This window comes from Asticcacaulis biprosthecium C19, assembly GCF_000204015.1.
Classification (GTDB): Bacteria; Pseudomonadota; Alphaproteobacteria; order Caulobacterales; family Caulobacteraceae; genus Asticcacaulis; species Asticcacaulis biprosthecius.
Genome location: NZ_GL883081.1, coordinates 170,321 through 225,786, shown reverse-complemented (window position 1 = coordinate 225,786; position 55,466 = coordinate 170,321). Strand labels below are relative to the sequence as shown.

The window sequence follows — 55,466 nt, the reverse complement described above, 5'->3', positions numbered from 1 at the left end:
ACCTTATCCGGCAGGATGTGTCAGTCTTTATGAGGGTTGGTATTAGAACGCAATACGGTAAAGTGGCTGCCAACGTCCGGGCGGCCCGATGTCGAAAAAATTGCGCGACCAAACAAAAACTCTATCATGGTGTCCCCCTCTGTTCAGAGGGTGACGCCCTGCCACGTTAGGCCTACGATCGGACGGGGTGTCTTGGTTCGGGCGAACGGCCATGGCCTGTAATCTTCGCAGGATAATGACAGTATTTGTAACAAAATTGCGTCTATAAAAGATCACCCAATAAATATATGCCTTTCCCATACACTGCGGAATGCTGAGTTTCACGGCTCGTATTGCGCATCGGCAAAAGTTTTTACACTGGACCACATATAGATGACGAAGTTGTTTTTCCGCGGATTTTTGCTTGGCTCGGCTATGCTCATGCCTCAGGTGGCGCACGCCGACTGGAACCAGAACAACGACGAGGCCAATCGCCAGCGGGCGATGAATGACATGCGCGCCACCCAAGCTGCCAACGATCGCCGCAGCAACGATGCCGCGATGGCCAGGCAGCGCGACGTTGACAGAAGCTCCGCCAGCGGTCCGTCGTCAGGGTCGCGAGCCGGTGACTCAAGTTCAAGCTCCGGCGGGTCAGCCGTTTACAACGGTGGCGGCAGCACAAATTCCGGCCCGCAATCGGTTGTCGCCACCTATTATGTCACGGAAACCAACGAACAGGTGGTGGCGCGCCTCATCAAACAGGCCGAGCAAGGCGACAGGGATTCACAGTACAAGGTCGGAATTTTCTATTACAACGGCGTCGGCATCGGCCGTGACGATGCCCGGGCCCGCCACTGGTTTGGCGAGGCCGCCCGCCAGGGCCACGCCATCTCCGCCGGCCAGTACGGCTACATGCTGCATTATGGCAAGGGCGGCCCGGTTGACGACGCCCAGGCCTTGGTCTTCACGCGCCAGGCCGCGCTGCAAGGCGATGTGTTTGGCCAGTCGATGTATGCGCTGTTTGCATTGATGATCGACTACCAGACCGGTGCCCGTCAGGACATGACCGAGGCGGTCGGTTTTGCGGTTAAGGCGGCCGATGCCGGCGACGCCACGGCCCAAGCACTGTTGGGGACGACGGTCTATTTCTTTGGCGCTACGGGTGTTTCGCCAGATAACCCGAAGGCTTTGAAATATCTTGAGATGGCCGTGGCCCAGGACAATGCCATGGCCATGCAGCAACTGGGCAAATGGTACTATTTCGGCTGGGACGGCGTCACTCGCGACGAGATCCGTGGTGCACAACTGATTGAGCAAGCCGCGGCTCTGGGGGATGCGTCGGCCATGACGCAACTGGGCAAGTTTTACCTGACCGGCATCGGCGGCGTCGGACAGGATGACGCCAAGGGCGTGGACCTGATCAAACGCGCCGCCGAATTGAACGACGCCGAGGCCATGGCAACCCTTGCTCTGATCTACCTCAACGGCATGGCAGGCCAGCAAAAGAATGAAGCCGAGGCGCTGCGGCTGGTAAAGGCATCCGCCGAGTACGGCGATTCCGCCGGCATGTCGCTCTATGCCGCCGTGCTTTATGACGGCCTCGTGACGCCCAAGGACATGCCGAAGGCCATAGCCTATGCCGGTCGCGCGGCCGAAGCCGGCGACGGCGACGCCCAGGTCCTGATGGGCAAGATCTATTATTTCGGTGACGGCGTCGAAAAGGACATCGTGCAGGCGACGCGGTGGTTCAAGCGCGCCGCAGATCAGGGCCATGCCGAAGGTGTGGCGATCATGCAAGAACCCGATATCGCCGCCGCGGCCAGAACGCTTTGAGCCAGCCCCGAGGAAACGCCAACATGTCCTTTGCCCTGAAACTTTTGACGGCGCTGGTTTGCCTGGCCCTGCCGTTTTTCGCCGCACCCGTCCTGGCCGATGTCGGCAAACCCGTCTACGTCGCCTGCTGGGCGCATCAATCCGACAAGAACAGAGTCATGTGGACGGCGCCGTTCGTTGCCAACAACAACGAAATTGACGCCGCGAAGGAGCAGTTCGCCGGCTACATCGTCAAAGCGGGATATGTGAAGAACCTGTCCGCCGTCAGCACCAGCTGTGTTTGGAACAAGAAGTCTGAAAAGACGGTCGCCGATATCAATGCGATCAAAGCGCAATTCAACTATTCCACGGATATCGGTGTCAACTTCATCTACAAACCTTTTTCCCAGGTCTCGGCGGGCAAGCAACTGCATGTGCAGTGCGAAGTCTACAAGACGGCGGCCAGTTGCACAGCCTATGGCCGCGCCTTCGAGCAGGGCAATCGCGGGCTGGACAAGGACGACACCCAGGCCGCCGCCTATTACCAAATGGCCTGCGACATGGGGGATGCGGTTGGCTGCGTCTATCTCGGCATATTGCGCGATGAGGGCCGCGGTGGCCCGGTCGACATGGGTCAGGCCCTGCAGCTTTATGACAAGGCTTGCAAGGCCAACAACCTGTTCGGCTGTTACCGGGAGGGTGTTGCCTTGGTAAACCACGCAAAGACACCCGAGGACGTTACGCGAGGTCTGGCCCTGTTGCAGGCCGCCTGCGACAAAGACTTTGCCGCCGCATGTGGCAGTCTGGGCGTCTACTACCACACGGGAAAAGGCGTGGCGGTGGATCCAAAGCGCGCTTTTGACAACTATACAAAGTCCTGCACGCTCGGCAACCAGACCGCCTGCAGAAACCTTGAAAAGCTAAAAACCAAATATCCGGACATCTCATAATTACCGGTCTGCGAACTTCCAGCGTTCTTTTTCAACCCTATGGTCATGACCCTTCTCTTTAAATACCTGCGCATTGTCCTGTATCCGTTCCTTGCCGGTACAGTCCTTCCTGCGACGGCTCAGGCGGCCGATGGATTTCTCGGGTGCTGGGCGCATCAAAGTGACACGAACCGCGTCCTGTGGACCGGGCCCTTCGCCGCTAATGAAAGCGATAGGCAAGAACCCGATATTGCCGCTGTCGCGGCCAGGTTTTGATCAGCGCCTTTGAACAACAGAGACCTCATCTCGAGTTTCCTACAGGCCAAAAAAAGGAGTCCTTATGCGTTACCCCATTAAGGCCATTTTGATATCGGTCGTTGCCGCCCTGACTCTTGCCTTGCCGGGCCTGGCTCAGGCCGCTGACGGCTATATGGGCTGCTACGCTCACAGATCTGACACAAATCGCGTTTTGTGGACCTCGCGCCTGTCAGCCGGCGAGGGTGACAAGGCGACGGTCGCCGCGGCCTTCCTGCGCTACTTGCAGGGCAAGAACCTGATGCCCGACCAAAGTCTGGTGACGGCCTATTGCGTTTGGAACCGGGATGCTGCGACTTCGGACAGTGAACTGCAGCGGCGCGTCAAGGCCTTCCCCAATTCCAACAATATGGGCCTGAGCTTCGACTGGCCGCCTGAGGTTAAGGCCGCACCGGGGCCCGCACCCGCCGCCGTTTCTCCCGTTGCAAGCGCCGCGCCCGATACCTCGGAAACGGAAGGTCTCAAGGCTGCTTGCCTCGCAGGAGACGCCAAATCTTGTATGGGTTACGCCTATCGCATGGAGGTCGGCTACTACGGAAATACGCAGGACGCTTCCATGAAGAATCCTTGGGAAGCCGTTGCCTATTATCGCGATGCCTGTCGCCTGGGCGAGGGTGTTGGGTGTCGAAACTTCGCCTTGATGAAGACGCGGGGCGGGGTTGTTCCGATAAATTATGACGATGCATTTGTCTTTTATGACAAGGGCTGCAATCTCAATGATCCCTTCAGTTGCTTTGCCTTGGGAGCTGCCTACGCCACAGGCCAGGGCACTTCGGTGGACAATGAAAAAGCTGTCGTCGCCTATCGCAAGGCGTGCGACTTGAACGAAGGCGGCGCCTGCAACAATCTGGCCTGGATGACCGAAACAGGGGCGGGAACCGCCAAGGATAAAACGCTGTCGCTGAACCTTTATACCAAGGCCTGCGACCTTGGCGATGCCAACGCCTGTGCCAATTTCAAGCGACTAAAAACATCTTAGCGCCGGGCATTCCCTAATTCCGTAAGACCATATTTTTTTCCTTTTCCTTTGGACCTCACCATGTTGCCATTTTTCAAACGGCAAGCCCTTATGGCGCTTAGCCTGGCCATCGTACTGCCATCAGCACTTAGTCTTACCGTGGCAGCTCAAGAGGGACCGGCGGCTGAACTGGCCTATCACTACCTTGCCCAGGCGGCCGATGCCGGCGACGCGGACTCGGCCTTTCAGGTGGCCTTGGCCCACACCTTTGGCAATGGGGCGCCCAGGGATCTGGTCAAACGCAAAAAATACCTCGATATCGCCGTCGCCAAGGATCACCCTCAGGCGCTCTATTACCGTGCCCTAGATTATCAGTATGGCAGCGATTTGATTGCCAAGGACGAAGCTAAATCCCTGACCTGTCTTAAACGCTCAGCAAAGCTGGGTTTTGTTGGCGCACAAAACAGTCTGGGTTTCAACTTTGAGACCGGTGACCTGGTTGGGGCCATTGATCTGGTCCGGTCCAGCGCATGGTACAGCCTCTCGATCCGGACGGCAAAAGCCGATCCGCGCTACGGCGAAGCCCCTGGATCCGAACCCATCAGTTCGCTCGAGGAATTCCGTGATGCGGTCAATGCGCAGCTATCGCCAGACCAGATCACGGCGGCTGACGCTCTAAGTTATACGCTTCTCGAAGACATCAAGCTGTGATGTTTTCGCCGTCAAGGACCCCCATTATGCGCCAAGCTTTTTCCGTCATTTGCCTGACGACCCTGACACTGCTGACAACAGCGCTACCGCTGGCAGCGCAGCCCCCCCAGGACATGGCTGCCTATGAGGCCCTGATCGCGGCCGCCGATAAGGGGGACGCCGAAGCAGCGTTTCAGGTCGCCGCAGCCCTGACGGATTCCAGCATCGTCACCTACGACCCGATCAAGCGAAATGCCTATCTTGACATAGCCGTCGCTCAGAATCACGGCGAAGCCCTGATGATGCGGGCCATGGATTTTGAAGCCGGCAACGCGCCCATCGCGCAGGACAATGCTCAGGCACTCAACCATTATCTCCGCTCCGCGAAGGCCGGTTTTGTCGGCGCGCAGACGGTGTTGAGTATCTACTACGAGACCGGTGACCTTGTCGGCGCTCCGGATCTGGTGCGAGCCTGCGCCTGGATCATGCTGGCCATTCGATCGGCGAAGGCGCAGCCTGACTTTGGCGCCGAGCCCGGTTCGGATCAGATCTCAGACCTGGAAGAGGCCCGTGACACTTACTTGATGGAACTGTCCGCAGAGGACGTCAAAGCCGCTGAAGCCCTGAGCTACAAGCTGCTGGATGAAATCCAACTGTGATGCCCGGTCTTCCCCAAACTTTCCCGAATCCTTCCCTGTCTCGGCTTAACACCAAGAGGTACGCCGTGAAGACCTACATTTGCGCCACAGTTGCCCTTTTGCTGGCCGCTCAACCCGTTCTGGCCCAGGACAAGGCCCTGTACGAGCAGGTCAAGGCGCATGGCCAGGCGGGCGGCAAATATCTCCGCGATGCGGACGCCGCCGAAAAGCAGGGCGACTTCAAGACGGCCTGTGAGTTGTTCGGAGCGGCTGAAGCCGAAACCAAGCAGGCCGTCGTCATCTTCCAGGCGTTTTCCGACAGCTTCCCGACCTGGCCCGACGACAAACGCGCGGAGGCCAAAGCCAAGGTCGATGACATGGCCTTCGGCGCCTACCTTAAGCGTCGTAGCAGCTGTGAAGCAGCGAAATTTGACGCCAGGTTCCAGGCCCAAATGGCGCCGATCGTCGCTGAACTGGAGCGATCCATACAGTACACAAAAGATGCCGACGCTGACTTTGCCCGCGGTGACGCCGACGGCGCCATGGCAGGTTATTACTCGGCCCTGATCATTTTGCCGGACCTGGTCCTCACGCCTTTGCGCGACATGACCGCCGCCAATATCGGCGCCGCAGGCAAGCAGCCCGTGCACAATGAGCGTACCACCGCGATGGTCAACAAGGCCATGGCCCAGTCGTCCGAGGTCCAGGCCAAAATCAAGAAGACCTGCCTGACCTGGCCCAACAATTTCAAAGGTATTCCCTACAGCGGCATTTGCGAAACGATGACCAGGTAGCCGCGCTAACAAGATTTGTAACGGTGTTCCGCCGTTCGCATGTGCTTTGACTGTCGATACGGCTTTATCGCGATTTTCACACAACAAACAATGAGAACCATCATGTCAGCCTTACTCAGCAACCGTCGCACGCTTTTGCTTTCCACCCTGGCTGGGGCGACGATCGCTCCGCTGGCAGGTGCAGCGCAGGCCCTCAGCACCGAAGTCGTCCCGCCGGTTATGGCCTGGATGTCATGGCAGGGCGGGGTCGATCTGGTGGCGGTGACCGACGCGTCCCTGACCCAACCCAATGTCATTCTGCACGTGGCGCGGATGGTTCAGACACCGGTCGGTTCATCGGCATCCGGCATGGTCTTCTATCAGCCCAATCCGGCTGAGCCGCCCGTCGTCATGGGATTTGTTTCGGGTGACCCCAAGGTCGGCGCCTATTTCGGGCCAAAGGTTTTCAAAGGCACACCGTTCGAAACGGCACCGGTGTTGAAGGCCAAGATTGTCGTCGATGAAACCGGGGCGCCAGGTACGGTGGGTTCCAAAATCACCGTCGGCAAGCACGTTTTTGAAGTCACCCTGGCCGGACTGACGCCTCTGGTTCAGATCAATCGTCCGCTCGGTGCCTTGCCCTTCACCCAGCAAGGCCTGGAGGCGTCGTCGGCCGACGTCACACTGAAGGTCAATGGTAAGCCGGTCACTGTCATCATTCCGCCGGTTGGCATGTCGGGTGGCCCCGCCGCCGTCTGGTCGCCCACTGGTCACTACGCGCGATAGAGGTCGTATGCCTTACCCCGCCGGCTCCCGACATTTTCTTCAGCATGTGCTGGTCCTGGCTGGCCTGTTATCCTTGGCGCTGTTTGCGCCAGCGGCTCTGGCAAAGCCGGGCGCCCGCGATCTCCAAGCCATAGCCATCAAGGCGCTCAATGATGAATCGCTCTACTGGGCGGAGGCAGACAAGCTAAACGCCAAACGCAAGCTGACGGAGGCCTGCGTCTGGTACAGCCGCACCAACAGATCCATGATGATGGCTGACTACGCCATCAGCGCGTATTTGCTGCTGCCCGACGTGCCTGGAAAGTCTGTCTTTCAGGACGGGCTGAACAATCTTCGCGGGCGTCGCCCAGGGCTGCAGGGAAGTCTCACGGCGGCTTGTGGCAACAATGCCCGAGGCATGGCCTATAATGCGATGCTATCCGAAGACAAGGACTTCAAGGGCAACAAACTGGCGAAATTGCCGAGCGAACGCGCCGCTTTCACATCCGACGCCTGGCAAGCCGATTTCAAGTTTCGCGATGGCAGCGGTTACGCTCAGAGCCAGGGTTATGTTGTGGCGTGTCAGCGTTATGGCGAGGCCGCCAAGGCGTACGATATATTGATTGCGAAGGTCCTGGCCTATGGTGCGCTGCATCCTGAGTTCGACCCGATCACCATCGCGGCCTTTGCGCACGAGATGGCCCAGGAACGAGCCATAGCCGTCAAGGGTTCTCAGGATGTCTGCGGTCGTGACGGCTTCGGCGAGCAGATAGCCGCGGCGATGAAAAGCATAACCGAAGATATCGAAGAGGGCGAAGCGGCCGTTGCCGCGGGTGACCGCTATTTCGCTGTCGGCGACACCATCGAGGGCTGCAGTGCTTACCGGGAAACCGAAAGGACGATCATGCGCCTGATCGACACGGTAACCTATTGGAACCCGCGCACCGAGGGGCATGAAAACCATCCTAAATATTCGCCCTATGTCGATCTGACCCGCCGCGCCGATGTTGTGATAGATGCGCTTCTCGACCGGCTGAAGACGCGGTGCGATCTGACGAAGCGGTAGAGTGAGGTCTGCTGCCGACGGAGAATGCATCGACTGGCAGAGGTGATGGGCGCCGATTGTCTTTGAGCCCTACACGCGCTATCCATAATTCAATGCCCCCCATCTGATCTGTGTCGACCTGCGCGACACGCCAGCACCAATAAGGAAAGGCGGCTGTTTTATGATCGACGCCGTGTGGTACCGTGTCGGATAAGTCCTTCGTTTCCGTCCCGGCCTTCGATGCCGATCTGATCTCTGCCTTGGCCTCCGAAGGCCTTCCGGTGTCGGATCTCGGCCAGCCGCATCAGGTCGTCTGGCAATTGGACTGCAACGGCCAAACGGCTGGCTATGTCGCGCTTGAAACCTATGGCGATGCCGCCCTGCTGCGGTCACTGGTGGTTTTACCGGAGGCGAAAGGGCAGGGGCATGGCGCGGCGCTGGTCGCTTATGCCGCTGATCAAGCTCACGCAATGGGCATTCGGGAGTTGTGGCTGCTGACCCATACAGCCGCTGACTTCTTCGTCCACCTCGGCTGGCAAACCCGCGACCGCAGTGACGCGCCGCCGGCCCTTGCCGCCTCGGCTGAGTTTGCCAGCCTGTGCCCCGCCAGCGCGACCTGCTTTAGCCGGGTAACCGCCGCAGAATGAACTCGTCGTCCAGGGTTTCGCCGACCGCGAACTTGTACTCGCCGACTTTCTCGAAGCCGTAACCAGCGTAGATGGCCTGGGCGCGGTCATTGCCGCTCCACACCCCCAGCCATTGTGGCGCATCGCCGTAGGTCCGGGACATCCAGTTCAGCGCCGTTTCGAGTAGTCGCTTGCCAAGGCCCAGCCCCTGGTGTGACGCGCGGACATAGATACGCTTCAGTTCGCCGTGACGGTTTCCATCGGCTTCGTCGAAGGGCAGGGTGACGGGACCGCAATGCAGGTACGCCGCCGTGTGCCCGGCGTCATCGATAACCATGCGCCAGTACTGTGATGGATCTGTGATGTCCGCAAGCAACGCCTCTGCCGAATAGGATTTGACCAGGAAGGCCTCCAGATCACTCGGCGGGTAGAGATGTCCGAAGGTTTCGCTGAAACAGTCACGAGCAAGGGCGGACAGCCTCGCGATATCACCGGATTGAACGGGAAGAATCTGCATGACCGGTGCATAGCCAAATTTCGGCTATCGCTGCAACGTCCTTTTCAGGCGGCCGAAGTCACAGCTTGCACAAGGTTAGTGACAACGTGGCGCTTCCATGACCGGGCATTGAAACATCCGCCCTCATCACAGCTTGTCGCCGGGTAGCTGGCTGGCCTGTTCGACCCACGCCGTGAACTGCGCCTCGTCGAATGGCTTGTCTTCGTAGATGTCGAGATACCGCACCTGCGTCTGTTTGGAGGTGCCGGGCGGTAGAGGCTCGAGCGACGCGCCACGGGGAAAGGCGACCTTGACGTATTTGGTGAGGCAGTGAAACCCCAGGAACCAGGTCTTGTCGTCGACGCTGTAGAAGGGCGTGTTCCATTTGACGGCCTTTTGCACGCCAGGAACGGCCTTGACGATCAAGGTATCAAGCATTTCCCCAACGGCGCGCTTCCAGCCCGGCATGGCGGCGATATAGGCCTGGACGGGTGCGTCGCCGTAACCCTTGGCGATCTGAGGATTTCCACCGGATAGCAGAACCGGTTCGGAGGATGTCGTTCGCTCGTTCATCTGCGCCTCCCTTGTCAGGCGACGCCGCGGGTCTCAGCCCTTCAGAGCCGCCCAGGCGTCGGTGAACGCTTTCGCCTTACCATAGACAATGTCCGGCGTGTCGCCAGGCTTATAGACGGATGACCCGATACCGAAGCCGGCGGCGCCAACCTCGAGATAGTCCGTCATATTGCTCGGTTCGACCCCGCCGACCGGAAACACCGGCATCGCCTTGGGCAGGACGGCTTTCAACGCCTTCAAACCCTTGGGCCCGGCGAGTTCGGCCGGGAATAGCTTCAGCGCATCGGCGCCGGCATCGACGGCCGAAAAGGCTTCGGTGGCGGTGAAAAAGGCCGGGAAGGAAATCATGCCGTACGACTTGGCGCGGCGGATGACGTCGGGATTGGCATTGGGAGAGATGCAGATCTGGCCGCCGACGCCAGCCAGGGCGTCGACATCCTCGACCTTCAGCACCGTGCCGGCGCCGACAATCGCCGTATCGCCCAGGGCTTCCACAAGCAGCCGGATCGACTCGAACGGCTCGGGCGAGTTCAGTGGCACTTCCAGCACCTTGAATCCGGCTTCAACCAGTCGCTCACCGACGGCGACAGCTTCGGACGGCTTCAGGCCGCGCAGGATGGCGACCAGGGGAAGCGTGTCAAGGGCGTCCTGCCAGCGGACGGCGAGTTCCGGTGTCATATCAGGCGTCCTTGCTGGGCGATCGCCCAAAGGCCGGCGGCCGAAGCGTCGTCGCCGTTACGGCGGACGACGTCGGTGAAGCCGGTGTGTTGCAGCGCGCGTTCGTACACGCCGATCAGGGTGCCGTCGCCGATCAGGGTGACCGGCCGAATACCGTGACGGATGCTTTCGGCACGGATCTCCGACCCAATCAGCAGGCCCGACAGGTAGGACGACAGGCTCTCCGGCTTAATATGGCCGAACAGGGCTTCGGTGCGCACCGAGAAGATCAGCGACAGGAAGGACTTGTCATTCATCGCCCGGTCGATGCCCAGCTTGAAGGCGTCATCATCGTCGATATCGTTGTCCATCAGGTCGCCCAGGATGGAGTGGCGTTTCAGCACCGAGAACATTTCACCGGTCATGTAGGACGAGAAACCGCTGATGCGGCCGCCTTCGACCGACGCCCACTTGCTGTGGGTGCCCGGCAGAACGTAGACGGCATTCTCGGTTTGGGCTCCAGCCTTGTGCGACCCGCCGAAGATCTGCGTTTCTTCGCCGCGCATGACATTGATCAGGCCGGGATGGTCGGCGTCTCCGGACAGGCCCGGGACGATCTTGACCTTCAGCTTGTCGGCCGGGGCGGCGACCAGACCCTTGACGACATCGTCGAGACCAGCCGGGCAAGCGACATACGGCGCTTCCTGCCAGCCCTGACGCGACCCGACCATGCCCGACAGAAGGATCGGCAGGTCCGGACGGGCAAAGTCTTCCTTCATCACCGAGGTCAGGGCCTGTTCGAAGGTCAGGACACCCAGGTTCTTCAGGCCGATATTGGCGGTGTGGCGGGCGATGATCTCGCCGTCGGCCGAGAACAGGAACAGGCGGAAATTGGTCGTGCCCCAGTCGGCGGCAAGCAGGGCGGGCGGTTCGGCGGACATGATGTGAGTCTCTTTTCAATGACTGGCCGGGTTTAGCCCCTGAACTTCTGCGGTTCAAGGCCGGTATGGCCGCGCAGAAGGTCACTTGGGATTTCGAACAATGTCCCGGCTTCACGGTCGTCGGGCAGGTCGATGGCGGCCGAGGTGACGAACAGGCGGTTCAGGTCATTCCCGGCGAAGGTCATAGAGGTGATCTGTTGGGCCGGCAGGTCGATATGGAAGTCGGGGGTCGCGTCCATGTTGAAGCGGGTAATGCGCCCAGCCCCCCAGTGGGCGATCCACAGTCCGCCCTGGGCATCCACCGTCATACCGTCGGGATATCCCCAGCTTTCTGGAAATGTCAGCCAGGGCCGCTTGCCGCTCAGTTCGCCGTCGGCGTCGATGTCGAACCGGAAGACCTGGCGCAGGTCGGTGTCGGTATGGAAGACGTGGCTGTGGTCGGCAGCAAAGGCCGGACCGTTGGGGATGGTGTAGGGACCGTCAACATGGGTGACAGTCTTGTCAGTGTTCAGCCGGTGCCAGCCGCCCGACGTCTTGGTGATCGGCTTGTGCATCGAGCCGGCCCAGATGCGACCGCGGTCGTCGGCCTTGGCGTCGTTGAGGCGGTTTTCCGGCTCATGCGGGTAGGGATTGAGGATATGGCGGACGGTGAAGGGATCCAGGGTCAGCTCGGCGAACCCGGTCATAAGGCCAGCGATAAAGCCGCCTTTTTCGCGCTCGATCACCCAGCAGACGGGGCAGTCGAAACTCCAGGTCTTGTGCCGGCCATCGAGATAATAGGCGTTGAGTTTGTGCGACAGGATATCGACCCAATAGATGCACTGGTCACGGCGGGACCACAGCGGTCCTTCGCCCAAAAGCGCGCCCGGTCCCGTGCGGCGAATGATATCCTGAGGCATTGCGTTCCCTGTTTCGTTGTCGTGGCGTTGTTTTGTAAGGGGATCCACAGATTACACAGATTGGGAGTTCTGCTGAAACCTGAGACGGTGATCATAGAAAGGGCGCGTAGCGCCGATCTGTGAAATCTGTGTAATCTGTGGACCTCTTGATCTACCATTCCCTGACATATCCATCAGGCCCGCGCCACGCCGGATTGCGCCATGGCGGACAGTCTTTCGCCATTTCGCGCACCTTGTCCTCGTCGATCTCGACGCCCAGACCCGGCCCAGTTAGCGCTTCGACATAGCCGTCGCGGACATCGAACACTTCCGGATTCTTCATATAGAACAGCAGGTCATGGCCATTGGTGTTGTAATGAATGCCCAGCGACATTTCCTGGATGACATGGTTCGGTGTCGCAATCCCCAACTGCATACACGCCCCCAGGGCCAGCGGCCCCAGCGGACAGTGCGGCGCCACGGCGACGTCGTAGGCCTCGGCCATGGCGGCGATGCGACGCACTTCGGAAATACCGCCGGCGTGCGACAGATCGGGCTGGATGATGTCGACGCAGGCGCGCTCGAAGAACGGCTTGAAATCCCAGCGGCTGTAGAGACGTTCCCCAAGGGCAATTGGCGTCGTGGTCAGCTTTGAAAGCTGCTCGATGGCTTCGAGGTGCTCGCTCAACAGCGGCTCCTCGATGAACAGTGGCCGGATGGGTTCCAGGGCGTGGGCCAGTTGCTTGGCCATAGGCTTGTGAACCCGGCCGTGGAAGTCGAGCCCGACATCCAGTCCCAGGGCCTGGACCGAGGTGGCGCGCTCCAGCACGCCGTTGATGACCTTCGGCGAATCGAGCCAGCCCATGTCCTCGGAGGCGTTCATCTTGACGGCCTTGAAGCCCTGCTCTTGGCGGGCCCTGGCGGCGTCGACAACGTCAGAGGGACGGTCGCCGCCGATCCAGGCATAGACCTGGACCCGGTCACGGACCCTGCCACCCAGCAATTGCCATACCGGCACGCCCAGACGGCGCGCCTTCAGGTCCCACAAGGCCTGGTCGAAGCCTGACAGGGCCGACATCAGCACGGGTCCGCCGCGGTAGAAGCCCAGGCGGTAAAACACCTGCCACATGTCTTCGATGCGTTCGGGATCATGGCCGACAAAGCGTTCGCGGATCTCGGCGAAGGTCGCTTGCGTGGCTTCGGTGTGGCCTTCCAGCGAGGCTTCGCCCCAGCCGACGGCGCCTTCGGAATCTTCAATGCGTACGAACAGCCAGCGCGGCGGCACGGCGAAGGTTTCGATCTTCGCGATCCGCGTGGCAGCGGTGGTGGAGGCGGTGAGGGCGGGTGCGGTATCCATGAAGGTCTGCCTAATACTGCTGCGGAAGGAGGTCAAGATATTGTATGATAATTTAGATGAATATGGTCATGGTTTCCGCCAGGTTGGAGAAAATTTTCCCGATTATCTTGACGTGCGCGTAAAGTAAGCGCATGTAATTCGGCAATTAACACACACGCCGAGCGTGGAGGACAGACCGGATGCCGACCCCCGAAAATTCCGCCTATATCTATGACCATGTGCGCTCGCCGCGCGGCAAGGGCAAGAAAGATGGCAGCCTGCACCAGATCACCGCACTGGACCTGTCGGCCCAAGTGTTGGCGGGCCTGCGCGACCGCAACAGCCTGGACACGGCCCTGGTCGACGACTGCACCTGGGGGTGCGTCACACCGGTCGGTGAGCAGGGCGGTGACATCGCCCGCGCCGCGGTTCTGGCCGCCGGCTATTCGCAACTGACCGCCGGCGCCCAGGTCAACCGCTTCTGCGCCTCGGGCCTGGAAGCCGTCAATATCGCCGCTGCCAAGGTGGTGTCGGGCGAAGCCACCATGGCCATCGGCGGTGGTGTCGAGTGCATGAGCCGCATTCCCATGGGCTCCGATGGCGGCGCCTGGGCAATCGATGTCGCGGCGGCCTTTCCGAACTATTTCGTGCCGCAGGGCGTTTCGGCGGACATGATCGCCTCCAAGTGGGGCTTTTCGCGCACGGACGTTGACGCCTATGCCGTCGAATCGCACAAGCGTTCGGCCCGGTCGTGGCAGGAGGGCCGCTTCAAGAATTCGGTCCTCGCCATCAAGGACCAATTGGGCATCACCGCGCTGGACCATGATGAAAGCGTGCGCCCCAACACCGATATGCAGACCCTGGGCGGGCTGAACCCGTCGTTCGCCGCCTTTGGGGAAATGGCCTTCGACGCCGTCATCCAGCAGCGCTACCCCGAGGTCGAACGAGTCAATCACGTCCATACGCCCGGCAATTCGTCGTCGATCGTCGATGGCGCCGCCGCGGTTCTGGTCGGCTCACGCGAGGCCGGACGTCTCACCGGCATCAAGCCGCGCGCCCGGATTCTCGGCACCGCCTCGATCGGTTCCGAACCGTCGATCATGCTGACCGGCCCGTCCTACGTCACCGAAAAGCTGCTCAAGAAGCTGGGCATGAAGACCACGGACATCGACCTCTACGAACTCAACGAAGCCTTTGCCGCGGTGGTTCTGAGGTACATGCAGGCACTGGATATCCCGCACGACAAGATGAATGTCTGCGGTGGCGCCATCGCCATGGGCCACCCGTTGGGGGCCACCGGGGCAATGATCCTGGGCACGCTGGTGGACGAACTGGAACGGACCGGCAAGTCGACCGGCCTGGCCGTGCTGTGCGTCGGCGGCGGCATGGCCACCGCCACCGTGATCGAACGCGTCTAAGAGGGAATGAGAACCATGGAAAACTTCAAAACTGACCTCGACGCCGACGGCATCCTGCTCTGCAGCTTCGATGTTCCCGGCAAGACGATGAACACCTTTACCCGTGGCGCATTGGCCGACCTGGAAGCCATTGCCAACCGCGCCAAGACCGAGGCCGAGATAAAGGGCGTGGTCATCACCTCGGGTAAGAGCAATGGCTTTTGTGCCGGTGCGGACTTGGATGATCTGTTTGGCGGCGGATGGGAAGTGGAAGGCGAGGGCGAAGACGCGCTGAAGGCAACCTTCAACGTGGCGTTTGAGATGAACCGCATCTACCGCCTGCTGGAAACCTGCGGCAAGCCGGTGGCCGTTGCCATCAACGGCCTGGCGCTGGGCGGCGGGCTGGAACTGTCCATGGCCTGCCACTACCGCGTGATCGGTAATGGCCCCAAGACCCAGGTCGGCCTTCCGGAAATCAAGATCGGCATCTTCCCGGGCGGTGGCGGCTCACAACGCCTGCCGCGCCTGATCGGAACTCAGGCAGCCCTGCTGGCCATGTCGGAAGGCAAGTCGTTCAAGCCACAGGAAGCCCTGGGCATGGGCATCGTCCACGAAATGGTCGAGGCCGGCAAGGAAGTCGAGGCCGCCAAAACCTGGATCAAGACCAAGGGCGACCCTGTCGCACCGTGGGACAAGAAGGATTTCAAGATCCCCGGCGGCGGTCCCTACCATCCGGCCGGCTCGCAGGTCTTCATCATGGGCAATGCCATGCTGCGCAAGCAGTCCTACGGCAACTATCCGGCCGTGATCAACCTGATGCACGCCGTCTATGAAGGCTTGCAGGTGCCGTTCGACACCGCGCTGAAGATCGAGACGCGGTACTTCTCCAAGACGCTGATGACGCCTCAGGCCAAGGCCATGATGCGGACCTTCTTCTTCTCGATGCAGGCCATCGGAAAGGGCTCCGGCCGGCCGGAAGGCTACGCCAAGACCGAGTTCAGCCAGGTTGCGGTGCTGGGTGCCGGCATGATGGGGGCGGGTATCGCCTACGTCCAGGCCATGGCGGGCATCAAGACCGTCCTGATCGACCGCGATCAGGCCTCCGCCGACAAGGGCAAGGCCCATTGCGAGGACCTGATCAAGAAGCAGGTGTCGCGCGGCAAACTGACCAAGGAACAGGGCCAGGCGACCCTGGATCTGATTACGGCGGCGCCCGACTACAGCCTGATTGCCGGTTCCGACCTGGTCGTCGAAGCTGTCTTTGAAAACAGCGATCTGAAAGCCACGGTCACCAAGGCCGCCGAGGCCCATTTGGCGGATACGGCGGTGTTCGGTTCGAACACCTCGACCATTCCGATCAGCGACCTGGCGAAAGCATCGGCCCGGCCGAAGAACTATATCGGCATCCACTTCTTCTCGCCCGTCGACAAGATGATGCTGGTCGAGATCATCATGGGCAAGGAAACCTCGGACGAGACCCTGGCCAAGGCTGTCGACTATGTGCTGAAGATCAAGAAGACGCCGATCGTGGTGAACGACTCGCGCTACTTCTTTGCCAACCGCTGCTTCATTCCGTTCACCGCCGAAGGCCTGCACCTGTGGGCCGAGGGCTACAGCCCGGCCATTATCGACAATGCCGGCCGCATGACCGGTATGCCGCGCGGGCCGCTGGAAATGATGGACGATGTCGCCCTGGACCTGCTGGTCAAGATCACCTCGGAAACCGCCAAGGCCGAGGGCGACGCCTATGTGCCGATCCCCGGTGAAAAAGAAGTCGCCGCCATGGTTGCCGACGGCCGTCTGGGCCGCAAGAGTAACAAGGGCTTCTACGACTATCCAGCCGAAAAGACGGCCACCAAGACCCTGTGGCCAGGCCTGAGCGAGAAGTTCCAGCCGACCATCCTGGAGGCCGATCCTGCCCTGGTCGAAGAACTGAAGAAGCGCATGCTGTACGTCCAAGCCGTGACCGCGGCGCGCTGCTTCGAGGACGGCGTCATCACCGATCCGCGCGAAGCCGATGTCGGCTCGATCCTGGGCTGGGGTTTTGCGCCGTGGTCGGGCGGGATCGTGTCGCTGATTGACTCGATCGGCGTTGCCAACTTCGTTGCCGAACTGGACCGCATGACCAAGGCCTATGGCGACCGTTTTGCCCCGCCGCAATTGCTGCGCGACATGGCGGCCAAGGGCGAGACCTTCTACGGCCGGTTCGGCAAGGTCAAGAACGACAAAGCGGCGGCATAGATTTACCGCAACCCCTTGACCTTACAGCATTTGTAATCGACCACCCCCTGAACGGGGGTGGTCGTAACGCTGTTTTCGTCATAGCTTGCTTCTCGTTATCCACAGGGGCTAATTGGGGTTATCGATGAAAAAGCAAGTTTTCGTTTGGGTTGCCGGCGTCGTTCTGTCGCTCGGCATGTCGTCTTACGCTTCGGCGATGGATCTGGCGTCGGTACAACGCCATGAAGAGCCAGAACTCACCAGCAACCAGGCGGTTCAGGTCTGCGCCGCGTCCATGATGGGCGCCGCCTATATGGCGGAAAAGGGGAGCGAAGACGCGGAACTGTACACCACTCTGGGCCGGGCCTGGGTGTCGCTGTCGCAGAAGGTGTCGACCCGTAGCGGCGACGACTATATCAATAACGAACTGATGCCGGACATGGAAGCTCTGTACAATGCCGGCGATGAGACGGTGAAGTTCTATAAACTGTACTGCCTCAAGGCCAGCAAGCAACTGCTCGAAGGCTAGTTGCCAGACCGGGCCATGATTTCGGGCGTGCGTTCTGCGCACGCCTGAGCTAAGTTGCGCGAAATTGCGCAGATAGCAGGACATGTCATGGATCGCCGTACCCTTCTCGGACTGACCGCCGCTCTGGCCGCAACGCCCGCGCTCGCAAGGGCGCAGGTGAATGCGAATGCCCAGGTCAGCGCTCAGGAGGGGATGCCGACCGAGGCGTCGCTGACTTTGAAGCCCAGCCTGCCCATGCAGGACCTCTGGCCGGGCGCCGCACCGGGCGGCGAAAAGGTCACAGCTACCGAGCGCTCTGTCCTGCGCAAGCCCGGTGGCGATCCCAACGACACCGCCTTCTACAATATTACCAAGCCGCGGATGTCCGTGCGCCGGCCTGAAACGCCCAACGGTGGCGCTGTCCTGCTGATTCCCGGCGGTGGCTATGTCCGAGTCGCGGTCTCCAAGGCCGGCGGTGAGGTCGATGCCTGGCTGGCGGGCCTCGGCTACACCGTCTTTACCGTGACCTACCGCCTGCCGGGGGATACCTGGGCGGCCGGTCCTGATGTCGCCTTGCAGGACGCCCAGCGCGCCGTCCGACTGATTCGCTCCCAAGCTAGCCAGTTCGGCATCGATCCCCATCGCCTGGCCATCATGGGCTTTTCCGCCGGCGGGCATATCGCCGGCCTTCTGGCGACGCGGTTTGCGGAACAGACCTATGCCCCCATCGATGCCGCCGACCGTCTGTCCGCTAGACCGGCGGTGGCGGCCCTGATGTATCCGGTGATTTCCATGGGCGAACACGCCCACAAGGGCTCGCGCCAGGAAATCCTGAAAAACGTCCCCGCCGAAGCCGTTGAGGCCGTCAAGGTGCATGCATCGGTCGAACTTCATGTCCCGGCGGACGCTGTTCCTTCGTTTGTAGGCGGAACTACCGATGACCCGTCGGTCCCGGCGAAGAATGGCATCCTGATGTATGAGGCGCTGAAAGCCGCCAAGGTGCCGGCGGAGTTGCACCTGTGGGAAGGCAATACCCACGGCTTCCCGCTGCGTGGCAAGGACGGCCAGCTTCTGCCGTGGGGACCGGCCGCCCTGGCCTTTATGCAAAGGCACGGCTTGGACGCTTAGAGCGCGTTGCGATCCTTAAGAATCGGATCGGCGCTCTAAGCCTTTACTTCGACGCGCATCTTTATCCGAAAACGGGGACGCCCGCGCGGTGGTCACACTTTTCGGGATGTGCTCCAATCAGCGGTCCTGACGATTTTGGATAGGTCTTATCGCTTGCAACGAGTTCCGTTTCACGGTTGAACGCGGGCAGGAGATTCAAGATGAAAGAGACCACCCGCCTGAACTCGGCCACCCTCGGCCGTGCCAACAGCCGCAGAGCCGTCAATACCGGCGTCGAGCGCGGCTCGACCGTGCTGTTTGAGTCGGCGGAGATGCTCTACAACGACGACGTCCGTCCAACCTATGGCACAGACGGTTTGGCGACTCAGGACGACTTGCGCCGGCTGCTGGCCGACCTGGAAGGCGCCACGGAAAGCTTTATCCTGCCCAGCGGCCTGGCGGCGCTGACGGTGCCGATCTTTGCCTTCCTGCAGGCAGGCGACGAAATCCTGGTGGTCAATTCCTGTTACGCCCCGGTCCGTCGCTTCGTTGAAACCCAATTGAAGCGCTATGGCGTGACGGCGCGCTATTATGACTCGCGCCTGTCTCCCGCCGACGTCCTGGCCCTGGCGACACCCGCGACCAAGATGATCTATGTCGAAAGCCCGGGTTCGCTGACCTTCGACATCCAGGACATTCCGGGTATGGCGGCGCTGGCGAAGGCGAGGGGGATACTGACGCTCTGCGACAACACCTATGGCGGCGGCGTGCTGTTCAAACCCCTGGAACACGGCATCGATCTCAGCATGCAGGCCCTGACCAAGTATGTCGGCGGCCATAGCGACGTCCTGATCGGCTCGGTCAGCGTCCGGGATCCGGCCTTGGCGGCCGCCCTCTACAAGACGATCAAGGCCTGGGGTTTCTTCACCTCGGCCGACGAAAGCTATCTGGCGGCGCGCGGTCTGCGGACACTCCACTTGCGGGTCAAGCAAAGCGGCGACAGCGCGTTGAAGATCGCCCGCTGGCTGGAAACCCGCCCGGAAGTCCTGCGGGTGGTCCATCCTGGCCTGGAAAGCCACCCCGGTCACGATATCTTCGCCCGCGACTTCACCGCTGCGAATGGCCTGTTCATGGTGCTGTTCAAGGGCAATGGCGACCATCAGTCTCAGGCCTTTCTGAACAAGCTCAAACTGTTCGGCCTTGGTTTCAGTTGGGGCGGCTATGAAAGCCTGGCGGTCAATTGCGAACCCCAGGTCCGCGGCCGGCCGAAGCTGAACGACGAACCCGATCCGTATCTGGCCGGTTCCTCGATCCGCTTCTATGTCGGGTTGGAAGATGCCGACGACCTGATCGCCGATATCGAACAGGCTTTGGACCTTTTCAGCTAATGCCGGCAGGTTGCCGGTTAATTGAAATCGCGCGCCTTGGACGCAAACACCTGAGCGGCGGAGTTAAATTCCTGTTGCAGCCGTGATACCAGTTCCGCCACCGGCAGCACCTCGTGAATCGAACCCACGCCCTGGCCGGCCGACCAGATGGTCTTCCATGCCTTGGCTTCGGGGTTCAGTTCCTCGTCCATATCGATCTTGTGATGGGGATCCTTGGCCGCCGTCGGATCGAGACCGTTGGCGACCAGAGACGGGGTCAGGAAGTTGGCATTGATGCCGGAAATGGCGTCGGTATAGGTGATGTCCTTGGCGGTGGTGTCGATCAGCATCTGCTTGTAGCCGGGATCGGCCTGCGCTTCCGTGGTGGCGATAAACCGCGTGCCCATGTAGCCGAGATCAGCACCGGCCATCAAAGCTGCGGCGACGTCCTGGCCGGTCGAAAGCGCCCCGGACAGGATGATGGTGCCCTTGAAGAATTGGCGCACTTCATTGAGCAAGGCGAACGGATGCTGGTTGCCGGCATGGCCGCCGGCGCCGGCGGAAACCAGGATCAGGCCGTCGACCCCGGCCTCCATGGCCTTGCGGGCATGGCGGGCATTGATAATGTCGTGGAAGACCACGCCGCCGTAGCCGTGGACGGCATCGACCACATCCTTGACCGCGCCCAGCGAGGTGATGACCAGAGGCACCTTGTGCTTTACGGTGACCTGCATGTCAGCCAGCAGGCGTGAATTGGTCGGATGCACGATCATGTTGACGCCAAAAGATGCATCCTGGTCGCCCAGCGCAGCCTCGATGGTATTCAGCCAGTCCTCGTAGCCTTCGGTCGTGCGTTGGTTCAGCGCGGGGAAGGTGCCGATCATGCCGGCCTTGCAGGTGGAGATGACCAGCTCCGGGCCTGACACCAGAAACATCGGCGCGGCAATGGCGGGAAAACGCAGGTTGCGGGCGAGGGAGGTCGGGATCATGACACGTTTCCTTTTGCCCGTAATTAGCCAGAAATTGACGTGAACGTAAAGGTAAATTTCGTCGCGATACGCGCCCCCCTTGCGCTTAAAGCGGTTGGGTATAAATAGGGAGCCATGAGCCACTATACCGACAACCTGACGCAACTGGGTGGAGATGCGCGCCCAGTCGACGACCCGGCCAGGGCCGTGCTGGAACGCGTGCCGAACCCCCATGCCGATGTCGACTATGTCGCGCGCTTTACTGTGCCGGAGTTCACCTCCCTGTGCCCGGTTACCGGTCAACCGGACTTTGCTCATCTGGTCATCGACTATGTCCCCGGCGATTGGCTGGTTGAATCGAAATCGCTGAAACTGTTCCTGACCAGTTTCCGCAATCACGGCGCCTTTCATGAGGACTGCACGATTCATATCGCGAAGCGCCTGCGCGACCTGCTGGCGCCGCGGTGGCTTCGGATCGGTGGCTTCTGGTATCCGCGCGGCGGCATTCCGATCGACGTCTTTTGGCAGACATCTGAACCGCCCAAGGGCGTTTTGGTGCCCGATTTCGGTGTTGCAACCTACCGGGGCCGGGGATGAAGGCCCTCTGGCGCACCATGGCGGCCCGCGCCGCGGTCGCCTTCCTGGTTCCGGCGGCTGCCAACGGCCTGGTGGCCGCCGTTCTGCTGTATACGGCCGGCCCCGAGGCCCTGGAAATCACCGGTCCGTTCGGCCTGATCGAGGGCTATGGCCATCTTATCCTGGCGCCGTACTGGCTGTTGGCGGAGATCTGGGGCTTGTCCCGCAAGCAGTTCCTGCCGCTGCGCGGCTATCTCGCCTTTATCGCCGTCTTCTACGCGGTCTATGGACCGGTCCTGGTTTTTATACCGTTGCCGGAGTGGCCGGGCTTCGCCGTCGCCTATGCCTGCGGCAGTGTCGCCGCGATCGCCGCGGCCTGGTGTGTGACCTGGCTTTGGGTGCAGTCCGAGCGCGCCCGCGCGCTACAGCGTGACACGCAAATGACCGATGCGTTCTGACGCAGCCACACGGGGGGCAATGGAAAAGCTTTGGAGAGGTTCTGGCAACCACTGGCCTGGCGTCGCCAATCTTTCAGCGGTGGAAAAAGAAGACCGCCACGCCGGCCGAATTGTGTGGCCTGTTCTGAGAGAACCTATTCCCCCGACCACCAACCTATGCGTTCGTCGTAGCTCGGCCGGTCACGTTCCAGTGGCGCTTCCGAAGGTGTACCGAGGTAGATGAAGCCTGCGACATTTTCATGGGCGGCCAGGCCCAGCACAGCCTTGGCTTCGCCATCATAGCTGTACCAGTCAGTGATCCAGTTGGCGCCATAACCCATGGCGCCAGCGGCGATCAGCAGGGTCTGACATACGGCGGCTGCTGACAATTGCTGTTCCCATAGCGGAATCTTGTGCGGCTGGATCGGCGAGGACACCACCAAGAGGGCCTCGGGTGGGATGGACAGCTTTTGTAAAGCCGCCAGTGCCTTGCCGGGCTCCGGTTGTTTCGCCGCCAGAGCGGTCAGTATTTCGACAAGCGCGCCCTTGCTTTGGGGGGTAAAGCGTACGATGCGCCAGGGACCGATCTTGCCGTGGTCGGGCACACGCAGGCCGATGCGGATCAGCAGGTCAATCTCGTCCGGTGATGGTCCCGGCGCCTGTAAGGTCGGGGCGGGGGCGCTGCGACGGAAAAACAGGGCCTCCAGAACGTCGGGAGATGGCTTCTGCGGCAAGGCCTGGCCGAATTCCGGTTCGCGCGTATCGAGGAGGGCCAGAGAGCGGTCGCTTAGGGGCATGGAAAGTCCTTGCTGAGTCTGTCTGCGACTATATAGGTTTGGAACCGCGAATGAACGCGAATGAACGCGAATATTTTTGCTGAAGTGACGATTCTTCGACTGACCTTCGCGAAAGCCACGTGTTCTTATTTGCGTTCATTCGCGTTCATTCGCGGTTCCCATCCATCTGAAAGCTCGTCATGACCGACCTTCTCCCGCCGTGGGACGATGAAGCTACTGCCGCCCAGCGCGCGACCTGGAAAAGTCTGCGTCACCAGGTGGTGTTTGAAAACCCGTGGATACGTATCGAAAGCCACGATGTCATCGCACCGACCGGCCGCGAATGCCACTACGGCCTCGTTCGTTTCGCCAATCGCGCGGTCGGTGTCCTGCCGTTGTTCGACGACGGCACGGTCGCCCTGGTTGGTCAGGCGCGGTTTGCGCTCGGCACCTTTAGCTGGGAAATGCCGGAGGGCGGCGTTCCGGAGGGTGAAGATACGCTGGATGGCGCGAAACGCGAACTGCGCGAGGAAACCGGCTATACGGCGCACAATTGGCAGGAGATCCTTCGCTTTGACATGTCCAATTCTGTGACGGACGAGGTCGCTGTCCTGTATCTCGCGACCGGCCTTAAGCCCGGCGAGGTCGAGCCGGACGAGACCGAAAATTTGTTCGCCGCGCGCGTTCCCTTTTCGCAGTTGCTCAAAGCTGTTATTATGGGGCAGGTTCGCGACGGGTTAACCGTTGCAAGTGTATTACGGGTCCACCATATGGCGGTTAGCGGCGAATTGCCGGCGCATTTGGCGGATGCCGTTTTGAGGTAATACTATGGCTCAGGTTTTCGAAGTCATCACGCCGGACGACAAGCCGATCTGGCTTAACCTGCGCCAGGAAGCTCAGGATACGTTGGCGGCTGAGCCGGCGCTGGCTTCCTTGCTGCACTCGACCATCCTGTCGCACGACGACCTGGCGTCCAGCCTGTCCTACCACATCGCCCGCAAAATGGCCGACGACACCCTGCGTGGCATGACCCTGCGCGAGTTGGCGCAGAAGGCCTATGCCGCCGACCCGTCGCTGGTCGAGGCCGCGATGGCCGACCTGCAGGCCGTCTATGAACGCGACCCGGCTGCCAAGGGCTATCTCCAGGCCTTCATGTTCTTCAAGGGCTTCCTCAGCCTGCAAATCTATCGTGTGTCGCACTGGCTGTGGAACCAGGGCCGGTCGACCATGGCGCACTTCCTGCAAAGCCGTGTGTCGGAGCTCTTCCAGATCGATATCAACCCGGCTGCCCGTATCGGCAAGGGTGTCTTCCTCGACCACGGCACGGGCATCGTCATCGGCGAAACTGCGGTGGTCGGCGACGACTGCTCGATCCTGCAAGGCGTGACCCTGGGCGGGACCGGCGCCGAACGCGGCGACCGTCACCCCAAGATCGGCCGCGGCGTCCTGCTGGGCGCCGGCGCCAATGTGCTGGGCAATATCACGATCGGCGACTATGCCAAGATCGCCTCCGGCTCTGTTGTGTTGAAGCCCGTGCCGGCCCATTGCACCGCAGCCGGGGTGCCCGCCAAGCTGGTCAACTGCAAGACCTGCGAAGATCCGGCGCGCCAAATGGACCACACCATGCCGGATATCGATTACGACTATTCGATCTGAGTGCGCTGCGTTCGGGCGTGCGAATCCACGCCCGCCTTGTGGATAAGCGCGATAAGCATTTGCCCGTAAATGCGTTGAACGCTAAGGCTCCTGTCACAGAAAAGTTTATCCCTGCCCAGGGGAATTTGTGGTTTAGTCGCCCGATAAGCCGGGGGCGGACCAGGACAAGACCTCCGGGCCATCATGAGAGCCACACCACATGACCCCTGCTGAAATCACCAAGGTACAGGACTATCTCACACGGACGTTCGGAACCAAGGGCCTCGAAATCAAGGCCCGCAAGCAGAAGGATTCGGCCGAGGTGTTCATCGGCGAGGAATTCGTCGGTGTGGTCTACGTCGATGAAGACGAAGCCGGGTCATACCTCTTCGAAATGGCCATCCTTAAGGAAGACCTCTAAAATCGGTGATGCTGGCCTGCAAAGGGCCGTTTTCTGCGCTTCCGGTGCTCACCTACTGCATATTGAGTCGTGCTAACGCTCCGCTCTTTGAGCACGGTACGCTCCGCTCCGGTTCTCGAAACCAGCCCTTTTCGGCTCAGCCTGACCGATTTCAAAGATCAAAAAAGCGCCGGACGAACCGGCGCTTCTTTCATAAAGACTGCATCTCGAACAGTCTTTCAACTTCCGTACATGTCGAAGTCCGCATCTGCCTTTTTACCGCGGCGCTTGCGCGTCGGTTCGACGTCGGGCGGCGGCGGCGGTGTCGCTTTGCGGTCATATTCGGCGGTCTTGTAAGCGGCGCGCTCGGACTTGCCGGACTTCCAGCGGGTCAACTCATCGCCGCCGGCGATGACAAGCTCGGACAGGATCGACAGAAACTGAGGGAAGCGCGCGGCGACAAACCCGCCGACAATGGCTGTAACGGCGGCCAGGAAGGGCGAATGCACCGACATGGTCTCGATCATCTTGGACAGCGAACCTACCGGAGACGCGGCAAAGGCCTCATCGAACATGCGTTGTTGCTTTGAGCGTTTGTCGTCGGGCTGGGCGATCTTGATCAGGACGTAGACGGCAACCGGTAGCAGGAAAGCAGCTCCGATCGCCAGGGGCCCCCAGACCGGGCCCAGTATGGCGGTCGCCCAATTGTAGATGCCGAAGCTGATCCAGATCAAACCGATGATGGCGGCCGCCAGCATCAGGACATAGCCCACCAGGGACTGCTTTAGGGCGTCGAATTGTTGCGACAGATTGAACATGCCCGGTCTCCGAAATCACGCATCCAAATCTAGACGCCGGCTGTATAAAAGGACAATAGGTTTAAGGCTCTCTTGCCGAACCCAAAAAACGAGGTTGAAGGTGTTGTTTTTGAAGGCGATGTGGCACTCGCTGCGAGTCGTGGCAACCGGTTTGTTCTGGCTTATGGTGGTGATGTTTCTGCTGGCCGGGATCACGCAACTGGGCAAGGCACCGCTGATCGGCCAACTGACCCTGGGCTTCGTCGCGACCGTGGTTCTGGCGCGGGTGCTGCTGGTGCCAAAGGTGCTGAAGCCGCAGGTGTTCAATGTGATCGGCTGTATGGCGTTTTTTGCCTTCATTGCCGTGCTCATGATGAAGGGCATGACTGGGATTGCGTAGGCGCGAGGTCGGCAGCTATCAGGACAGAGGCAACAGAAAGGTATTCTGGTAATTAGGCTCGCGTCTGAAAACGTGCGCGGATGGCGAACCAGGCGGTAAGACAGACGACCAGCAGGACCGGCGTCGCCAGAAAGACCGGGTGGTGCAGAGCTTCAGGCAGAAATCGCGTATTTCCAAAAAAGAAGATCCCGCTTGCCAGGAACATCGAAAAGCCCATGCGCCAGCCATGACGTGCGGTTCGCCGGGCGCCATGATGGAAGCTCCGGAAGATAAACAAGCCATCCAGTCCACTGATAAGGCACGCTATACCTGCGATAGCCAGGAAGGCTCCGGGAGGCAAACCATTCAGCATGCCGTCCGGGGCACTCGCCGCCCGAAAGGCGCCGATTACCGCGCCAGCCATCATGGTGAGCGATGACAGAGGCGACAGGTAGGTGATGACGCGGGCGAAGCTGTGGCGCGAAGCCGCGGTTGCCCAACCTGTCACCACGGCGTGAAAAGCCAGCCACGACAAATACACCGTAAAGAGGATATCCCGCGCAAGACTGAGCCACAGACCGCTGGCGCACAGAAGGATCATCGTGACGAAAAAGCAGGTTCCGGCAGCCCTGTGGAGGGTTTTGCCCTTGGGAGCGGCCAAGGCGATATAGCCGGCTACGATGCGGATGCAGCCGACCCAGAGGTGCGCGATCGCCAGAAATGCTGGTTCCTTCATCGGTTGGCCTTCGGCGTTGCGGCTCGACCTTGCCACAGGGTTCGGACCAGCCAGAAGACCATCAGCAAAACGATAATCAGTTCGGGCAGGGACAGCAGGCCGGACTCCTGAAGCGCTTTCGGAAGCGCCTTGGACCCTGGACCGGTGAAGGCCGAACCCGCTGCAATGAAAAAGCTCAAACACATGCGCCACAGGTGACGTGCAATGCGATGCCGGTCGGACAGAGTTCGGCGCCAGATCAGGTTGACGTCTCCACCAACCGCAAGAGCTGCCATGCCGGCCAGAAACAGATAGTTCTCCCCGCGATAACCCAGGAAAGCGGCGCCAGACGCCGTTGCCACCACCCCAATCAGAGTGAGCGCCAGGCAATTCGCGCCATTGAGCGCGGCGAGAACGACGGTGATACCGTTCACGCTTCCCGATCGGTTGCGCGCCGCCATCCAACTGCTGACAATCAGATAGGTGGCCAGTACACCGGCGTGGAAGGTGATGTAGTGCGCGTCGGCCAGCATCAGGCCCAGACCTGCCCCCAGCAACGAAGACAGCCCCATCGTCAGTACAAAGGCTCGTCCGGCGGCAATATGGACCGGGCGGCCCTTGGGCGCGCCAAGCGCTATAGCGCCCGCGACTACGGCCAGAGAGCCGGCCGCAACATGCATGATTGTTAATATGCTCATAGGATAGGTCAGCCATCTCGTGTTGGGGCGTTGGGTATCAACTCGCTATCGCAGCTCACGCTCACCACGTCGTCCGGGCGTGACGGGCCGGACAGTTCGCAGTCTTGTCCGATCGGCCCGGACTGTGGCACGTGTAGGCGCATGGACATCATCCGGATGCCGGTTTCACCACAAGCAAGGGCGAAGAGATGGCAATGCCTGACGCAGCGACAGCCTTGGTCTTGGGCCACAGTCTTGTTACGCAAAATCTGCTCATCCAAACCAGCCTAGCGGCCATGGCTTTGGGTATCAGTTTGGCGGGGGCAGTTGCCGCCCTTCGAGCCCGGCGCGGCGAGGAGGGCCGGTGGCTCGCCGGCGTTTTTGCCCTGTTGGGGGCCATGTCAGCGACACCGCTTATGGCCAATCTTTGGCTGTCGGGATTCGTATTCTATCTCCCGGTCCTGCTGCCGGTCCTGTTCGCTCTTCTTCCCGTCCTGCATAGATATGTGCTCGAGATGGCCACCATGACATCAGATGACGGAGGCGAATCTGCCAAAAAGGGCGGGGACGGGCGATGGCATCTTGTATTACCCGCGCTGGGTGGGGTGGTGACCGCGGGCTTTTGGGCCTTGCCGGACGACGACCGGCGCGCCATGCTTTTGCGTGGGGTCATGCCGGACGGAGCCTTTCCGGCAACTCTCGCCCTGGCAAGCTTCGGGTTGATCCTTGTGTGGAACGTGGTGTCGGCGGGCTATCTGGTGTCCATAGTGCGTCATTTGGTGGCGTACCGGGCGCGGCTGCGTGATTTGTTGTCAAATGTCGCCGGTTTCGAAATGCGCTGGGTCGAGGGGCTCATCGGTCTGCTTGTGTTGCTTTGGGGCGTCGTCGCGCTGTCCCTGCTGAGCGATAACCTGACCCAAAATAGTGTCTCTTCACCTCAGTGGGTCTTGCTTCTGACGATCTGCGTTGAGATGCTCCTGACGGCTTTCGGCTTGTCACCCGGACGACTCCGTCCTCTGCCTCAGGCGAGCGACGACGCGCCGCAAACCCCCGTCGACCTAGGTCAAAAATACGCCAAGTCTGCGCTTTCGGCGGACAATGCCCAGCGTATTGCGGAGCGCATGGAGCGGGTTATGCGCGATGAACAGCTTTATATGGATCCGAACCTGTCTCTGGATAAATTGTCGCGGCGGACGGCCGCGGCTCCCAATCTGGTGTCTCAGACCCTGAATGAGACCCTGGGGGTGACGTTTTTCGACTATATCAACACATGGCGAATTGCCGCGGCGAAACCGTTGATTCTGTCGGATCAACGATCGATCCTCGAAATCGCCTACGCGTCGGGTTTCAATTCCCGCTCAACCTTCTACACGGCCTTCCGGAAGGTGACGGGGCTGTCGCCGAACCAGTATCGCAAGCTGGAGCCCCAATCAGATCAGCGCATCGTGGAATAGAGTCGACCGCGAACCGCTGCCCGTCTCCGTGGTGAACCCCTTACGCCACCTCAGCCAAAGCCGCACGCAGGGTCTCGACGATCCGGTCGATATGCGTCTTTTCCAGGATCAGCGGCGGCGACAGAGCGATGATGTCGCCCGTCACCCGGATCATCAAACCCTTGTCGAAGCAGCGGTCAAAGGCCTCGAACGCCCGCGCCGTCGCAGCACCCGGCCGGGAAGCCAACTCGACCCCGCCGACCAGGCCCAGGTTGCGGATATCGATCACGTGCTTTGCGTCCCGCAGCGAATGGATCGCCTCTTCCCAGTAGGGCGCCATCGAGGCCGCTCGGGCGAACAGGTCCTCTTCGCGGTAAACTTCAAGGGTCGCCAGGCCAGCCGCGCAGGCGAGGGGGTGACCGGAGTAGGTGTAGCCGTGGAAGAACTCGATCGGCGTATCGGCCGTCTGCATGAAGGTGTCGTAGATCCGCGTCGACACGGCCACGGCGCCCATGGGCACGGTGGCATTGGTGATGCCCTTGGCCAGGCACATGATGTCAGGCCGCACGCCGAAATAATCCGCCCCGAAGGCTGTCCCCAGTCGGCCGAAACCGGTGATGACTTCGTCGAAGATCAACAGGATATCGTGCTTGTCGCAGATGGCGCGCAGGCGTTGCAGGTAGCCCTTGGGCGGCACCAGCACCCCCGTCGATCCGGCGACAGGCTCGACGATGACCGCCGCGATCGTGCTGGCATCGTGCAGGGTGACGATCCGCTCCAGGGTGTCGGCCAGGTCGGCGCCGTGCTCGGGCTGCCCCTTGGCGAAGAGGTTGCCCTCGACGCCGTGGGTGTGGGGCAGGTGGTCGACGCCCGTCAGCAGACTGCCGAAATACATGCGGTTGCGGACGATCCCGCCGACCGAGATGCCGCCGAAGCCGACACCATGATAGCCGCGCTCACGCCCGATCAGCCGGGTCCGCGCGCCCTGACCGCGGACCCGCTGGTAGGCGAGGGCGATCTTAAGCGCCGTGTCGGCCGATTCGGACCCGGAATTGGTGTAGAAGACGCGCTTCAGATCGTAGGGCAGCATCTTTGACAGTTCGTGGGCGAACTCAAAGGCCAAAGGGTGGGCCATGTTGAAGGTGGGCGCGAAGTCCATCTCCGCCGCCTGCTTCTGGATGGCCTGGGTGATCTTGTCACGGCCGTGACCGGCATTGACGCACCATAATGCCGAGGCGCCGTCTAGAATCTCGCGGCCGTCCACGTCGGTGTAGAACATGCCTTTGGCCGAGGTCAGCAGTTTCGGCTTTGCCTTGAACACCTTATTCGGCGTAAATGGCATCCAGAAATTATCAAGGACGGGGGCGTTCATAGTGGTTCTCTTATCGGCGAAAGCGCGTATATTGTGATCACATCGACGCGTTCGATACAAGAGGCAGGACGAAGGAAATGCGCGTAGTCAGTCTGGACACAGCGGGCGGGGATGCAAAAGTCCACGACCAGGTCTATGACGCCCTGGCCGATGCCTTAATCAAGGGGCAGATCCCACCCCTAAACCCCGTATCACTGCGTACCTTAGCCGCCAATCTCGGCGTGTCGCCCATGCCGGTGCGTGAGGCTGTCCGGCGATTGATTGCTGAAAAAGCGTTGGAATTACAGCCGTCTAACAAACGTTTACGCGTGCCGGACCTGACCGAAAAGCGAGTCCTGCAATTGACGAAGGCGCGCGAATGGGTTGAACCCGAACTGGCTGCCCTGGCGACGCCGCGCATGACCAAGGATGCGATCCGCCGGCTGAGAGACGACGACGCTAAGCTGATGAAGGCTTTGTCGAGCGGCGATGTCGGCGGCTATATGCAAGCCAACCAGGATTTCCATTTCTGCATCTATGCCCAGGCCGATGCCGACCTGTTTTATGACCTGGCACGGACCCTGTGGCTGCAGGTCGGACCGTTCATGCGGGTTGTCTTCGGCCGTCTGGGGACGGTGCAACTGCCCAAGGACCATCACCAGGACATGATCGCCGCCTTCGAAAGCGGTGATCCGGAGGCCGTTCGCGCCTCCATGCAGTCGGATGTTCGCGAAGGCATGGAGATGATGCTGGACGTTATTCGTTCGCGCGCTGAACCGGAACCCAAGCGCCGGCGGGCCAAGTGATCGCGACGGCGGCCGAATTCGTCAGGCTTCGCACGTCCGACAAGCAGGAAGACTACGAACGTGCTCATGTCGAACCGGCGACGATCGAAGTTTGGCTCGATGTTATCCGTGATTATCCAGACATGCGAGAATGGGTGGCTCATAATAGAACCGTACCGGCCGAGATTTTGCGTATTCTGGCATGCGACCCTGACCGTCGCGTCCGCGCTCGCGTTGCTTCGAAGCGGTTAACTCACAGGACGCCAGATTTGATTGAGGTGTTCTCTCGCGACCCTGATCCCTATATCCGGCTCGATATGGCCCGCAGCCCCAGTGCGCCCGTAGAGATGCTGGAGCGTCTGTCATCTGACGAACACGAATGGGTACGCCTGACAGCCGCTGCCCGTGCAAAAGGAGAGCCGGCGCCAGATTTGACCAAGCTGTGAACGCAAATCCAGCGTGTGCGGCTTGACTTTGCCGGGGTCCACAGTGTGTAAAGTGTGATCACAAGCCAAGGATTTCGCCATGCCCGTTTCCGCGCCGCAAACCTCTGTTGATTCGCTGGACGGTGTCCTGGCGGCCGTTGCCACTATCGCCAAGCCTGACAAGGCTCTGATTGAAGGCCAGGAAGTGGCTTCGGCGTCGGGCCGGACCTTCGACAACCGGTCGTCGCGCGACGGCACCCTGATCAACCGCATTGCCGCCTGCGATGGCGCCGATGTCGACCGAGCTGTGGCCTCGGCCCGTACAGCTTTCGAGGATGGACGCTGGCGCAAGCTGGCGCCCAAGGCCAAGAAGAAGATCTTGCACCGTCTGGCCGACCTGATGGCGGAACACGCCGAAAACCTGGCCCTGCTGGAAAGCCTCGACACCGGCAAACCTATTTCCGACGCGCGCAATGTCGATATTCCTCTGGCGATCCAGAGCACGCGCTACTACGCCGAAGCCATCGACAAGATCTATGGCGAAGTCGCGCCGACACCGGGCGACCGCCTGTCCTACGTCGTCCATGAGCCCTTAGGGGTGATTGGCGCCATCGTGCCGTGGAACTTCCCGTTGCACATGGCGATGTGGAAGGTGGCACCGGCCCTGGCCATGGGCAACAGCGTGGTACTGAAACCGGCGGAACTGTCGTCAATGACGGCTCTCTATACGGCGCAACTCGCTTTGGAAGCCGGCGTGCCGCCTGGCGTTTGGAATGTTGTCACCGGCCTGGGCCACGAAGCCGGCCAGGCCCTGGCGCTACATATGGACGTCGATATGATCACCTTTACCGGTTCCGGGCCGGTGGGGCGGACCCTGATGCGGGCTTCGGCCGACAGCAATCTGAAGCGCGTGTCGCTGGAACTGGGCGGCAAGTCGCCCCAGATCGTCTTTGCCGATTGTGATGACCTCGATACCGCCGCCGCCAATGCCGCCTGGGGCGTCTTCTACAACCAGGGTCAGGTCTGTACGGCCGCGTCGCGTCTGCTGGTCGAAGAGAGCATCAAGGATGACTTCGTGGCCAAAGTCGCCGCCGTCGCCAAATCGATCCGCGTCGGCGATCCCTTTGATTCCAAAACACAATTCGGCGCCATGATCTCGTCGCGGCAGATGCATACGGCGTTGGAATATATCGAGCGCGGTCAGGCCGAAGGCGGCCGTCTGATCATGGGCGGTCAGCAGATTCACGCCGACAGCGGCGGCTTCTATGTCGAACCTTCGCTGATCGATGGCATTACGCCACAGAATGTTCTGGCCCAGGAAGAGGTGTTCGGCCCGGTTCTCTCGGTCCTGAGTTTCAAGGACGAAGCCGAGGCACTGAAAATCGCCAATGATACCGTCTTCGGGCTGGCGTCGGGGGTATGGACCGCAAATATCAACAGGGCCATGCGGGCGGCCAGTGCGCTGAAGGCCGGTCTGGTCTGGGTCAATGGCTGGGACGCCTGCGACATCACCTCACCGTTCGGAGGCGTGAAGCAGTCGGGCTTCGGCCGCGACCGGTCGCTACATGCGCTGTACAAATATGCCGACCTCAAGGCGGTCAGCATCAGTTTCAAGGCCTGATCTATGCAACTCACTGACAAACACCGCGCGCTTTTGGGCGATCTCATCTTTATGGAGCAGGCGCCCGATCGGTTCGCCGTGCTCAACCCGGCGACCGGCAAGCCACTGTGCTATGTTCAGGCCCACGGCGCCGACGAAACCCGCGCCGCGGTCGCGGCAGCCGATGCGGCCTTTGCGGCGTGGTCGCGCCAGCCTGCCAAGCAACGCTCAATCCTTCTCAAAAACTGGAACAGTCTGGTTTTGGCGCATCAGGAGGAACTGGCGCTTCTGGTCACCCTGGAGCAGGGCAGGGTGCTGAAGGAGACGCGCGGGGAAGTTGCCTATGGCGCGTCCTTCATCGAATGGTTTGCCGAAGAGGCCAAGCGCGCCTATGGCCGCACCATTCCGGCGACCCTGCCGGGCAAGCACCTGCAGACCATCCGTCAGCCGGTCGGGGTCTGTGCCGCGATCACGCCGTGGAACTTCCCGATTTCAATGATCACGCGCAAGGTGGCGCCGGCCCTGGCGGCGGGTTGTACCGTCGTGATCAAGCCGTCGGAAGAGACACCGTTGTCGGCCCTGGCTCTGTTTTTGCTGGCGAAGCAGGCTGGCATCCCGGATGGCGTAATTTCGATGATCACCTCGGTCAAGGCCAAGGAAGTCGGGGAGGTCATGACGTCGGACCCGAGGATCAAAAAGCTGAGCTTTACCGGTTCGACTCCGGTCGGCAAGCTGCTTTATGCCGCCTGTGCGCCGACCATGAAAAAGGTGTCGATGGAACTGGGCGGCAATGCGCCATTCCTGGTGTTCGACGACGCCGATATCGATGCCGCGATCGAAGGCGTACTGGCGTCGAAGTACCGCAATTCCGGCCAGACCTGCGTCTGCGCCAACCGTATCCTGGTCCAGGCCGGCATCTATGACCGGTTTGCGGCGGCTCTGGTCGATAAGGTCAAGGCGATGAAGCTGGAACCTGGCTGGCAGGACGATGCGACCTTGGGGCCGCTGATCAACCAGAAGGCCATCGACAAGGTGCAGCACCTGGTAGACGGTGCCGTCGCCAAGGGCGCCAAGGTCGAGACCGGCGGCAAGGCGCACGACCTGTTCTATGAGGGAAGCGTTCTAACCGGTGTGACGCGCGACATGGAGATTTTCGACGTCGAGATCTTCGGCCCCGTCGCGCCGCTCTTCAAGTTCGACACCGAAGACGAAGCGATCCGCCTGGCCAACGACACGCCGTTCGGTCTGGCCGCCTATGCCTATACCCGCGATATCGGCCGCGCCATGCGCGTGGCGGCGCATCTGGAGTACGGCATGGTCGGCATGAACGACGGGATTATCTCGACCGAGGTTACGCCGTTCGGCGGTGTCAAGGAATCCGGCATTGGCCGCGAAGGCGCCATTGAAGGCATGGAGGAATACCTCAACATCAAATACATCTCCTACGGTGGGTTGGGGGACATTTGACCTTACAGGACTTCATTTCGCAACAACGCGAAGTGTTCGCGTCGGCGCATTCGCTGTCGAAAGCCTTGTCTGAACAGGCTTCGGCGTGGCGCGGGGGCGTGCCTATGCACTGGATGCGCGACTGGGCGTCACCGTTTCCGATATTTGTGAAGTCTGCTTCCGGCGCCACCCTGACCGATGTCGATGGCGTCACCTACGACGATTTCTGCCTTGGCGATACGCCGTCCATGTTTGGCCATGCGAGGGCGGAACTTACAGACGCCATCGCCGACCAAGCAGGGCGGGGGGTCGGCTATATGCTGCCCATGCCGCTGACCAATGTGGTTGGCGATTTGTTGCGCGAACGCTTTGCCATGGACCAGTGGCAGGTGGCGACGACGGCATCGGACGCCAATAGGGCGGTGATCCGCTGGGCGCGCGCGATCACCGGGCGCGACCGGATCCTGGTCTTTGACGGCTGTTATCATGGCATGGTCGAAGACTGTTTTGTTGCCCTCTATGACGGCGTGCCGTCCAACAAGGCGGGCCTGATCGGCCAGGTCCACGACCAGACAAGGACGACGACGGTTGTCCCTTTCAACGATCTGCCGGCACTGGAAGCGGCTCTCGCGACAGGCGATATCGCTGCCGTCCTGGCTGAGCCGGTCATGACCAACTGCGGCATGATCCGGCCCGACGCCGGATATCTGGAGGCTCTTCGTGATCTTTGCACGCGGCGCGGTGCGTTGTTGGTGATGGATGAGACCCATACCCTCTCGTCGGCGCCGGGCGGCTATTGTATCGCGAATGGCCTCAAGCCTGATATGTTTGTCGTCGGCAAGGCCATCGCCGGGGGGATTCCCGCGGCTGTCTGGGGTGTGACGTCTGAGGTTGCGGCCCGCATGGACGAGGCCCAGGCGCGGATTGGTCCCGGACAGTCGGGGATCGGCACGACCCTGTCCGGCAATGCCTTGGTCATGCGCGCGATCCATACGGTGCTGACGCAGATCGCCACCCAGCCGGCCTATGATCGCATGCTTTCCGGAGCTGAGTATCTTGTTGCCGGCCTTGATCGCGTGACTGCTGACCTGCCGTGGTGCACGGTTCATGTCGGCGCCCGGGTCGAGCTGGTCTTTGCACCGGAGCGGCCGCGCAATGCCCAGGACATGCGCCGCTTCCTCGACCACGACCTGCTGGACGCTTTTCATCTGTTTCTGATCAACCGCGGCGTTTTGATTGCGCCGTTCCACAATATGATGCTCATCTCGCCGCAAACGCAGACTCAGGCTATCGACCGGCTGGTCGACGCCGTCGACGCCTTTGGGCACCATTACAGGGAATTCTCATGAGCCTGCCACCGCACCCCATGGTCGCTACCTTGCGCTCAAGGAGCGAAGCGTTAGCGCACACCAAAAAAGGAGGCTCGCGATGAGTCAAGCACCGCATTTTCCACCGCACCCCATGGTCGCTACCGTTGAAGAGGCTAAGGCCTTCCTCGATGCCCACCCGCACATCGTCTATTTCGAGATCCTGTTCACCTCGATGACCGGCGTGCCGCGGGGCAAGCGCCTGCGCCGCCATGAACTGTTGCCGATCTACGAATATGGCCGCTTCCTGCCAGGCTCGATCCTGGTGGTCGACACCCTGGGCGCCGATTGTGAGGACACCGGGTTGGTCTGGGAAGACGGTGACGCCGATCGCGTGGCACGGCCGGTTCCGGGCACCCTGGTGCCGGCGCCGTGGTTGGGTCACGATGTCGGTCAGGTCATGTTGTCGCTGTACGAACTGGACGGCACGCCCAACGACCTCGATCCGCGTCATGTGCTGCAAAGGGTGCTGGACCGATACGCAGCCGACGGCCTGACCCCGGTGGTAGCGTGCGAACTGGAATATTATCTCGTCGATATCGAGCGCGGCCATGACGGGGAACTGTTGCCGGCGACCAGCTTTACGACGGGAGAGACCCCGAAGGGCATCCAGGTTTACGGCCTGCCCGAGATCGAAGCCCACGGTGATTTCTTCCGGCAGCTTTGGGAAACCGCCGACATCCAGAACATTCCGCTGGAAGGCGCCATTTCCGAATTCGCGCCGGGCCAGGTCGAACTGACCTTGAAACACAAACCAGATGCCCTGCGCGCTGCAGACGACGCGGTGATGTACAAGCGCCTGGCCAAGGGTGTAGCTCTGTCGCTGGGTATCGAAGCGACCTTTATGGCCAAGCCCTGGGCCGACCGCGCCGGTTCGGGCTTCCACGTCCATATCAGTGTTGCCGACAAGGACGGAAAAAACCTGTGCGCTGACGCCGATCCGCAAGGATCGCCGCTGTTGCTGAACATGATCGGCGGCATGAAGGATCACCTGGCCGACGTGATGGGTATTTTGGCGCCCGGTGCCAACAGCTACAAGCGTTTCAAGGCCAATTCCTATGCCCCGGTCGGCCTGACCTGGGGGGTGAATAATCGTACCGTGTCATTGCGCGTCACCGCCGGGCCGGCCCATACGCGACACGTCGAGCACCGTGTCGCTGGCGCCGATGGCAATCCCTATCTGGTCCTGGCCGCTATCCTGGCCTGCGCCCATTACGGCATTTCGCATAAGACTGATCCCGGCCCGGCCGTGGTCGGCAACGGCTATGCCGTCGCGGCGGAAACCGGGGCGACCTTGCCGACCAACTGGTTCGCCGCTGTCGACTATCTCGACAAGTCCGCAGTTCTGCGCGACTATCTCGGCGACCGCTTCGTCGACATGTACGTCAAGGTCAAGCGCACCGAGCAAGCGCGCTTCTACGAAGAGATTACGTCGCTGGATTACGACTGGTATCTGCGCAACGCATAAAGCACGCAATTGCGAGAAAATACGTTTCGTCCGTGTTGTGATCACATTTGGGGATTGACAGGTTGTTAATCCCGTATTCCTCTGGCGTATCGTCTTAGGCGGATTTCGGCTGCAGCTTCACAAGGAGACAGGTCCATGAGTGCCAATCGTTCGATTATGTCACGTCGTTCCATCCTGGCCGCCACGGGCGCCGCTGCGGTGGGTATCAGCTTCACTGGGCTGGCAGGGTGCGATGCGCAAAAGCCGGCCGGGAAAAAGATCAACTTCTACAACTGGGATACCTATATCGGGCCGACGACTCTGGATGACTTCAAGGCAGCCAACGGCGTCGAAGTCAATATGAGCCTGTTCGCCAGCAATGACGAACTGTTCGCCAAGATCAAACAGGGTAATTCCGGCTACGATGTTATCGTGCCATCGAACGACTTCGTCAGCCGCCTGAGTCAGGCGAACCTGTTGAAGGCGCTGGATCACACCAAGATCCCAAATATCAAGAACATCGATCCCTCCTTCCTCAACCCCGATTACGATCCGGGGCGCAAGTTTTCCATGCCCTATACCTGGCTGCTGCTGGGCATCGGCTACAACAGCGCGAAGATCAAGGACGGCCAGATCCCGAATTCATGGAAGTGGGTGTTCGCTTCGGACGCCTACAAGAAGAAAATCGCCTGGCTGTCGGAATCCGGCGATCTGGTCCGCCTGTGCGCCAAGTATCTCGGCTACAGCGTCAATGCCATCGACGACAAGGTCCTGGCCGAGGTCGAGGCTGTGCTGACCAAGCAGGTTAAGGCAGGCAATATCCTGAAGTTCCACAATGACGACGGCCAACTTCTTCTGGAGGACGAAGAGGTCGATATTGTTATCGAATACAATGGCGACCTTGCGCAACTTAAGGCCAAGAAGCCCAATTTCGATTTCGTCGTGCCGGTCGAAGGCTCGCAGTTCAATTCGGACACCCTGGCGATTCCGGCTGATGCGCCGAACCCCGATGAGGCTCACGCCTTCATCAACTACCTTCTGGACGCCGAAGCCGGCGCCAAGATCGCGACCCAGATCAAGTACGGGACGCCGAACCTGGCGGCCAAGGCACTGATGCCAGACGACTACAAGAACAATCCTATTATCTTCCCGCCCGCTGATATCCTGGCAAAATGCGAATATGCTGCCTTCAAAGGCGCCGAACAGGCCCAGAAGATGGAAGAACTGATCACCCGCGTGCGGGCCGCTGCCGGCATGCCGGCCGAAGAAGAAGCGTAAGCAAAGAGAGAGGCGACTCAGATGGAACAGTCATGGCGCCAGGCAAAAGGGCTCTTTTTCACCCTCCTGAGCGCCCCGCTATTCTGGCTGGTCATCTTCTTCGTCGCGCCTCTCAGCATCGTCTGGCTGTACAGTTTCGGTGAAAACCAGGGCTTGGTCGATGTCGCCTTTACCGGCACGTGGTCGAACTACGGCAAGATCTTCAAGGGCCTTAGGTGGCTCGACTTCAGCGACGCTCTTTACGTCAATCTGTTCCTCAAGTCCTTCTGGTTTGCCGGGCTGACGACCTTCATCTGTCTGGTGCTGGGTTTTCCCGTCGCATTGGCCATCACCTTCGCACCGGAACGATGGAAGCCGTGGCTGCTTTTGATGGTCATGCTGCCGTTCTGGACCAACCTGCTGGTGCGGACCTACGCCCTGATTGCGGTCCTGCGAACCAAGGGCTTCGTCAATATGGGGCTGGAGAGCGTGCACAACGGGATCAACAGCGTAAGCGGAGGTGCGCTGGGTGCCTTCGATCCGTTGCCGCTTCTCAATAACAACTTCGCCGTTGTCTTCGGCCTGGTCTTCGTCAATCTGCCGTTCATGATCCTGCCGCTGTATTCGGCGCTTGACCGTCTCGACCGCTCACTGCTGGAGGCGTCGCTGGACCTGGGCGCGGGTCACGTCCGCACCATGTTCAACGTCGTAGTGCCGATGGCCGGGGCTGGGATTGCTTCGGGTATCCTCATAACCTTCATCCCGGCCCTGGGTTCGTATCTCACGCCGGATATGCTGGGCGGGCCGGAGTCGCAGATGATCGCCAATGTCATCGAGTCGCAGTTCAAACGCGCCAATAACTGGCCGTTCGGCGCGGCGCTCAGTTTCATCCTGGTCTATCTCACCTTCATCGCCATTGCTTTGCAAGGCGTCTTCCAGGCTCGGTCGCAGGCCAGGTCTCAAGGGGGGCGGGCATGAGCCAGTCGCCGTCCCGCAAACTTCCACCCGCGCCGCTGGAATATCTGCGCCGGTGGCCGATCCAGCTCTCTTTGGTCGTAGTCGCCATATTCCTGTATGCGCCGCTTCTGACAATGATGCTGTTCAGCTTCAACGACGACCGCAGCATCACACAGTGGAGCGGTTTTTCGCTGAAATACTACAAACAGGCTTTCCAGAATGAGAGCCTGATCATCGCCTTCATGAATTCGCTGACTATTGCCTTCTTCTCGACCCTTATTTCGCTGGTCGTCGGCGCCATGGCGGCGATCGTGCTGTGGCGCTTCCGTTTCGGCGGCAAGACCCTGTTCGATGGCACCATGGCAGTGCCGATCGTGGTACCCGAAATTTGCCTCGGTGTCGGCATGCTGGTCTTCTTCGCTAAGGTGTTGCCATGGCCGCAGGGTTTGCCGTGGCCATTGAACCTGGGGGCCATTATTATCGCCCACGTCTCGTTCAGCTTTCCCTTCGTCGCCGTCGTTGTCCGTGCCCGCCTGGGCAGCTTCAACCGGGAGCTCGAGGAGGCCGCCAAGGACCTCGGGGCGTCGGATTTCCGCGCCCTGATGGATGTTGTTATCCCCCATATCCAGCCGTCGTTGATCGCCGGCGCTTTGCTGGCATTCACTCTGTCGCTGGACGATTTCGTCATCACCTTCTTCACAGCAGGACCGGATACGGTAACCTTCCCGGTCAAGGTCTATTCGATGGTGCGTTTCTCGGTGACGCCGGAGGTCAATGCCGCTTCGACCATACTGATCGTCGTCACCGTCCTGCTGACCTTCCTTGCCCTCAAATTCCAGGGGTCCAGCGCCCTGACCGCCGGCCATGATGGCGGCGCCGGAGAGAAAAAGTGACAAAACCGATTATTCAATTCGAGAATGTCTCCAAACGCTTCGGCAAGGTGTCGGCGGTCGACAATGTCTCGCTGACCATCAACGAGGGAGAGTTCTTTTCGCTGTTGGGGCCGTCAGGCTGCGGCAAGACGACGCTTTTGCGCATGCTGGCCGGGTTCGAGATGCCAACCGAAGGCCGGGTCATGATCGACGGCAAGGACATGTCGACCACGGCGCCCAACCTGCGTCCGGTCAATATGGTGTTCCAGTCCTACGCTGTCTTTCCGCATATGACCGTGTTGGACAATGTTGCGTACGGCTTGAAGATGGACGGTGTGCCTGGCGACGAACGCCGCCGCCGCGCCGAAGAGGCTCTTGAACTGGTCAAGTTGGGCGGTTTTGGCCCGCGCAAACCGGATCAGATGTCGGGCGGGCAACGCCAGCGTGTTGCTCTGGCGCGCGCCCTGGTCAAGAAGCCGCGCGTGCTGTTGCTGGACGAACCCCTATCGGCCCTGGACGCCAAGCTGCGCGACCAGATGCGCACCGAACTGACCACCTTGCAGGAAAAGGTTGGCATCACTTTTATCATGGTGACCCACGACCAGGACGAAGCCCTGGCCATGGCGACGCGGTGCGCCGTCATGAACCGCGGGCTGCTGCAGCAGGTGGCCAGCCCGTCTGATTTGTACGAATTCCCCAATTCGCGCTTCGTCGCAGACTTCATCGGCAGTGTGAACATGTTCGAGGGCACGCTGGACGTCGATGAGCCCGATCATGCCATCATCAATACCAAGGACGTCGGGCCGATCTATCTCGACCACGGCGTCACCGGCGCCACCGGCACCACGGTCTGGGCGGCCGTGCGGCCGGAAAAGATCGAGATGCACAAGCGGACCGACAAGCCTCCCAAGGTTGAGGACGCGCCCGAGGGTTACAACGTCATTGCGGGTGTGGTGAAGCACCTGGTCTATCTCGGGAGCGAGACCATTTTCGAGGTCGAGATCAATGGCGGCAGCCTGGTCAAGGTGGTGCGGCCGAACCTGACGCGCTGGGATCAGGAGGATTTTACCTGGGATGAAAAGGTGTGGCTCAGCTTCCATGCTTGCTCCCCGGCTGTGCTTCTGAGCTGATGATGATTCGCCCCTGGCGGCCGGGCGATGGTCAGGCCCTTATGGATTGCCTATTGGCGCAGGCCCGTCTGCGCGGTCTGGATGACATCACTGTGGGCACGATTGCGAAATTCGACGGCGCACTCGGCTTTTACGCGAAAAATGGTTATGTCCAAATCCCCCGTAATGCGTTACGTTTTGGGTTTCCGGTGATGGCACCGGACGATATCTTTTGCCGCCTGGACCTGACATCATGACGGAAAAACCTGTCATTGGCATCATGGCCTGTAACCGCACCGTTGGCGTGGAGAACGCCCATGCGGTCATGGAGCGCTATGTCCGCGCCGCGATGGTGTTCGGTGATTGTCACGCCCTGCTGATCCCGCCGACAGGTGCCGAGGTGTCGCGCACCCTGTCCAGCCGCCTTGATGGCCTGATGCTGACCGGTTCGCCCTCCAACCTGCAACCGCACCTTTACGGCAGCGACTCCTGTGCCGGGCCGTTCGACACCGGTCGCGACTCGGTGTCTCTGGCCATGATCGAATGCATGATCACAATCGGCAAACCGGTCTTCGGCATCTGCCGCGGTTTTCAGGAAATCAATGTGGTCCTGGGCGGCACGCTGCGCACCGATGTCGGTCGTGGCGGTAATGGCATGATCGCGCACCACGCCCCGGATGAGGCGTCGTTCGATGCCATGTTCGACCACGGCCACGACGTAAGCCTGACGCCCGGCGGGGTTCTGCACGGGGTTTACGGCGCCGACCGCATGTGGGTCAATTCTGTGCATTATCAGGGCATTGGCCGGTTGGGGGACGGGTTGGTCGTCGAGGCCATTGCGCCCGACGGCCTGGTCGAAGCCGTCAGCGCTAATATCGGCGGCTGCCAGCTTCTTGCCGTGCAATGGCACCCGGAATGGCAGGTGGAACGTCATCCGCAAAGTCAGCAGTTCTTCCGCCTGATGGGACGCGCCCTACGTGGGCAATCCATTTTGGCGCCCGTGGCGGAACACGCATAATTGTGATCACAATATTTGACTTTCGATAAAATTTAGAATCAGATTGGCGCTCAGTTTTTAATGAGCGCGCCATGACCCTGCCTGTCCAAAAGCCTATCCGAAACTATGACGTGGGCGAATTGCGCCGTCTCGACCTGGCGCACCATCTGCCGGCGCAATCGGATTACAAATTGCAACGCGAACTGGGCGGGTCGCGCATCATCACCCGTGCCGAGGGCTGCACCATCACCGACGCCGAAGGCAAGTCGCTCCTGGATGGTATGGCCGGGCTGTGGTGCGTCAATGTCGGCTATGGCCGAGACGAACTGGCGCGCGTTGCCTATGAGCAGATGCTGGAACTGCCCTACTACAACACCTTCTTCAAGACGGCGACACCGCCGCCCGTGCGGCTCGCGGCCAAAATCGCCGAGAAGATGCAGGCTTCCAATCCGGCCCTGACCCACGTCTTTTTCAATTCATCGGGTTCCGAGGCCAATGACACCATCTTCCGTCTCGTCCGCCACTACTGGGCGCTGAAGGGCCAGCCGAAGCGCAAAATTTTCATTTCGCGCAAGAATGCCTATCACGGCTCAACGGTAGCCGGTGCGTCGCTGGGCGGCATGACGTTCATGCATGAGCAGGGCGATCTGCCGATTCCTGGCGTAGAGCATGTGTTGCAACCCTATCAATTTGGTGAGGGCTTCGGCGAAGATCCGGACGCCTTCGCGACACGTGTCGCCAATTCGATCGAGGAACGTATTCTCGGCGTCGGCGCGGAGAATGTCGCCGCCTTCATCGGTGAGCCGGTTCAGGGCGCCGGCGGCGTTATCATTCCTCCCGACAGCTATTGGCCCAAGGTCGAGGCCATTTGCCGCAAGTATGGCATCCTGCTGATCTGTGACGAAGTCATCTGTGGCTTTGGTCGACTGGGTCATTGGTTCGGCCACCAGCATTGGGGGATCAAGCCCGACCTGATCGCCATGGCCAAGGGGCTGTCGTCTGGATACCTGCCGATTTCCGCTGTCGGCGTGTCGAGCGAGATCGTCAATACCCTGGTCGAACACGGTGGTGATTTCGTGCACGGCTATACCTATAGCGGCCACCCGACCTGTTGCGCCGTGGCCCTGGCCAATATCGAGATCATGGAAAACGAAGACCTGATCGAACGGACCCGCACGGTTACCGGGCCTTACCTGGCCAAGGTGTTAAAACGTCTTGAGAACCACCCGTTGGTCGGAGAGGCGCGCTCAATCGGCCTGATCGGGGCGGTGGAAATCGTCTCTGAACCGGGTACTAACAAGCGTTTTACCGGCAAAGAGGGCACGGCAGGACCGATTGTCCGCGACCTGTGCATTAAGAACGGTTTGATGGTTCGCGGTATCCGGGACAGCTTGGTCATGTGTCCGCCGCTCATCATCACCGAAGCGGAAATTGACCGCCTGGTCGACATCCTGCACCAATCGCTGAATGAGGCTGAACCGGTTCTGCGGGCCTTGTAGGCGCTTGCATCCCAGGCGCGAACAGGTCATCTATCGCCTATGAAAAACAACATAAGCTGGCTCTTCATTGGCCTGCTCGCCGCTTTTGCTGCGACGGGCTTTCTTCTTGCCCTGGCGCCGGATCTCGCCCTCCTGACGTTTGTATTCGTGCTGTTGGGCTGGCTGATCAGCCTGTGCCTGCACGAATATGCCCATGCTCTTGTGGCCTCGAAGTTCGGTGACTACACCGTCGCCGGCAGTGGCTACCTGACCCTGGACCCGCGCCATTATTTTTACGGCCCGACGTCGCTGATCCTGCCGATTATTGCTCTGGTCATGGGTGGGATAGGCCTGCCAGGCGGGGCGGTCATGATTCGCACCGACCTGATCCGCAAGCGGTGGCATCAGTCGGCTATTTCGTTGGCTGGGCCCGCGGCGACACTGATCTGTGCGGTTCTGGTCTATTTCGGCGCCGTTGCACTGCAGGGGCTGCCGGCGCTTTTCGTCTCGCTGATGGTCCTTTTTTTCTTCCTGCTGACGGCCTTTATCCTCAACATGTTGCCCATTCCCGGCCTGGATGGGTTTGGCGCTATCAGCCCGTATCTGCCCCAGCGCTGGCGAAACGCTGTTTCGCCACAGGTGAGCGGGCTGATGATTGTCGCGCTGCTGGTCCTGGTGTTCTTCTTTGGCTATCGCATCATCATGCCGATCATGCTGGCGATTACCGGGGCGCTCGGGATCGACCTGGCGCCCGTGTTCCTGGGACTCGGCCGTTTCCGCCTGTGGTAAATCAACACCTTACGATGTTTGTCATTTGAACCGCTGCAATGAAGCGTCCAAGGGTTACACACATGTGTAACGGCGTTTTCATTCGGGAGTTTCCATGACGCAGTCGATTCAAAATCTTTCCCGCCGTGCCGCCCTGACGGGGCTGGCGGGTACTGCCGCTTTCGTCGCCGCTCCGGCATTTGCGGCCAAGAAGGACAAGGCGCCGCCGTCCGTCACCATTGGATCGGCGGCCGACGGTCTGGCCAATGCCGATGCCTTGCTTGCCCGCTACGGCAAGTTTGCCCTGCCGGAAGGCGGGCGCATCGCTCCCCCATTCTTCAGTGTCGAGTTGGTTGAACAGGCCGGTAAGGTCGTGGAAGATCGCTCTTACCGCTCCGGCGCGGTCGCCGACTCGACCTTTGTCGTTGAGGGCGTCAACTCGCAGGCGGTGCAGGCGGCCGTCGACCGGCTTTACACGGACTTTCTCGCCGGTCTGACGGCCAGCGGCTATGTGCTCGTTCCCGACGCCGAGGTCGAGGCCAGCGCAGGCTGGCAGAAGCTCAAGCCGAGCTTTCAGCCGTCGCCGTGGCAGACCAAAACCTCTGGAAAAGGTAAGTCGACCTTTTATGGGCCGACAGGGAAAGGCATTTATGTCTCTTCCCAGGACACCCGTTTCAGCGGCGTGTCGGTCGCTCTCGGATTTGGTGACACCATGGGCAGGGCCTTCGCGGAACAAGCCATTCCGGCGCAGATATCGGGGGCACTTATGGGCGTCGAGTTGGCCGTTGGCTTTGTCGACATCTCCTCAGAAGGCGGTGGCAAATATTCCAACCTGTTCGGCAGTGGCTCGGTCAGTATCGACGGCAAGGCGGTCATGACGATTATCCCCAGTCGGACGAAGCTGTGGTTCATGCCCAATCCCGTCCCCAGCCAGGGGCGTCAGGAGTTGTATCTCGACCGTGTCGTGGTACCCGCGACAACCCCGATCACAGCGTTCAAGGACGTTACCTCACGCGGAGAAAAGTTGGGTGACGTGGCGGGCACGATGATTGGCATGTTGGCGGGTGGCGGCAAGAGCTATTCGACTAAGACTTTCCAGGTCACGCTCGACCCCGAAGCTTTTCCAGCCACACTCGAAACCACCTTGGCGGGCGTGACGGGCGCAATGCAAAAGCGTCTTGCTGAACTGCCCTCCGCGCCAGCCGGTAACAAACGCTCCTGATCGGTCGGCGCTATCTATGGTGCCTTCTGGACGATGACGCCGTACCAGCCCAATCCCTGATAGGTTTCGTATCCCGGGGTGCGGTGGAAGGCGGTGACTGTGCCGTCCGGTTCGGTGTAGTGGCCGTGGTCGCGGCCTTCGGTCTTCAGGTTCAGGCTCTCGTTCAACGAGGCCTTGCCCTGAGAGTCGGCGATGATACGGCTGCGGGCGTCGACCAGCATGACGCGGGAACGTTTGCGATCGTCGGCGGAAAGTCGCGCACCTTGCGTAATGGCCTGAGCCTGGGGCGCCCAGTCGAAGTGGATGCCGAGCACACCGAGCAGCTTGCCGTCGGCGTCGCCGTTCTTACGGACGCCGGTTGCGTAGGTGGCGACCTGGGCACCCCCGAGCCACGGATTGGCGGTGACGTCGTCGACAGCAAAATCATTGCCCGTTGCAAGATTTCGTGATTTCTGGAACCATGGAAGGTTGGCGACGCTTCGGCCGGTGACGTCGTAGGTCTGCGGCCGGCCATTGGCGATGACATGGCCGTCGAGGTCACACAGCCACAGATCGAGATAGACCGTGTAGGCGTCGAGGATGACGCCCAGACGTTTGGAGGCGTGATGGCAGGTTGTCGTGTCGCGGCTTTGAGCGGCGTCGACAAAGGCGGAGTCGGTTGCCCACCAGCGGACGTCGCACGTCCGTTCATACAGATTGCGGTCGATCAGTTCGATGGCATTGTGTGCCAGGTCGGTCAGGCGGTTGCCCTGGCTGGCCAGCGCCATGTCCTGGGTCAGTTTCTCCAGCGCATTGATTTCGCCCAGAAGCTCGACCGCCATGTCCTTGGACAGGGTCTCGACACGGCCGGAGATGGCCTTTACCTCGTCGGCGACGACGCCGAAGCCGGCGCCCATCTCGCCGGCGCGACGGGCTTCGATCAGGGCGTTTAATGCCAGCATGCGCAGCACCGTATTGACGGAGCGGATATCGTTGACCTTGCCCGACATAATCGCCCGGGCACGGGAGGAGTGGGCGATGATATCCTTTAGACTGACGCTGGCCTCTTGCACAGTAATCCCTCCAAACGATTGCACCGCACAATGAGTAGGTTTTTGAAGGTTAACGCAAACTTAAAAATGGTATTGCGCGAAACGGAATTCACCTATTCCGTCGCGTGCTGTCTAAAGCCTGTCGCGTAGCGCGTAATAGCTCAACCCGGCCACGAGCGCGGGCCAGCGCAGCATGCGGCCGCCGAAGAAGGCGGGGGTGGGAAGGCGGCTCAGCAGGTCGATGTCGCGCGAATCACCGGTCACGGCGCGGGCAAGAAGTTTGCCGAAATAGGGCGCCAGGACAACGCCTTGGCCGCTGTAGCCGGCGCTGACCAGGACGTCAGGCGCCAGCCGGCGGACGAAGGGGGCGCGGGTCATGGTGATGGCCAGGGTGCCGCCCCAGCCGTGGGTGATCTCGACGTCGCTGAGTTGCGGGTAGACTTTCAGCATGTTGCGACGGACGAAGGCCTTGATATCCTTTGGGAACCAAGGGGTGTAGTTCTCGCCGCCGCCAAACAGCAGCCGGTTGTCGGGCGTACGGCGCCAATAGTTGACGACGAAGCGTGAGTCCGCGGCGGCGTAGTCGCTGGGCAGGATGGTGTTGTCGGGCAGCGGGGCGGTGACAAGGATGAAGTTGTTGATCGGCATGACCCTGGCGTCGATCTGTTCGCTGAGGCCTTCCATATAGCCATTGCCGCAGATCAGCAGGCGTTTGGCCTTGACACGGCGGCCGTTGGTCAGGGTGAGGCTGGTGCCTTCGTAGCGAAGGACGCGGCTGTCTTCATAGAGGTTGGCGCCTCGGGACTGGGCGGCGCGGGCCATGCCCAGGGCCAGTTTCAGCGGGTGGAGATGGCCGCCGCCGGCGTCGACCAGCCCGCCGTGATAGACGTCCGTGCCCAGTTCGGTGGCGGTTTGGGATTTGTCGAGGAAGGACAGCTTGTCGTAGCCATAGCGGCTGCTGACAAAGTCGGCATAGGCGCGGTCATCGGCTTCGAAGCGCGGCTTGTGCCAGGCATGGACCAGGCCGGGTTTGAAGTCGCAGTTGACGGCCTGATCGCGAATAAGAGCGTCGAGGTGGGCGCGGGCGTCCATGGCCATGGTCCAGAACTGGCGCGCCATGTCTTCGCCGAACATCTTTTCCAGGGTTTCGGGATCCAGGCGCTGGCCGGTATGGACCTGACCGCCGTTGCGGCCCGAGGCGCCGGAGCCAATGCGACCGCCTTCGAGGACGGCGCAGTCTATGCCCTGACGCGCAAGCTCCAAGGCGGCGCCCAGTCCGGTATAGCCACCGCCGACGATGGCGATATCGGTTTCGATCTCGCCTTCGACGGTAGGGAAGGCCGGGATATCGGCGGTTTCAGCATACCATGACCCTGCCGGGTGACCCGTATTGGCAATGCTCAGATCTGGCATCACACGTTCAGCAGCAGGAATTCACGTTCCCAGGGGCTGATGGTCTGCATGAAGGTCTCGTACTCGAAGAGTTTGACGCGCGAATAGGCGGTGACGAACTGCGGCCCCAGGATGTCGATGATGGGTTGGGCGCGTTCCAGCTTGATGATGGCCTGGACCAGGGAATAGGGTAGGTCGCCCTGGGGGAGGGTCGAGGCGTCATGGCCGACCGGGTCGGCGGGCTTCAGCTTGTCGACCATGCCGAGATAGCCGGAGGCCAGGACGGCGGCTATGGCGAGGTACGGGTTGGCGTCGGACGACGGGATGCGGTTTTCGAGGCGGCGGTTGGCCGGGTCGGCTGGCGGCACGCGCAAGCCGGCGGTGCGGTTGTCATAGCCCCACTGGGTGTTGACCGGGGCGCCCGACCCCTTGGCCAGACGGCGATAGGAGTTGACATAGGGCGCCAGCAGCGAGGTGATCGCGGGCATGTATTTCTGCTGGCCGGCGATGAAGGAGAAGAAGGCCTCGGTCGGTTCGCCGGTCTTGGGGTCCGAGAATAGGTTCTGCCCGGTTTTCGCGTCGACGATCGACTGGTGGATGTGCATGGCCGAGCCCGGCTCCTGGGCCATCGGCTTGGCCATGAAGGTGGCGTAGATGTCGTGCTCCAGCGCCGTTTCCTTGATGGTGCGCTTGAACATGAGCACCTGGTCGGCCAGTTCCAGCGGATCGCCATGGCGCAGGTTGATTTCCATCTGAGCGACGCCGGATTCGTGGATCAGGGTGTCGATCTCCAGGCCCTGGCTCTCGGAATATTCGTACATGTCCTCGAACAGGGCGTCGAACTCGTTCACCGCGGCAATCGAATAGCCCTGACGGCCGGTCTCCGGTCGTCCAGAGCGGCCGATCGGCGGTTTGAGCGGATAGTCGGGGTCGACGTTCTTTTCGACGAGGTAGAATTCCAGCTCCGGCGCGATGACCGGCTTCCAGCCCTTGGCGGTGTAGTAGCTGAGGACGCGGCGCAGCACCTGGCGCGGGCTCTCCTCGACCGGGCGGCCGTCTGGGTGGAAGGCGTCATGGATGACCTGGGCGGTCGGGTCGTGGGCCCACGGCACGGCGGCCAGGGTGTTGAAGTCGGGCTTCAGGAAGATGTCAGTGTCGGACTGGACGGTGCCAACGACGCCTTCCAGATCAGGATAGTCGCCGGTGATGGTTTGGTAGAAGACCGCCAGCGGAAGGTTCATGTAAGGGGCGCTGAGGAACTTTTTCGACGGCATGATTTTGCCGCGCGCCACACCGGCCAGGTCGGGGATCATGCATTCAATCTCTTCGATATTCTGGTTCATCAGCCAGCCTCTGGCCTCTTCCAGGTCTCGGGCGCCGCGTTTGGCGAACGTCATCTTGTGACGTTTGTTCTTGGATTTCATATAGCTGTCGTGCGACATTTTGATCTCGGGGACTCATGATGTGAACGGATCATGACACTCAACCGAGCATTTGGGAATGAACCAAATACGACCCAAGGTCCGCGGATGAACCGCCGGAGTATCGTGAGATTGTGATCACAATATGCCAGAGGAAAGGGAGAGAGGCAAGCCGTGACGGAGATCATTGCCATCACAGACCCGTCAGATGTGCGGCTTAGGCTGTATCGCGACGTCAAGGACCGCGACCTGACGGGGCGGGAGGGGCTGTTTATGGCCGAGGGCCGGGTGGTGATCGAACGGTTGTTTGTGTCCCCCTGGTGCGTTTGTATAAGTGTGCTAACGACGCCCGATCGTTTGAAAATGCTGGATATTTCTCAGGCTGGGGATGTGCCTGTCTATGTTGTCGATCAGGCGATTATGGATCAGGTCGCCGGATTTGCCATCCATCGTGGTTATCTGGCTCTGGGGCGATATTCCGGTCCTGCGGGTCTGGGCGAGGTTTTGAAGCCGGGCAGGGTGCGGGTGCTTGCCCTGTCGACGATCGCCAATACCGACAATATGGGCGGGTTGATGCGCAATGCGGCGGCGTTCGGAGTCGACGCGGTGCTTCTGGACGCGGCCTGTTGCGATCCGCTGTATCGCAAGGCCATCCGCGTCAGCGTCGGCGGGGTATTTCAGGTGCCGCATATCCGGGTGCCGAATCTGGTTGAGGCTTTGACGGCGCATGGCGTGGCGCCTTATGCGCTGAGTCCGTCAGGGGCGGTTGTGCTGGATGACGTGGCGCCGGCAGAACGATCGGCCTTCCTGTTCGGGGCGGAAGGGCCGGGATTGGCGCCCGAGGTCATGGCGGCATGCACGTCCGTGCGGATCGACATGCACGGCGGGTTCGACAGCCTGAATGTGGCAACGACCAGCGGGATTGTGCTGTATCATATGTGCCGTTGAGGGGGCAATATGCTGATTGAGGGACTTTTCTGAAAGTGGCCTTCAATAAGCGACGTTGTTGGCTGTTTTTTGATCTCCGAAAGTTTTAATGCTACAGGTTGAGCTACGCCCACGGCCAAGCGAATCTTACGCCTTTGTCGCAATTCATTTTTTTGTTTGAAATATATAGCAAATACCTTGAAGACAACGACCCACAATTGAATTTTCCAATTGATTCTCCAACGTAGACTATGGCTTAAGTCCCGTGAGCAACGCTTTATCACAATTCGAGATGGCGACGATACTGGTCGTAGACGACACGGACGATATTCGCGAACTACTGGAAATTTCCTTGGCACTTCGAGGCTTCCATGTGCTTACGGCAGATGGTGGCCGCCAAATGGATGCTATTCTGGCTTCCCGGAGAATAGACCTTATTGTTCTGGACGCCATGATGCCGGGCGAGGACGGACTGTCAATTTGCAAACGTGTCTCGAGTGCCAAGGGGCCGCCCATAATCATGCTCAGCGCGCGCGGTGAGGACATTGATCGACTGAAGGGTTTGGAAATAGGGGCACAGGATTATGTTTCGAAGCCATTCAATGCCGACGAACTTGCGGCACGTATCCGCATCGTCATAGGCAGGCATGCCGTCAACGGCGCGCCGGGCGCCGGCACCACGAGGACCCATTTTTTCAATTGGAGCCTGGACACCGTTTCGCGGATTATGATCGGCCCCTCGGGACATCAGATGATCTTGTCGCAAGCCGAGCTCGCAGTGATGCGGGTTTTCCTTAACCATCCCGATCGCCCCCTAAAACGCGAGCAAATTCTCTCCGGTATGGCGGATCTTCATGAGCACACAACGCCTCGTGCTCTGGACGCTGTCATATCTCGTTTGCGGAAGAAGCTTAATGACGCTTATCCCGAAGGCGCCAAAAAGGAGGAATTGATCCGAACTGTCTATGCGGTGGGCTACATGTTCCGGCCGGAGTTTAAGCGCTGAATACCGATAATTTGCGAAATGCCTGATCGCCCCATGGAAAAAATTAATTGAAAGCCGCTATTTTAACCATGGCTTGGAGAGTTGAGCGGTATCCTCCAAGTTCACTTTTTGTCGAGGCCCAAAATGTCGATCTCAGAACGATTTGCTATTACTGAGAAAGGTTCTGGCACCACGCCCATGATCTTTATTCATGGCTATGGGTGCGACCAGAATATGTGGCGGCTCGTCACACCCCACTTTGAGCCAAATTTCCGAGTCATTCTGTACGATCAGATCGGCGCGGGTAATTCTGACGCCTCGGCCTTTGTAAAGTCCAAGTACGCTTCCTTACAAGGCTACGCCGACGATCTCATTTCCATATGCGACGCTCTGAACTTGAGCGGGATTACGGTCGTCGGCCATAGTGTCAGCGGCATGATTTCGCTGCTCGCCGCGAAGAAGCGCCCTGAACTCTTCGAACATCTTATCATGGTTGGTCCTTCGCCCTGCTATCTTGACGACGGCGCCTATCAAGGCGGCTTCACCCGTGAATCTCTGGAAGAACTGCTGGAATTTCTCGAGATAAATCATCGTGGCTGGTCCGCGCAAATGGCGCCGGTCATCATGGGGAATCCCGACCGGCCCGAGTTGGCCCTGGAGTTGGAATCCAGCTTTTGCCGCACCGACCCCGAAATAGCGCACCATTTTGCCAGGACGACGTTTCTATCGGATCACAGGTCTGATCTCGATGGCGTGGCGACCCCGACACTCATTCTACAGTGCGATGAGGACGCCATCGCGCCCTTGACGGTTGGCGAATACATGCAAGCGACCATGCCAAATGCCCAACTTGCTTTGATTCATTCCGAGGGACATTGCCCGCATATAAGTGCGCCAGACCTCGTCGCTGAAACGATTCGAAATTACCTCAGAGCTGAACCCTAAGAGTTTCGATATTCCATTGATCAAGCCAGCGGAAGCCCCTTACCTAAATGACGACGCTGAGCTTTTTGATCTGGCGCCCTGCGGTCTGGCGCTCTGTGACGTGGGCGGGCACATCCTGCGCTGCAATTTTGCCTTCGCGGCCATGGCAGGTAAAGCCACTCATGAACTGACCGGGGTAAGCCTGAGAAGGCTTCTGACGCGGCCCTCTAACTTCGTGATGGGATCTCATGTTCTGCCACCTCTTGCTCTTACGGGAAGTGTGCATGAAGTCGAACTGGACATTGTCGGACCTGACAATATTAATGTGCCCGTGACGGCTAGCGCAATGCGACGGCTCAAGAATGGCGCCAGCGTCGACATGTTTTCGTTCATGCCAGCCAAGGGGCGCAGGGGGTTCACGCAGGAATTCCTCCTGGCGAAGAGCCTTCTGGACCGCCGGCAAGCCTACCTCGACCTTGCCGAGAAGCTGGCCAAGGTGGGACACTGGCACGTCGATCTTAAAACCACGCAATCGACCTGGTCGCCGGAGGTATATGCAATACACGGCTGTGATCCGGCGGGGTACCAACCCAATCTTGATGATGGCATCAGCTTTTACCACCCAGACGACAGAGCTTCCGTGGCAGGCGCCATTGCCGAAGCTTTGGAATCTAAGGCAACCTTTAGTTTCCGAAAGCGCCTGATACGGCGCGATACGGGTGATGTTCGCATTGTCGATTCCGTTGGTCTTGGCGAATTCGACCATGCCGGTCAGGCTGTAGCGATTTTCGGCGTTTTTAAAGATGTCACCGATCTGGTCGCCGCCCAGGTCAAGCTCGAAGAGAGTGAAGCGCAGTATCGTCTTCTGGCAGAGCGATCCAACGATATCGTCGCCCTCTTTGATCTTGAGGGAACGTTCCAGTACCTCTCGCCGTCAATCGAGGAAATTTTGGGATATCGTCCGGACTCGTTTGTCGGCAGGTCAACCCGGGATCTCATTTACGCCGAAGACTATGATCGTACCCTTGCTGTCTTCGCGACCTATCTTCGTGAGAGGGATTGGAAGCGTCCATTGCGGGTGCGCTATCGCGTTCGACATGCCAATGGCGCGTTGCGTTGGATGGAGGCTAACCCTCGTCCGATTTTTGATGCCGCCGCCGACAGGATTATAGGCTTTCAGGATGTCGTCCGCGACGTCACTGAAACGGTTGAAGCGCTGGAGCGCATCCAGGCCAGTGAAACCCGCCACCGCCTTCTGGCTGATCATATGCCGGGAATGGTGGCGTATTGGGACAATACCCTGGTATGTCGGTTTGCAAATCGCGCCTATGAAGAATGGTTCGGCCGAACCGCCGAGGAGATGATCGGTCTCGATATGCCCAGCTTGATGGGCCCTGAGCTCTTTGCCCGAAACGAGCGCTATATACTGGGGGCGCTTGCCGGGGCGCAGCAGAGCTTTGAGAGGGCCCTGACCAAGGCAAATGGTGCGACGGGCTATACGTGGGCGCAGTATCTTCCTGATCGCGATGAAAACGGTGCTGTGCGTGGTTTTTACGTCCTGGTTACCGACATCACGGCATTAAAAACCAAGGAACTCGCACTTGAAGAGGCCAACGCAGCCTTGGTCGTAGCCCGAGAAAAGGCAGAAGTGGCGGCGGAGGCCAAGGCAAATTTCCTTGCGACAATGAGCCATGAAATACGAACCCCCCTCACCAGCATTATCGGGTTTTCCGGTCTCATGGCAGATCTCAACCCTGAAGGAAGTGAAAATGCTCGGTACAGCCAGAGAATTTATTCCGCAGGTCACAACCTGCTGACGTTGATTAACGGCATTCTTGATCACGCCAAGATGGATGCCGGTCAGCTTCGCCTCAAACCGACGGCGTGCAACGTCGCCTCAATTATCGACGATGTGACCGGCCTTCTCACCGTCCAAGCCAAAGCAAAATCACTGGATCTCCGCGTCGATGTCGCAGATGACTTACCGTCAGCCATGTTGCTGGATGAGATCCGGTTCCGACAAATTCTTCAAAACCTAATCGGTAACGCCATTAAATTCACGGTTAAGGGGCATGTCGAGGTTAAGGCGGTACCTATTGCGTCCGCTGAAGGTGCTACTTTGCGAATAGCGGTCTCCGATACCGGCCCGGGGATTAGCCTTGAGGGGCAGGCCCAACTGTTTAAGAAATTCAGCCAAGTCGATCGCAAAGCGGGCGAGACGCAAACTGGCACTGGCCTTGGTCTCTTGATTTGCCGTCAACTGGTCGAGTTGATGGACGGGGCTATCAACGTGGAAAGTACAGTCGGTCATGGGACAAGTTTCATTGTTGACATCCCGATCAAGCGAGATGCCGAGATGGGGCAAAGAGAATTTGTTCCCGACGAGGACAATGCCCAACTGATGACGCACAACCGGATCCTGGTCGTTGACGACGATGATGCCAGCCGTGAATTTGTCACGACTGTTTTAAGGTCAGAAGGCTACGACGTGATGACGGCGGACAATGGCGATAAGGCTATGGGGGTCGCCATCAGGCATAGTTTTGACCTGATTTTTATGGATATTAACATGCCAGGGATGGACGGATATCTTGCTACCGCGGGCATTCGAATTTCAAATGCGCGCAATTCCGTCGTCCCTATTATTGCCCTCACAGCAAATCCTGCAGACGCGCAACAAAGATCCATCGACGCCGGAATGAACGATGTTGTCGCAAAGCCGGTGAAGCCCGCAACGCTTTTGACGACCGCGGCGCGATGGCTCAGTCATCAAAAAGATAGGTAATACCAACCCACGATGACCTTCACTCATTGTGGGTTGGCATGGGCGCCAAACAACGCTTCCTGGCCGCCCGAGCTTACGCGAGGAGCCTTCGGGGCCGCCCATGCGTCGGCGCTCGAG

General features: G+C 60.1%; 55 protein-coding genes. 40 read left to right on the top strand and 15 right to left on the bottom strand.

The genetic code is table 11. The features are described 5' to 3' along the window. Positions 1-372: 372 nt before the first annotated feature. The 9 genes from ABI_RS23095 to arsN2 all read left to right on the top strand — a co-directional run bounded on the left by ABI_RS23095 (position 373) and on the right by arsN2 (position 8,551). Complete coding sequence (locus ABI_RS23095; RefSeq protein WP_040310011.1) at positions 373-1,812, top strand: tetratricopeptide repeat protein; 1,440 nt, start codon at positions 373-375, stop codon at positions 1,810-1,812. A 23-nt stretch (positions 1,813-1,835) separates the two neighbouring features. Further along, positions 1,836-2,741, top strand: a complete 906-nt coding sequence (locus tag ABI_RS24085) for a tetratricopeptide repeat protein (protein WP_006275499.1) — start codon at positions 1,836-1,838, stop codon at positions 2,739-2,741. Between the two features lie 319 nt (positions 2,742-3,060). After that, positions 3,061-4,014, top strand: a complete 954-nt coding sequence (locus ABI_RS24080) for a tetratricopeptide repeat protein (protein ID WP_006275497.1) — start codon at positions 3,061-3,063, stop codon at positions 4,012-4,014. Between the two features lie 60 nt (positions 4,015-4,074). Further along, the gene (locus ABI_RS23075; RefSeq protein ID WP_006275496.1) at positions 4,075-4,704 is read left to right on the top strand and encodes a tetratricopeptide repeat protein; all 630 of its coding nucleotides are present in this window, start codon (positions 4,075-4,077) and stop codon (positions 4,702-4,704) included. 26 nt (positions 4,705-4,730) lie between these two features. Further along, the gene (locus ABI_RS23070) at positions 4,731-5,342 is read left to right on the top strand and encodes an SEL1-like repeat protein (RefSeq protein ID WP_006275495.1); all 612 of its coding nucleotides are present in this window, start codon (positions 4,731-4,733) and stop codon (positions 5,340-5,342) included. A 65-nt stretch (positions 5,343-5,407) separates the two neighbouring features. Next, positions 5,408-6,115 carry a hypothetical protein gene (locus tag ABI_RS23065; protein ID WP_006275494.1) on the top strand — a complete coding sequence of 236 codons (708 nt, stop codon included), beginning with the start codon at positions 5,408-5,410 and terminating at the stop codon, positions 6,113-6,115. A gap of 102 nt (positions 6,116-6,217) precedes the next feature. Next, complete coding sequence (locus ABI_RS23060) at positions 6,218-6,880, top strand: hypothetical protein (protein WP_211211212.1); 663 nt, start codon at positions 6,218-6,220, stop codon at positions 6,878-6,880. Positions 6,881-6,887: 7 nt separating this feature from the next. After that, a complete protein-coding gene (locus tag ABI_RS23055) occupies positions 6,888-7,925 on the top strand; it encodes a hypothetical protein (protein ID WP_157139091.1) in 1,038 nt (345 codons plus the stop codon). A 182-nt stretch (positions 7,926-8,107) separates the two neighbouring features. Further along, positions 8,108-8,551: an arsenic resistance N-acetyltransferase ArsN2 gene (gene arsN2 / locus ABI_RS23050; protein ID WP_006275491.1), complete on the top strand. Its 444-nt coding sequence runs from the start codon at positions 8,108-8,110 to the stop codon at positions 8,549-8,551. On the opposite strand, the gene ABI_RS23045 is transcribed toward arsN2, so the two are convergent. The 6 genes from ABI_RS23045 to dgoD all read right to left on the bottom strand — a co-directional run bounded on the left by ABI_RS23045 (position 8,526) and on the right by dgoD (position 13,432). Next, a complete protein-coding gene (locus tag ABI_RS23045; RefSeq protein WP_006275490.1) occupies positions 8,526-9,047 on the bottom strand; it encodes a GNAT family N-acetyltransferase in 522 nt (173 codons plus the stop codon). The genes arsN2 and ABI_RS23045 overlap by 26 nt on opposite strands. 126 nt (positions 9,048-9,173) lie before the next feature. After that, entirely contained in the window at positions 9,174-9,599 is a 426-nt protein-coding gene (locus ABI_RS23040) for a DUF1801 domain-containing protein (protein ID WP_006275489.1), read from the bottom strand. 33 nt (positions 9,600-9,632) lie between these two features. Continuing rightward, entirely contained in the window at positions 9,633-10,277 is a 645-nt protein-coding gene (locus ABI_RS23035; RefSeq protein WP_006275488.1) for a 2-dehydro-3-deoxy-6-phosphogalactonate aldolase, read from the bottom strand. Continuing rightward, complete coding sequence (locus ABI_RS23030) at positions 10,274-11,197, bottom strand: 2-dehydro-3-deoxygalactonokinase (protein WP_006275487.1); 924 nt, start codon at positions 11,195-11,197, stop codon at positions 10,274-10,276. The genes ABI_RS23035 and ABI_RS23030 overlap by 4 nt, the downstream gene beginning before the upstream one ends. 32 nt (positions 11,198-11,229) lie before the next feature. Further along, positions 11,230-12,096: an SMP-30/gluconolactonase/LRE family protein gene (locus ABI_RS23025; protein ID WP_006275486.1), complete on the bottom strand. Its 867-nt coding sequence runs from the start codon at positions 12,094-12,096 to the stop codon at positions 11,230-11,232. 151 nt (positions 12,097-12,247) lie between these two features. Next, on the bottom strand, positions 12,248-13,432 hold the full coding sequence (dgoD, locus tag ABI_RS23020; protein WP_006275485.1) for a galactonate dehydratase: 1,185 nt from the start codon (positions 13,430-13,432) through the stop codon (positions 12,248-12,250). Positions 13,433-13,611: 179 nt separating this feature from the next. Between dgoD and ABI_RS23015 the strand changes: the two genes are divergently transcribed. The 5 genes from ABI_RS23015 to metC all read left to right on the top strand — a co-directional run bounded on the left by ABI_RS23015 (position 13,612) and on the right by metC (position 20,031). Continuing rightward, positions 13,612-14,829 carry an acetyl-CoA C-acetyltransferase gene (locus ABI_RS23015; protein WP_006275483.1) on the top strand — a complete coding sequence of 406 codons (1,218 nt, stop codon included), beginning with the start codon at positions 13,612-13,614 and terminating at the stop codon, positions 14,827-14,829. 15 nt (positions 14,830-14,844) lie between these two features. Beyond that, a complete protein-coding gene (locus ABI_RS23010; RefSeq protein ID WP_006275482.1) occupies positions 14,845-17,049 on the top strand; it encodes a 3-hydroxyacyl-CoA dehydrogenase NAD-binding domain-containing protein in 2,205 nt (734 codons plus the stop codon). Positions 17,050-17,173: 124 nt separating this feature from the next. Beyond that, positions 17,174-17,557, top strand: coding sequence for a hypothetical protein (locus ABI_RS23005; RefSeq protein WP_006275481.1), 384 nt, complete (start codon positions 17,174-17,176; stop codon positions 17,555-17,557). Between the two features lie 87 nt (positions 17,558-17,644). Then, the gene (locus ABI_RS23000) at positions 17,645-18,664 is read left to right on the top strand and encodes an alpha/beta hydrolase (protein WP_006275480.1); all 1,020 of its coding nucleotides are present in this window, start codon (positions 17,645-17,647) and stop codon (positions 18,662-18,664) included. Between the two features lie 200 nt (positions 18,665-18,864). Beyond that, a complete protein-coding gene (gene metC / locus ABI_RS22995) occupies positions 18,865-20,031 on the top strand; it encodes a cystathionine beta-lyase (RefSeq protein WP_006275479.1) in 1,167 nt (388 codons plus the stop codon). A gap of 17 nt (positions 20,032-20,048) precedes the next feature. On the opposite strand, the gene ABI_RS22990 is transcribed toward metC, so the two are convergent. After that, a complete protein-coding gene (locus tag ABI_RS22990; protein ID WP_006275478.1) occupies positions 20,049-20,999 on the bottom strand; it encodes an NAD(P)H-dependent flavin oxidoreductase in 951 nt (316 codons plus the stop codon). Between the two features lie 114 nt (positions 21,000-21,113). On the opposite strand from ABI_RS22990, the gene queF reads away from it, so the two are divergent. Together queF and ABI_RS22980 are read left to right on the top strand one after the other, a co-directional pair. Then, positions 21,114-21,575, top strand: coding sequence for a preQ(1) synthase (gene queF, locus ABI_RS22985; RefSeq protein ID WP_006275477.1), 462 nt, complete (start codon positions 21,114-21,116; stop codon positions 21,573-21,575). Continuing rightward, complete coding sequence (locus tag ABI_RS22980) at positions 21,572-22,012, top strand: hypothetical protein (protein ID WP_006275476.1); 441 nt, start codon at positions 21,572-21,574, stop codon at positions 22,010-22,012. The genes queF and ABI_RS22980 overlap by 4 nt, the downstream gene beginning before the upstream one ends. A gap of 134 nt (positions 22,013-22,146) precedes the next feature. Here ABI_RS22980 and ABI_RS22975 read toward each other — a convergent pair whose 3' ends face one another. Next, the gene (locus ABI_RS22975; RefSeq protein WP_006275475.1) at positions 22,147-22,788 is read right to left on the bottom strand and encodes a nitroreductase family protein; all 642 of its coding nucleotides are present in this window, start codon (positions 22,786-22,788) and stop codon (positions 22,147-22,149) included. A 179-nt stretch (positions 22,789-22,967) separates the two neighbouring features. Between ABI_RS22975 and ABI_RS22970 the strand changes: the two genes are divergently transcribed. From ABI_RS22970 to ABI_RS22960, 3 genes are all read left to right on the top strand, one after another. Continuing rightward, a complete protein-coding gene (locus tag ABI_RS22970; protein ID WP_006275474.1) occupies positions 22,968-23,591 on the top strand; it encodes an NUDIX domain-containing protein in 624 nt (207 codons plus the stop codon). Positions 23,592-23,595: 4 nt separating this feature from the next. Then, positions 23,596-24,423, top strand: coding sequence for a serine O-acetyltransferase (gene cysE, locus ABI_RS22965; protein WP_006275473.1), 828 nt, complete (start codon positions 23,596-23,598; stop codon positions 24,421-24,423). A gap of 199 nt (positions 24,424-24,622) precedes the next feature. Beyond that, the gene (locus ABI_RS22960; RefSeq protein WP_006275472.1) at positions 24,623-24,823 is read left to right on the top strand and encodes a DUF3126 family protein; all 201 of its coding nucleotides are present in this window, start codon (positions 24,623-24,625) and stop codon (positions 24,821-24,823) included. 218 nt (positions 24,824-25,041) lie between these two features. Here ABI_RS22960 and ABI_RS22955 read toward each other — a convergent pair whose 3' ends face one another. After that, on the bottom strand, positions 25,042-25,620 hold the full coding sequence (locus ABI_RS22955; RefSeq protein ID WP_006275471.1) for a hypothetical protein: 579 nt from the start codon (positions 25,618-25,620) through the stop codon (positions 25,042-25,044). Between the two features lie 100 nt (positions 25,621-25,720). Between ABI_RS22955 and ABI_RS22950 the strand changes: the two genes are divergently transcribed. Further along, positions 25,721-25,999, top strand: a complete 279-nt coding sequence (locus ABI_RS22950; protein WP_006275470.1) for a hypothetical protein — start codon at positions 25,721-25,723, stop codon at positions 25,997-25,999. A 52-nt stretch (positions 26,000-26,051) separates the two neighbouring features. Here ABI_RS22950 and ABI_RS22945 read toward each other — a convergent pair whose 3' ends face one another. Further along, positions 26,052-26,639: a hypothetical protein gene (locus tag ABI_RS22945; protein ID WP_157139090.1), complete on the bottom strand. Its 588-nt coding sequence runs from the start codon at positions 26,637-26,639 to the stop codon at positions 26,052-26,054. 71 nt (positions 26,640-26,710) lie between these two features. Continuing rightward, positions 26,711-27,391: a DUF2306 domain-containing protein gene (locus tag ABI_RS22940; RefSeq protein WP_157139089.1), complete on the bottom strand. Its 681-nt coding sequence runs from the start codon at positions 27,389-27,391 to the stop codon at positions 26,711-26,713. 194 nt (positions 27,392-27,585) lie between these two features. On the opposite strand from ABI_RS22940, the gene ABI_RS24075 reads away from it, so the two are divergent. After that, positions 27,586-28,824 carry a helix-turn-helix domain-containing protein gene (locus ABI_RS24075; protein ID WP_006275467.1) on the top strand — a complete coding sequence of 413 codons (1,239 nt, stop codon included), beginning with the start codon at positions 27,586-27,588 and terminating at the stop codon, positions 28,822-28,824. A 40-nt stretch (positions 28,825-28,864) separates the two neighbouring features. Here ABI_RS24075 and aptA read toward each other — a convergent pair whose 3' ends face one another. Beyond that, positions 28,865-30,175, bottom strand: a complete 1,311-nt coding sequence (aptA, locus tag ABI_RS22930) for an omega-aminotransferase AptA (protein WP_006275466.1) — start codon at positions 30,173-30,175, stop codon at positions 28,865-28,867. A 77-nt stretch (positions 30,176-30,252) separates the two neighbouring features. Here aptA and ABI_RS22925 point away from each other — a divergent pair, with 77 nt between their 5' ends. The 15 genes from ABI_RS22925 (at position 30,253) to ABI_RS22855 (ending at position 45,884) form a co-directional block, all read left to right on the top strand. Further along, on the top strand, positions 30,253-30,960 hold the full coding sequence (locus tag ABI_RS22925; protein WP_006275465.1) for a GntR family transcriptional regulator: 708 nt from the start codon (positions 30,253-30,255) through the stop codon (positions 30,958-30,960). Next, a complete protein-coding gene (locus ABI_RS22920; protein WP_050808412.1) occupies positions 30,957-31,385 on the top strand; it encodes a hypothetical protein in 429 nt (142 codons plus the stop codon). The genes ABI_RS22925 and ABI_RS22920 overlap by 4 nt, the downstream gene beginning before the upstream one ends. A 79-nt stretch (positions 31,386-31,464) precedes the next feature. After that, the gene (locus tag ABI_RS22915) at positions 31,465-32,985 is read left to right on the top strand and encodes an aldehyde dehydrogenase (protein WP_006275463.1); all 1,521 of its coding nucleotides are present in this window, start codon (positions 31,465-31,467) and stop codon (positions 32,983-32,985) included. Between the two features lie 3 nt (positions 32,986-32,988). Further along, positions 32,989-34,431, top strand: coding sequence for an NAD-dependent succinate-semialdehyde dehydrogenase (locus ABI_RS22910; RefSeq protein WP_040310008.1), 1,443 nt, complete (start codon positions 32,989-32,991; stop codon positions 34,429-34,431). After that, on the top strand, positions 34,428-35,759 hold the full coding sequence (locus ABI_RS22905) for an aspartate aminotransferase family protein (RefSeq protein WP_006275461.1): 1,332 nt from the start codon (positions 34,428-34,430) through the stop codon (positions 35,757-35,759). The genes ABI_RS22910 and ABI_RS22905 overlap by 4 nt, the downstream gene beginning before the upstream one ends. 112 nt (positions 35,760-35,871) lie before the next feature. Continuing rightward, positions 35,872-37,245, top strand: coding sequence for a glutamine synthetase family protein (locus tag ABI_RS22900; protein ID WP_006275460.1), 1,374 nt, complete (start codon positions 35,872-35,874; stop codon positions 37,243-37,245). A 135-nt stretch (positions 37,246-37,380) separates the two neighbouring features. After that, positions 37,381-38,502, top strand: a complete 1,122-nt coding sequence (locus ABI_RS22895) for an ABC transporter substrate-binding protein (protein WP_006275459.1) — start codon at positions 37,381-37,383, stop codon at positions 38,500-38,502. A 21-nt stretch (positions 38,503-38,523) separates the two neighbouring features. After that, a complete protein-coding gene (locus ABI_RS22890) occupies positions 38,524-39,459 on the top strand; it encodes an ABC transporter permease (protein ID WP_006275458.1) in 936 nt (311 codons plus the stop codon). Then, the gene (locus ABI_RS22885) at positions 39,456-40,331 is read left to right on the top strand and encodes an ABC transporter permease (RefSeq protein ID WP_006275457.1); all 876 of its coding nucleotides are present in this window, start codon (positions 39,456-39,458) and stop codon (positions 40,329-40,331) included. The genes ABI_RS22890 and ABI_RS22885 overlap by 4 nt, the downstream gene beginning before the upstream one ends. After that, on the top strand, positions 40,328-41,440 hold the full coding sequence (locus ABI_RS22880; protein WP_006275456.1) for an ABC transporter ATP-binding protein: 1,113 nt from the start codon (positions 40,328-40,330) through the stop codon (positions 41,438-41,440). Before ABI_RS22885 ends, ABI_RS22880 begins: the two co-directional genes overlap by 4 nt. A 2-nt stretch (positions 41,441-41,442) precedes the next feature. After that, a complete protein-coding gene (locus ABI_RS22875) occupies positions 41,443-41,676 on the top strand; it encodes a GNAT family N-acetyltransferase (RefSeq protein ID WP_157139088.1) in 234 nt (77 codons plus the stop codon). Beyond that, positions 41,673-42,437, top strand: coding sequence for a gamma-glutamyl-gamma-aminobutyrate hydrolase family protein (locus tag ABI_RS22870; RefSeq protein WP_040310007.1), 765 nt, complete (start codon positions 41,673-41,675; stop codon positions 42,435-42,437). The genes ABI_RS22875 and ABI_RS22870 overlap by 4 nt, the downstream gene beginning before the upstream one ends. Positions 42,438-42,508: 71 nt before the next feature. Further along, positions 42,509-43,915 (top strand): aspartate aminotransferase family protein, encoded by a 1,407-nt coding sequence (locus tag ABI_RS22865; protein ID WP_006275453.1) that lies wholly within the window; start codon positions 42,509-42,511, stop codon positions 43,913-43,915. A 39-nt stretch (positions 43,916-43,954) separates the two neighbouring features. Next, positions 43,955-44,683 (top strand): site-2 protease family protein, encoded by a 729-nt coding sequence (locus ABI_RS22860; protein WP_006275452.1) that lies wholly within the window; start codon positions 43,955-43,957, stop codon positions 44,681-44,683. 94 nt (positions 44,684-44,777) lie between these two features. Next, positions 44,778-45,884 (top strand): hypothetical protein, encoded by a 1,107-nt coding sequence (locus ABI_RS22855; protein ID WP_006275451.1) that lies wholly within the window; start codon positions 44,778-44,780, stop codon positions 45,882-45,884. A 14-nt stretch (positions 45,885-45,898) separates the two neighbouring features. On the opposite strand, the gene ABI_RS22850 is transcribed toward ABI_RS22855, so the two are convergent. The 3 genes from ABI_RS22850 to ABI_RS22840 form a co-directional block, all read right to left on the bottom strand. Next, on the bottom strand, positions 45,899-46,936 hold the full coding sequence (locus ABI_RS22850) for a methyl-accepting chemotaxis protein (RefSeq protein WP_006275450.1): 1,038 nt from the start codon (positions 46,934-46,936) through the stop codon (positions 45,899-45,901). Between the two features lie 111 nt (positions 46,937-47,047). Next, positions 47,048-48,328: an NAD(P)/FAD-dependent oxidoreductase gene (locus tag ABI_RS22845; protein ID WP_006275449.1), complete on the bottom strand. Its 1,281-nt coding sequence runs from the start codon at positions 48,326-48,328 to the stop codon at positions 47,048-47,050. Beyond that, positions 48,328-49,731 (bottom strand): glutamine synthetase family protein, encoded by a 1,404-nt coding sequence (locus ABI_RS22840; RefSeq protein ID WP_006275448.1) that lies wholly within the window; start codon positions 49,729-49,731, stop codon positions 48,328-48,330. Before ABI_RS22840 ends, ABI_RS22845 begins: the two co-directional genes overlap by 1 nt. A 171-nt stretch (positions 49,732-49,902) precedes the next feature. Between ABI_RS22840 and ABI_RS22835 the strand changes: the two genes are divergently transcribed. From ABI_RS22835 to ABI_RS24070, 4 genes are all read left to right on the top strand, one after another. Next, positions 49,903-50,676 (top strand): TrmH family RNA methyltransferase, encoded by a 774-nt coding sequence (locus ABI_RS22835; RefSeq protein ID WP_006275447.1) that lies wholly within the window; start codon positions 49,903-49,905, stop codon positions 50,674-50,676. Positions 50,677-50,920: 244 nt separating this feature from the next. Further along, positions 50,921-51,661 (top strand): response regulator, encoded by a 741-nt coding sequence (locus tag ABI_RS22830; protein WP_006275446.1) that lies wholly within the window; start codon positions 50,921-50,923, stop codon positions 51,659-51,661. A 123-nt stretch (positions 51,662-51,784) separates the two neighbouring features. Next, positions 51,785-52,585 carry an alpha/beta fold hydrolase gene (locus ABI_RS22825; protein ID WP_040310005.1) on the top strand — a complete coding sequence of 267 codons (801 nt, stop codon included), beginning with the start codon at positions 51,785-51,787 and terminating at the stop codon, positions 52,583-52,585. Further along, complete coding sequence (locus ABI_RS24070; protein ID WP_157139087.1) at positions 52,530-55,349, top strand: PAS domain S-box protein; 2,820 nt, start codon at positions 52,530-52,532, stop codon at positions 55,347-55,349. Before ABI_RS22825 ends, ABI_RS24070 begins: the two co-directional genes overlap by 56 nt. Positions 55,350-55,466 lie beyond the last annotated feature (117 nt).

Excerpts from the sequence above, each read along its gene's own strand:
- ABI_RS23025 (WP_006275486.1), bottom strand. The coding sequence starts at position 12,096 with ATGCCTCAGGATATCATTCGCCGCACGGGACCGGGCGCGCTTTTGGGC.
- ABI_RS22910 (WP_040310008.1), top strand. The coding sequence starts at position 32,989 with ATGCAACTCACTGACAAACACCGCGCGCTTTTGGGCGATCTCATCTTT.
- ABI_RS23055 (WP_157139091.1), top strand. The coding sequence starts at position 6,888 with ATGCCTTACCCCGCCGGCTCCCGACATTTTCTTCAGCATGTGCTGGTC.
- ABI_RS23045 (WP_006275490.1), bottom strand. The coding sequence starts at position 9,047 with ATGCAGATTCTTCCCGTTCAATCCGGTGATATCGCGAGGCTGTCCGCC.
- queF (WP_006275477.1), top strand. The coding sequence starts at position 21,114 with ATGAGCCACTATACCGACAACCTGACGCAACTGGGTGGAGATGCGCGC.
- ABI_RS23005 (WP_006275481.1), top strand. The coding sequence starts at position 17,174 with ATGAAAAAGCAAGTTTTCGTTTGGGTTGCCGGCGTCGTTCTGTCGCTC.
- ABI_RS23040 (WP_006275489.1), bottom strand. The coding sequence starts at position 9,599 with ATGAACGAGCGAACGACATCCTCCGAACCGGTTCTGCTATCCGGTGGA.
- ABI_RS22960 (WP_006275472.1), top strand. The coding sequence starts at position 24,623 with ATGACCCCTGCTGAAATCACCAAGGTACAGGACTATCTCACACGGACG.
- ABI_RS24085 (WP_006275499.1), top strand. The coding sequence starts at position 1,836 with ATGTCCTTTGCCCTGAAACTTTTGACGGCGCTGGTTTGCCTGGCCCTG.
- ABI_RS22955 (WP_006275471.1), bottom strand. The coding sequence starts at position 25,620 with ATGTTCAATCTGTCGCAACAATTCGACGCCCTAAAGCAGTCCCTGGTG.
- ABI_RS22885 (WP_006275457.1), top strand. The coding sequence starts at position 39,456 with ATGAGCCAGTCGCCGTCCCGCAAACTTCCACCCGCGCCGCTGGAATAT.
- ABI_RS22970 (WP_006275474.1), top strand. The coding sequence starts at position 22,968 with ATGACCGACCTTCTCCCGCCGTGGGACGATGAAGCTACTGCCGCCCAG.
- ABI_RS23060 (WP_211211212.1), top strand. The coding sequence starts at position 6,218 with ATGTCAGCCTTACTCAGCAACCGTCGCACGCTTTTGCTTTCCACCCTG.
- ABI_RS22940 (WP_157139089.1), bottom strand. The coding sequence starts at position 27,391 with ATGAGCATATTAACAATCATGCATGTTGCGGCCGGCTCTCTGGCCGTA.
- ABI_RS23000 (WP_006275480.1), top strand. The coding sequence starts at position 17,645 with ATGGATCGCCGTACCCTTCTCGGACTGACCGCCGCTCTGGCCGCAACG.
- ABI_RS22865 (WP_006275453.1), top strand. The coding sequence starts at position 42,509 with ATGACCCTGCCTGTCCAAAAGCCTATCCGAAACTATGACGTGGGCGAA.
- ABI_RS22860 (WP_006275452.1), top strand. The coding sequence starts at position 43,955 with ATGAAAAACAACATAAGCTGGCTCTTCATTGGCCTGCTCGCCGCTTTT.
- ABI_RS22900 (WP_006275460.1), top strand. The coding sequence starts at position 35,872 with ATGGTCGCTACCGTTGAAGAGGCTAAGGCCTTCCTCGATGCCCACCCG.
- ABI_RS23010 (WP_006275482.1), top strand. The coding sequence starts at position 14,845 with ATGGAAAACTTCAAAACTGACCTCGACGCCGACGGCATCCTGCTCTGC.
- ABI_RS22980 (WP_006275476.1), top strand. The coding sequence starts at position 21,572 with ATGAAGGCCCTCTGGCGCACCATGGCGGCCCGCGCCGCGGTCGCCTTC.
- ABI_RS24075 (WP_006275467.1), top strand. The coding sequence starts at position 27,586 with ATGCCTGACGCAGCGACAGCCTTGGTCTTGGGCCACAGTCTTGTTACG.
- ABI_RS22825 (WP_040310005.1), top strand. The coding sequence starts at position 51,785 with ATGTCGATCTCAGAACGATTTGCTATTACTGAGAAAGGTTCTGGCACC.
- metC (WP_006275479.1), top strand. The coding sequence starts at position 18,865 with ATGAAAGAGACCACCCGCCTGAACTCGGCCACCCTCGGCCGTGCCAAC.
- ABI_RS22890 (WP_006275458.1), top strand. The coding sequence starts at position 38,524 with ATGGAACAGTCATGGCGCCAGGCAAAAGGGCTCTTTTTCACCCTCCTG.
- ABI_RS22895 (WP_006275459.1), top strand. The coding sequence starts at position 37,381 with ATGAGTGCCAATCGTTCGATTATGTCACGTCGTTCCATCCTGGCCGCC.
- ABI_RS23035 (WP_006275488.1), bottom strand. The coding sequence starts at position 10,277 with ATGACACCGGAACTCGCCGTCCGCTGGCAGGACGCCCTTGACACGCTT.
- ABI_RS23030 (WP_006275487.1), bottom strand. The coding sequence starts at position 11,197 with ATGTCCGCCGAACCGCCCGCCCTGCTTGCCGCCGACTGGGGCACGACC.
- ABI_RS23015 (WP_006275483.1), top strand. The coding sequence starts at position 13,612 with ATGCCGACCCCCGAAAATTCCGCCTATATCTATGACCATGTGCGCTCG.
- ABI_RS22915 (WP_006275463.1), top strand. The coding sequence starts at position 31,465 with ATGCCCGTTTCCGCGCCGCAAACCTCTGTTGATTCGCTGGACGGTGTC.
- ABI_RS23075 (WP_006275496.1), top strand. The coding sequence starts at position 4,075 with ATGTTGCCATTTTTCAAACGGCAAGCCCTTATGGCGCTTAGCCTGGCC.
- ABI_RS22870 (WP_040310007.1), top strand. The coding sequence starts at position 41,673 with ATGACGGAAAAACCTGTCATTGGCATCATGGCCTGTAACCGCACCGTT.
- ABI_RS22845 (WP_006275449.1), bottom strand. The coding sequence starts at position 48,328 with ATGCCAGATCTGAGCATTGCCAATACGGGTCACCCGGCAGGGTCATGG.
- ABI_RS24080 (WP_006275497.1), top strand. The coding sequence starts at position 3,061 with ATGCGTTACCCCATTAAGGCCATTTTGATATCGGTCGTTGCCGCCCTG.
- ABI_RS22875 (WP_157139088.1), top strand. The coding sequence starts at position 41,443 with ATGATTCGCCCCTGGCGGCCGGGCGATGGTCAGGCCCTTATGGATTGC.
- ABI_RS22925 (WP_006275465.1), top strand. The coding sequence starts at position 30,253 with ATGCGCGTAGTCAGTCTGGACACAGCGGGCGGGGATGCAAAAGTCCAC.
- dgoD (WP_006275485.1), bottom strand. The coding sequence starts at position 13,432 with ATGGATACCGCACCCGCCCTCACCGCCTCCACCACCGCTGCCACGCGG.
- aptA (WP_006275466.1), bottom strand. The coding sequence starts at position 30,175 with ATGAACGCCCCCGTCCTTGATAATTTCTGGATGCCATTTACGCCGAAT.
- ABI_RS22975 (WP_006275475.1), bottom strand. The coding sequence starts at position 22,788 with ATGCCCCTAAGCGACCGCTCTCTGGCCCTCCTCGATACGCGCGAACCG.
- ABI_RS23070 (WP_006275495.1), top strand. The coding sequence starts at position 4,731 with ATGCGCCAAGCTTTTTCCGTCATTTGCCTGACGACCCTGACACTGCTG.
- ABI_RS22855 (WP_006275451.1), top strand. The coding sequence starts at position 44,778 with ATGACGCAGTCGATTCAAAATCTTTCCCGCCGTGCCGCCCTGACGGGG.
- ABI_RS23095 (WP_040310011.1), top strand. The coding sequence starts at position 373 with ATGACGAAGTTGTTTTTCCGCGGATTTTTGCTTGGCTCGGCTATGCTC.
- cysE (WP_006275473.1), top strand. The coding sequence starts at position 23,596 with ATGGCTCAGGTTTTCGAAGTCATCACGCCGGACGACAAGCCGATCTGG.
- ABI_RS22990 (WP_006275478.1), bottom strand. The coding sequence starts at position 20,999 with ATGATCCCGACCTCCCTCGCCCGCAACCTGCGTTTTCCCGCCATTGCC.
- ABI_RS22840 (WP_006275448.1), bottom strand. The coding sequence starts at position 49,731 with ATGAAATCCAAGAACAAACGTCACAAGATGACGTTCGCCAAACGCGGC.